General features: G+C 49.6%; 41 protein-coding genes, 2 tRNA genes and 1 riboswitch. Of the genes, 14 read left to right on the top strand and 29 right to left on the bottom strand.

The annotated features are described in order from the left end of the window. Nucleotides 1–210: 210 nt before the first annotated feature. From A7K91_RS11085 to A7K91_RS11075, 3 genes are read right to left on the bottom strand one after another with little or no spacing between them, the layout of a single operon-like run. On the bottom strand, nucleotides 211–858 hold the full coding sequence (locus A7K91_RS11085) for a nitroreductase family protein (RefSeq protein ID WP_068682594.1): 648 nt from the start codon (nucleotides 856–858) through the stop codon (nucleotides 211–213). A 32-nt stretch (nucleotides 859–890) separates the two neighbouring features. Next, complete coding sequence (locus tag A7K91_RS11080) at nucleotides 891–1,529, bottom strand: NAD(P)-dependent oxidoreductase (protein ID WP_068682592.1); 639 nt, start codon at nucleotides 1,527–1,529, stop codon at nucleotides 891–893. A gap of 34 nt (nucleotides 1,530–1,563) precedes the next feature. Continuing rightward, nucleotides 1,564–2,424: a VOC family protein gene (locus tag A7K91_RS11075; RefSeq protein ID WP_068682590.1), complete on the bottom strand. Its 861-nt coding sequence runs from the start codon at nucleotides 2,422–2,424 to the stop codon at nucleotides 1,564–1,566. Nucleotides 2,425–2,574: 150 nt separating this feature from the next. Between A7K91_RS11075 and A7K91_RS11070 the strand changes: the two genes are divergently transcribed. Then, complete coding sequence (locus A7K91_RS11070; RefSeq protein WP_068682588.1) at nucleotides 2,575–3,189, top strand: hypothetical protein; 615 nt, start codon at nucleotides 2,575–2,577, stop codon at nucleotides 3,187–3,189. 364 nt (nucleotides 3,190–3,553) lie between these two features. Here A7K91_RS11070 and A7K91_RS11065 read toward each other — a convergent pair whose 3' ends face one another. Beyond that, the gene (locus A7K91_RS11065) at nucleotides 3,554–5,806 is read right to left on the bottom strand and encodes a heavy metal translocating P-type ATPase (RefSeq protein ID WP_068682586.1); all 2,253 of its coding nucleotides are present in this window, start codon (nucleotides 5,804–5,806) and stop codon (nucleotides 3,554–3,556) included. Between the two features lie 221 nt (nucleotides 5,807–6,027). Between A7K91_RS11065 and A7K91_RS11060 the strand changes: the two genes are divergently transcribed. Both A7K91_RS11060 and A7K91_RS11055 read left to right on the top strand, forming a co-directional pair. Continuing rightward, nucleotides 6,028–7,863 carry an HSP90 family protein gene (locus A7K91_RS11060; protein WP_068682584.1) on the top strand — a complete coding sequence of 612 codons (1,836 nt, stop codon included), beginning with the start codon at nucleotides 6,028–6,030 and terminating at the stop codon, nucleotides 7,861–7,863. Next, nucleotides 7,860–8,933 (top strand): hypothetical protein, encoded by a 1,074-nt coding sequence (locus A7K91_RS11055; protein ID WP_068682582.1) that lies wholly within the window; start codon nucleotides 7,860–7,862, stop codon nucleotides 8,931–8,933. Before A7K91_RS11060 ends, A7K91_RS11055 begins: the two co-directional genes overlap by 4 nt. Nucleotides 8,934–9,240: 307 nt before the next feature. Here the strand turns inward: A7K91_RS11055 and A7K91_RS11050 are convergent, their stop codons facing one another. From A7K91_RS11050 to A7K91_RS11025, 6 genes are all read right to left on the bottom strand, one after another. Further along, complete coding sequence (locus tag A7K91_RS11050) at nucleotides 9,241–10,008, bottom strand: sugar phosphate isomerase/epimerase family protein (RefSeq protein ID WP_068682580.1); 768 nt, start codon at nucleotides 10,006–10,008, stop codon at nucleotides 9,241–9,243. 201 nt (nucleotides 10,009–10,209) lie between these two features. Beyond that, the gene (locus tag A7K91_RS11045) at nucleotides 10,210–12,045 is read right to left on the bottom strand and encodes an NADPH-dependent assimilatory sulfite reductase hemoprotein subunit (protein WP_068682578.1); all 1,836 of its coding nucleotides are present in this window, start codon (nucleotides 12,043–12,045) and stop codon (nucleotides 10,210–10,212) included. A gap of 150 nt (nucleotides 12,046–12,195) precedes the next feature. Continuing rightward, nucleotides 12,196–14,094, bottom strand: a complete 1,899-nt coding sequence (locus A7K91_RS11040) for an assimilatory sulfite reductase (NADPH) flavoprotein subunit (protein ID WP_068682576.1) — start codon at nucleotides 14,092–14,094, stop codon at nucleotides 12,196–12,198. Between the two features lie 715 nt (nucleotides 14,095–14,809). Next, nucleotides 14,810–18,379, bottom strand: coding sequence for a FecR domain-containing protein (locus A7K91_RS11035; RefSeq protein WP_068682574.1), 3,570 nt, complete (start codon nucleotides 18,377–18,379; stop codon nucleotides 14,810–14,812). Between the two features lie 2 nt (nucleotides 18,380–18,381). Continuing rightward, entirely contained in the window at nucleotides 18,382–20,127 is a 1,746-nt protein-coding gene (locus tag A7K91_RS11030) for a stalk domain-containing protein (protein ID WP_082967383.1), read from the bottom strand. A gap of 1,276 nt (nucleotides 20,128–21,403) precedes the next feature. Next, nucleotides 21,404–23,239: an adenylate/guanylate cyclase domain-containing protein gene (locus A7K91_RS11025; protein ID WP_068682572.1), complete on the bottom strand. Its 1,836-nt coding sequence runs from the start codon at nucleotides 23,237–23,239 to the stop codon at nucleotides 21,404–21,406. Nucleotides 23,240–23,451: 212 nt separating this feature from the next. Here A7K91_RS11025 and A7K91_RS11020 point away from each other — a divergent pair. Both A7K91_RS11020 and gluQRS read left to right on the top strand, forming a co-directional pair. Then, nucleotides 23,452–23,525, top strand: a tRNA-Asp gene (locus tag A7K91_RS11020). 188 nt (nucleotides 23,526–23,713) lie between these two features. Continuing rightward, a complete protein-coding gene (gene gluQRS, locus A7K91_RS11015) occupies nucleotides 23,714–24,694 on the top strand; it encodes a tRNA glutamyl-Q(34) synthetase GluQRS (protein WP_068682570.1) in 981 nt (326 codons plus the stop codon). On the opposite strand, the gene A7K91_RS11010 is transcribed toward gluQRS, so the two are convergent. The 3 genes from A7K91_RS11010 to A7K91_RS11000 form a co-directional block, all read right to left on the bottom strand. Beyond that, nucleotides 24,691–25,089 carry a secondary thiamine-phosphate synthase enzyme YjbQ gene (locus A7K91_RS11010; protein WP_281198617.1) on the bottom strand — a complete coding sequence of 133 codons (399 nt, stop codon included), beginning with the start codon at nucleotides 25,087–25,089 and terminating at the stop codon, nucleotides 24,691–24,693. The genes gluQRS and A7K91_RS11010 overlap by 4 nt on opposite strands. Then, nucleotides 25,086–26,504 (bottom strand): SulP family inorganic anion transporter, encoded by a 1,419-nt coding sequence (locus tag A7K91_RS11005; protein ID WP_245697419.1) that lies wholly within the window; start codon nucleotides 26,502–26,504, stop codon nucleotides 25,086–25,088. The genes A7K91_RS11010 and A7K91_RS11005 overlap by 4 nt, the downstream gene beginning before the upstream one ends. Nucleotides 26,505–26,601: 97 nt before the next feature. Next, complete coding sequence (locus A7K91_RS11000) at nucleotides 26,602–27,012, bottom strand: hypothetical protein (protein WP_068682566.1); 411 nt, start codon at nucleotides 27,010–27,012, stop codon at nucleotides 26,602–26,604. 215 nt (nucleotides 27,013–27,227) lie between these two features. Between A7K91_RS11000 and A7K91_RS10995 the strand changes: the two genes are divergently transcribed. Both A7K91_RS10995 and A7K91_RS10990 read left to right on the top strand, forming a co-directional pair. Further along, entirely contained in the window at nucleotides 27,228–27,818 is a 591-nt protein-coding gene (locus tag A7K91_RS10995; protein WP_068682564.1) for an RNA polymerase sigma factor, read from the top strand. Then, a complete protein-coding gene (locus A7K91_RS10990; RefSeq protein WP_068682562.1) occupies nucleotides 27,799–28,605 on the top strand; it encodes a DUF4367 domain-containing protein in 807 nt (268 codons plus the stop codon). The genes A7K91_RS10995 and A7K91_RS10990 overlap by 20 nt, the downstream gene beginning before the upstream one ends. Before the next feature lie 102 nt (nucleotides 28,606–28,707). Here the strand turns inward: A7K91_RS10990 and A7K91_RS10985 are convergent, their stop codons facing one another. From A7K91_RS10985 to A7K91_RS10950, 8 genes are all read right to left on the bottom strand, one after another. Continuing rightward, nucleotides 28,708–29,184, bottom strand: coding sequence for a hypothetical protein (locus A7K91_RS10985; RefSeq protein ID WP_068682560.1), 477 nt, complete (start codon nucleotides 29,182–29,184; stop codon nucleotides 28,708–28,710). 197 nt (nucleotides 29,185–29,381) lie between these two features. After that, nucleotides 29,382–29,453, bottom strand: a tRNA-Lys gene (locus tag A7K91_RS10980). A 43-nt stretch (nucleotides 29,454–29,496) separates the two neighbouring features. Then, the gene (locus A7K91_RS10975) at nucleotides 29,497–30,786 is read right to left on the bottom strand and encodes a DUF6080 domain-containing protein (protein ID WP_068682558.1); all 1,290 of its coding nucleotides are present in this window, start codon (nucleotides 30,784–30,786) and stop codon (nucleotides 29,497–29,499) included. 22 nt (nucleotides 30,787–30,808) lie between these two features. Further along, entirely contained in the window at nucleotides 30,809–31,129 is a 321-nt protein-coding gene (locus A7K91_RS10970) for an EamA family transporter (RefSeq protein ID WP_245697417.1), read from the bottom strand. Next, nucleotides 31,116–31,451 (bottom strand): DMT family transporter, encoded by a 336-nt coding sequence (locus A7K91_RS10965; protein ID WP_068682557.1) that lies wholly within the window; start codon nucleotides 31,449–31,451, stop codon nucleotides 31,116–31,118. Before A7K91_RS10965 ends, A7K91_RS10970 begins: the two co-directional genes overlap by 14 nt. Further along, nucleotides 31,433–32,074 (bottom strand): HAD-IB family hydrolase, encoded by a 642-nt coding sequence (locus A7K91_RS10960; RefSeq protein WP_068682556.1) that lies wholly within the window; start codon nucleotides 32,072–32,074, stop codon nucleotides 31,433–31,435. Before A7K91_RS10960 ends, A7K91_RS10965 begins: the two co-directional genes overlap by 19 nt. Before the next feature lie 26 nt (nucleotides 32,075–32,100). Then, nucleotides 32,101–33,012 (bottom strand): decaprenyl-phosphate phosphoribosyltransferase, encoded by a 912-nt coding sequence (locus A7K91_RS10955; RefSeq protein WP_068682553.1) that lies wholly within the window; start codon nucleotides 33,010–33,012, stop codon nucleotides 32,101–32,103. Between the two features lie 32 nt (nucleotides 33,013–33,044). After that, nucleotides 33,045–33,524 carry a 6-pyruvoyl trahydropterin synthase family protein gene (locus tag A7K91_RS10950; RefSeq protein WP_068682551.1) on the bottom strand — a complete coding sequence of 160 codons (480 nt, stop codon included), beginning with the start codon at nucleotides 33,522–33,524 and terminating at the stop codon, nucleotides 33,045–33,047. 207 nt (nucleotides 33,525–33,731) lie between these two features. Here A7K91_RS10950 and A7K91_RS10945 point away from each other — a divergent pair, with 207 nt between their 5' ends. After that, on the top strand, nucleotides 33,732–35,423 hold the full coding sequence (locus tag A7K91_RS10945; RefSeq protein WP_068682549.1) for a methyl-accepting chemotaxis protein: 1,692 nt from the start codon (nucleotides 33,732–33,734) through the stop codon (nucleotides 35,421–35,423). A gap of 232 nt (nucleotides 35,424–35,655) precedes the next feature. Then, nucleotides 35,656–37,347: a methyl-accepting chemotaxis protein gene (locus tag A7K91_RS10940; RefSeq protein ID WP_068682547.1), complete on the top strand. Its 1,692-nt coding sequence runs from the start codon at nucleotides 35,656–35,658 to the stop codon at nucleotides 37,345–37,347. Here the strand turns inward: A7K91_RS10940 and A7K91_RS10935 are convergent. The 3 genes from A7K91_RS10935 to A7K91_RS10925 form a co-directional block, all read right to left on the bottom strand. Beyond that, nucleotides 37,337–38,038, bottom strand: a complete 702-nt coding sequence (locus tag A7K91_RS10935) for a uracil-DNA glycosylase (protein WP_068682545.1) — start codon at nucleotides 38,036–38,038, stop codon at nucleotides 37,337–37,339. The two genes, A7K91_RS10940 and A7K91_RS10935, sit on opposite strands and share 11 nt — an antisense overlap. 676 nt (nucleotides 38,039–38,714) lie before the next feature. Beyond that, nucleotides 38,715–39,614, bottom strand: a complete 900-nt coding sequence (locus A7K91_RS10930; RefSeq protein ID WP_068682543.1) for an AraC family transcriptional regulator — start codon at nucleotides 39,612–39,614, stop codon at nucleotides 38,715–38,717. Between the two features lie 67 nt (nucleotides 39,615–39,681). Next, the gene (locus A7K91_RS10925; protein ID WP_068682541.1) at nucleotides 39,682–40,044 is read right to left on the bottom strand and encodes an iron chaperone; all 363 of its coding nucleotides are present in this window, start codon (nucleotides 40,042–40,044) and stop codon (nucleotides 39,682–39,684) included. A gap of 125 nt (nucleotides 40,045–40,169) precedes the next feature. Here A7K91_RS10925 and A7K91_RS26410 point away from each other — a divergent pair, with 125 nt between their 5' ends. The 4 genes from A7K91_RS26410 to A7K91_RS10910 all read left to right on the top strand — a co-directional run bounded on the left by A7K91_RS26410 (nucleotide 40,170) and on the right by A7K91_RS10910 (nucleotide 42,687). Continuing rightward, a complete protein-coding gene (locus A7K91_RS26410; protein WP_156739476.1) occupies nucleotides 40,170–40,328 on the top strand; it encodes a hypothetical protein in 159 nt (52 codons plus the stop codon). A 14-nt stretch (nucleotides 40,329–40,342) separates the two neighbouring features. Continuing rightward, nucleotides 40,343–40,449: riboswitch (TPP riboswitch) on the top strand. Between the two features lie 237 nt (nucleotides 40,450–40,686). After that, nucleotides 40,687–41,475 (top strand): hydroxyethylthiazole kinase, encoded by a 789-nt coding sequence (gene thiM, locus A7K91_RS10920; RefSeq protein WP_068682610.1) that lies wholly within the window; start codon nucleotides 40,687–40,689, stop codon nucleotides 41,473–41,475. Further along, nucleotides 41,475–42,278 carry a bifunctional hydroxymethylpyrimidine kinase/phosphomethylpyrimidine kinase gene (gene thiD / locus A7K91_RS10915; RefSeq protein ID WP_068682608.1) on the top strand — a complete coding sequence of 268 codons (804 nt, stop codon included), beginning with the start codon at nucleotides 41,475–41,477 and terminating at the stop codon, nucleotides 42,276–42,278. Before thiM ends, thiD begins: the two co-directional genes overlap by 1 nt. A 76-nt stretch (nucleotides 42,279–42,354) precedes the next feature. After that, on the top strand, nucleotides 42,355–42,687 hold the full coding sequence (locus A7K91_RS10910) for a hypothetical protein (protein ID WP_068682539.1): 333 nt from the start codon (nucleotides 42,355–42,357) through the stop codon (nucleotides 42,685–42,687). Nucleotides 42,688–42,738: 51 nt separating this feature from the next. On the opposite strand, the gene A7K91_RS10905 is transcribed toward A7K91_RS10910, so the two are convergent. From A7K91_RS10905 to A7K91_RS10885, 5 genes are all read right to left on the bottom strand, one after another. Further along, a complete protein-coding gene (locus A7K91_RS10905; RefSeq protein WP_068682606.1) occupies nucleotides 42,739–43,242 on the bottom strand; it encodes a DUF4275 family protein in 504 nt (167 codons plus the stop codon). A gap of 117 nt (nucleotides 43,243–43,359) precedes the next feature. Then, nucleotides 43,360–43,884, bottom strand: coding sequence for a hypothetical protein (locus A7K91_RS10900; protein ID WP_068682538.1), 525 nt, complete (start codon nucleotides 43,882–43,884; stop codon nucleotides 43,360–43,362). Continuing rightward, nucleotides 43,881–44,417 carry a YfiT family bacillithiol transferase gene (locus A7K91_RS10895; RefSeq protein ID WP_082967381.1) on the bottom strand — a complete coding sequence of 179 codons (537 nt, stop codon included), beginning with the start codon at nucleotides 44,415–44,417 and terminating at the stop codon, nucleotides 43,881–43,883. Before A7K91_RS10895 ends, A7K91_RS10900 begins: the two co-directional genes overlap by 4 nt. A 31-nt stretch (nucleotides 44,418–44,448) precedes the next feature. Further along, nucleotides 44,449–45,120: a ribose-5-phosphate isomerase RpiA gene (rpiA, locus tag A7K91_RS10890; protein ID WP_068682536.1), complete on the bottom strand. Its 672-nt coding sequence runs from the start codon at nucleotides 45,118–45,120 to the stop codon at nucleotides 44,449–44,451. 184 nt (nucleotides 45,121–45,304) lie between these two features. Further along, nucleotides 45,305–46,228 carry an ankyrin repeat domain-containing protein gene (locus A7K91_RS10885; protein WP_281198616.1) on the bottom strand — a complete coding sequence of 308 codons (924 nt, stop codon included), beginning with the start codon at nucleotides 46,226–46,228 and terminating at the stop codon, nucleotides 45,305–45,307. Nucleotides 46,229–46,310: 82 nt separating this feature from the next. Here A7K91_RS10885 and A7K91_RS26710 point away from each other — a divergent pair. Beyond that, on the top strand, nucleotides 46,311–49,864 hold a 3,554-nt coding region (locus A7K91_RS26710), incomplete at its 3' end, for a DUF6242 domain-containing protein (RefSeq protein ID WP_068682532.1).

The raw sequence follows: 49,864 nt of genomic DNA, 5'->3' as shown, positions 1-49,864 counted from the left end.
TCCATTAAAGTGGATAGTTAACACTTCGACAGAGGCTTATGGAAATCCTTGTTAGTTAATTGGTCCGTCGTAGAAAAAAAACCGCCTGCAAGACGGAGGCGGCGGGCGCCTTGTTTTGCAGACGGTTTTGGGGTGCAAGGAAATAAAAAACCTCAGAAGCGCGCTATTGAGGAGGCGCGGCCGCGTATAGCGGCAAGGCTCTGCCCTTCCTTACTTAATAAATTTCACGCGGCCTTCAAGCGGTGCAAATTGCTTTTCGCCAGCAGGCGCTACCGGTTTGCCAAACGGCATTTGGGCAATCAGCTTCCAGCTTGCAGGAATGCTCCATTCCGCTTTGACGGCATCGTCGATCAGCGGATTGTAGTGCTGGAGCGTTGCTCCAAAGCCTTCTTGCTCAAGCGCAGTCCAGACTACCAGCTGCAGCATGCCGTTGGATTGATTGGACCAGATCGGGAAATTGTCGGCATAAGCGGCAAATTGCTTTTGCAAGCCTTCGATAACTTCAGTGTCCTCGAAGAACAGGACCGTGCCGTAGCCAGCGCCAAAAGCATTCATTTTTTCCTGTGTCGGGCCAAATTGGTCAGCGGGTACAATAGCCTTCAATGTTTCTGTTGTCAGGTTCCACAGCTTTTTATGCTGCTCGCCAGCCAAAACGACCACGCGTGCGCTTTGGGAGTTGAAGGAAGATGGCGTATGCTTTACGGCATGATTAACGACTTCCTGAATGCGCTCGTCGGAAACAACCTTCTCCGAGCTGATTGCATAGATAGAACGTCTGCTTTCAATTGCTTCGTTAAAGCTTTTTGCTCCGTTTTCCGATTTTTTTCCTTGTCCAAACAAGCTGTCCATAATTCCCATAATGTAAACTCCTCCAATAATTGTATGTTTTTTTATTCTTCCCCTACTACGGAGAACCTTGCGTTTACCGATTTGGGTTCCTCTATTTCATCAACCACCGCAATTGCGTAATCGCTATAGCTGATATAGCTTTTGCCTTGGCTGTTAAAATGCAAATGATCCTTGCCTGCTTTATAAGCGCCTGTTCTTTTGCCCTGGGGATCAAAAAATACAGCTGGACTCAGGAAGGTCCAATTTAATCCCGCCGTTTTCTGCAACAGATTCAGGTTTTCACCCTGATTGCTTGCTGTAGCATAATACTCCTTGGGGAAATTCGGCGTGTCCATTAAACGGACAGTTGCAGCCTCGTCCACATACAGACTGCCAGCGCCGCCAACAACAAACAATCGTGTGCCGCTTACGCCTTTTAATGCGTCAATCAGCACATTGCCCGCTTCCACATGAGCCGCTTCGTTGCCTGGCGTGGCGCCAAAAGCGTTAACGACCACATCAAAAGGAGTCAAATCTTCTGTTGTTAGCTGAAACACATCCTGCTCCTTAACGGTAAGCCTGCTGTCACTGATTTTGGATGCGTCCCTAACAAAGGCCGTTACTGCATGTCCTCGGCTTAGCGCCTCTTCCGCAATCAGCTTGCCCGCTTTGCCGGATGCTCCAATGATGGCTATTTTCATGCCGCAAACCTCCTTTCCTAAAGTCTGGCTATGCTTATTCTGCAATTAATCTGATTTTGATCCCGTATGGATCCGTTAACCATTTGATAACGCCGTCTGTCTCCACCTGAAATCCGTATTCTTCCGCCGATTTTGCCGTTTTGTCCAGTTCCTCGCGATTAGGCGCAACGATGGTAAAATAGTGGATTCCCGTTCCGTTCGGGGGTACAGGAGGCGCTCCCGCTCCAGCCCATAAGTTAAGCCCAATATGGTGATGGTAGCGGCCGGCCCCAAGAAACAAAGCGCCCATTCGCATCATATCCGCTTCAATATCAAAGCCTAGCGCTTCGCTATAAAAACGTTTGGCTTTGGACATATCGCCTACATGAAAATGAACATGACCGATCGTCGTTCCTTCCGGCAATCCGGTCCAAGGCTCGCCTTCGCCTTCCTTCAGCAGCCCCTCCCAATCGATAGGGTCGGTAGCCATATTGACATAACCTTGCGGGTTATACTTCCATTCTTCCCTTGGACGGTCGCGATAAATCTCGATGCCGTTCAAATCGGGGTCCGACAGATACAATGCTTCGCTGACGAGATGGTCCGCTTGCCCAACCCGAAGTCCAGCATCAACAAGCCGCTTGAGCGAGACGCCCAACGCTTTGCGGGAAGGCAGCAGAATAGCGTAATGATATAACCCGCTGGCCGATTGAGGCGGAATAACGACAGCATTTGGCACCTCTTGAAGGACCAGCAAAGCATTTTTGCCATCTACAGTCAGCTCTGCTGTGTCACCTTCCTGCTTCAGCAGGGAAAAACCAATAATATCCTGATAAAAGGCAAGTGAACGAGTCAAATTGCTGACGCGCAGCTTAACGGCTCCAAGCCTCGTGTCGGGATGCACCTTATAAGACATCTTTTTCACCTCGGTCCATTCATTTCGTAAATATCTATATATTGAAATGTTACTTACTATTTGTTATTAAGTATATATTTTAATTGGTCACTCGTCAAGCACAATTTTGGGCCTTTAGAAGATAGCCCATTTCCTTTGGATAACGTTTGGATGACAATGGATGACGGCGACTGGATGACAGTCGATGACTGCATTTGGATAACAGGCATTCTCTTTGGGATGACAGTTGATGACGGTGTTTGGATAACAGGCATTCTCTTTGGAATGACAGTTGATGACGGCGTTTGGATAACAGGTATTCTCTTTGGAATGACAGTTGATGGGGCAGGTTGGCTGACGGTGGTCTCCTTTATGATTAGTATTTATAGACTGCCCTCTCAAACCCGTTCCATCCCTTCATTCTGCAAAAGATTAACAACAAAAAATCAAAAAGAGGCGCTTTGTATGATTTTTCGTATAAAAGTGAGCCGGTTCCGTGTCATTTCAGCTACTTTGTACGATAAATCGTACAAATCCCTAATTTTGGGAGTAGCAACACTTTCATTTTGTACGATATTTCATACAACTTGCCTCTATTCCAACGGGTACACTATTATTTTGTATGAAAAATCGTACAACTTGTGCACATTGGGCTGGTATTTCCTCAATAACGAAAAGCCAGCCGGTATTTTCACCGACTGGCCCACCTTTTTGCTACCTCTTAGACCACTAGACGAAACACTACTTTGTGACATCACTTCTAGCCTCATACGCTCTACTTTGTGACACACTTCTAGCCTCGTACGCTCGACTTTACGACATCACTTCTAGCCTCGTACGCTCGACTTTGTGACACACTTCTAGCCTCGTACGCTCGGCTTTGAGACATCACTTCTAGCCTCATACGCTCGGCTTTGTGACATCACTCCTAGCCTCGTACGCTCGGCTTTGTGACATCACTCCTAGCCTCGTACGCTTGGTTGTGCACCAGGTTAATGTATTTCCGATCCATACAAATCGCTTCTTACCGTTTCATGTACTACTGTCCTGACTAACATTGATTCATACAGTTACAGCTTCATGGGAGTTCATCTTCATAGTTACAGTCTCATACAGTTACAGCTTCATGGGAGCTACATCTTCATGGTAGTTACAGCTTCATCCGCTGCAATCTGAGCGAGTTTAATACGACGGATACCGAGCTTAGCGCCATCGCCGCTCCCGCTACCCATGGGGCAAGCAGGCCAATTGCAGCAATCGGTATGCCAAGCGTGTTGTAGCCCAGCGCCCAAAACAGGTTTTGCTTAATGTTGGACATCGTTTTGCGGCTCATCGCAATGGCATCGGCGATGGCCGACAAGTCGCCCCGCATAAGCGTTACATCGGCGGCCTCCATCGCTACATCGCTGCCGGTGCCAATCGCCATGCCAATCGTTGCGGTCGCCAACGCCGGGGCATCGTTGATGCCGTCGCCAACCATGGCGACCTTCCTGCCGCTTTCCTGCAGCTTTCTGACCTCTTCGGCCTTGCCCTCAGGCAGCACCTCTCCCAGAACGCGGGTTATGCCTACCTCTGCGGCAATGGCTTTGGCGGTTGCTTCATTGTCCCCGGTAATCATGACAACCTCAAGGCCCATTTCCTTCAGTCTTGCAATAGCCGAAGCGGAGGTTGCCTTAACCGTGTCCGCAACGGCAAGCATTCCCGCATATTCGCCGTCAATGGCAACCAGCATAGCGGTCTTCCCCTTGCTCTCCAGCTCCGCCATTTTGTCATAGGCCTTTGAAGCATCAATGCCTTCAGCCGCCATTAGCCTGCGAGTGCCGATCAAAATGCTGCGCCCCGCAGCAGCAGCCTTGACGCCATAACCCGGAATAGCCTCAAAAGCATCCGTCTGCGGCAGCCGGATGCCCCGCTGCTCCGCTCCGGCAACGATAGCCTCCGCCAGGGGATGCTCCGAGCCCTTCTCCGCCGCTGCCGCCAAAGCCAGCATTTCGGCTTCATCATAAACCGCAACAACATCCGTCAGTTCCGGCTTGCCTACCGTAACCGTACCTGTTTTGTCCAGCAGAACGGTATCGATTTCCTGCGTTTTCTCCAGATGCTCTCCGCCCTTGAACAACACGCCCAGCTCTGCTGCGCGTCCCGAGCCCGCCATAATCGAGGTTGGCGTTGCCAGCCCTAAGGCACAAGGACATGCGATAACCAAAATCGCAATGCTTTTCTCCAGCGCCCCGCCCACATTGCCGGGCTCAATCAGGAAATACCACAGGACAAAAGCAAGCGCCGCGATAGCAACGACGATAGGAACAAAAATGCCGGAAATAACGTCCGCGATCCGCTGAATGGGCGCTTTGGAGCCTTGGGCTTCCTCAACGATTTTAATAATTTGCGCAAGCGCCGTATCTTTGCCGATTTTTTCGGCCTTGATTTGCAGCAGGCCGTTTTTGTTCAAGGTCGCCCCGATGACGGGGTCGCCCGCCCGCTTGCTTACCGGAATGCTTTCTCCCGTCAGCATGGATTCGTCGACTGAAGAAGAGCCGTCCACTACCACTCCGTCCACCGGAACCTTTTCGCCGGGTTTTACCAGCACGAGATCGCCAACAAGCACCTCTTCGATCGGAATTCTCAGCTCTTCCCCGTTCCGCAGCACATGAGCCGTCTTGGCCTGCAATCCCATAAGCGAACGAATCGCGTCGGAGGTGCGGCCTTTTGCCATGCTCTCGAACCATTTTCCAAGAACAACAAGAGTAATAAGCACTGCGCTTGTTTCAAAATAAAGCGAAGGCGCGTGATGAGCTTCCCCTCCACCCCGGAACCAGTCCAGCGTCAGGTATACGCTGTAAAAATAAGCCGCCGACGTGCCAAGCGCAATCAGCACATCCATATTGGCGCCGCGGCTTTTGAGCGACTTGTAGGCGCCGGCATAAAACGGCGCGCCCACATAAAACTGAACCGGGGCGGCCACGATGAGCTGGAACCACGGATTCATGAACAAATCGGGAACATACATCCATGAGGTAAAGCCAAAATGTCCCGCCATGCTCCATAGCAGGGGCAAGGACAACACCGCTGCAAGCCAGAACTTCCGCTTGTGCCTCGCTGCTTCCTCCTTTTTGCGCTGCTCCTTGTTTTCCTTCTCCTGCTTCAGAACGGCCCCATAACCAAGCTGCTTTACCTTGTTCTGTAAATCCTCTGCCGTTACCGCATCCGGGGCAAAGGCAACGCTGGCGGTTTCCATCGCGTAATTGACATTGGCGCTGGCGACGCCTGCCATCCTGCCCAATCCCTTTTCGATCCGGTTAGCGCATGCCGCACAGGTCATTCCTGTTATATCTAACGTAACCTGAACGTTTGAATGCTGCTCGGCTACATCTTCTTGCTCTTTCCCTATGTTTGCTTGCATCTTATTCAACTCCCGCTGCCGATTTATGTCCTCAGTATACCCCCCCACCCTATATTAGTCAATTATTATTTACGATACCCTTGTAGGGTATTTCATCGTACTCCTTGCCTAGTTCCATTGTACCGTTTTGACAAAGAGGGGGCAGGTTGCTGGCGAATTATTTTCCAATCTAGTAAAATAAATGGCGAAGACGAACAAATGTTCAGGGGGATGGAGAGGCTATGAGCCAGCATGATAACTATCGATTTCAAGTAAACCTGGGCGGGATGATCGACATCCTGTCCAATCATTTGTACAGCTCGCCCAAGGTCTATTTGCGGGAACTGCTGCAAAACGCGGTAGACGCCGTAACGGCCAGAAGGGAAAATGAACCATTAGCGGAAGGCTCCATCAAAATAGACGTTACAGGCGCAGGCGGTCCGGCCACCTTGACGATACAGGACAACGGCATTGGCCTGACCGAAGAAAATATCCATGAGTTTCTGGCCGTAATCGGCCAATCCTCCAAACGAAGCGGCGATCTGCTTGCCCAGCCTACTTCTTTTATCGGCCGTTTCGGCATCGGCCTGCTTTCCTGCTTTATGGTCAGCGATGAAATCGTTGTGCTGACGCAATCCGCAAAGGGCGGCCCGTCGCTGGAGTGGCGCGGCAAGCCGGACGGCACTTATTCCATACGCAAGCTGGATACGGAGCTGACGCCGGGAACAAGAGTATTTCTTCGCTGCAAGCCGGGGAGCGAGGCTTATTTTGAACAGGAGTTTCTGGAAAGCTCCATCTATTATTATGGCGCGCTGCTGCCGTACCCCATTACCTTGCAGACGGAGCAAGGCTTCAAGCAAATTAACGAGGCTTTGCCGATCTGGATCAAGCATCCCGATATGGCTCGAAGCCATAAGGCCGAGGTTTTGGCATGGGGCGAGCGGCTGCTGGGAGACCGTTTCAAGGATTTTATTCCGCTGCAAACCGCTTCCGGCCGCACAGGGGGCATTGCTTACATCCTGCCCCAAGGCGTTAATTTAAATGCCAAACGGGCTCATCGCGTCTATTTAAAAAATATGCTTGTCTCCGAAAAAGCGGAAAATATTTTGCCTGAATGGGCCTTCTTCGTCAAATGTCTCATCTGGAGCGATGAATTGCAGCTTACGGCTTCAAGGGAGCATTTTTATGAGAATGATCAATTGGAGGAGGTTAGAGGCGAGCTGGGTGAAGCTATCCGCAGTGAATTAATGACGATGGCAGAGCTCGCCCCCGACCGCCTGCAAGCCATTATCGGCTCTCACGCTTTATCCATGAAGGCCCTTGCCGTGGAGGATGAGCAGTTCTACCGGATTATTTACCGCTGGCTTCCTTTTCATAGCAGTATCGGTCAGCGCGAGCTTGGCGAGCTGCTTCAGGAGCACAAGCATCTGTATTACACGCTAACGCTGGATGAATACCGCCAAATTACGCATGTTGCCGCCGCCCAATCGCTTGTGGTTGTTAATGGCGGGTATATCTATGACTACGAGCTTATGTCCCGGCTGCCGCTTGTTCATAACGGCGCAGAGGTTGAGCGGCTGCTGCCAGAGGACGTTTCCTTTACCTTCACCGATCTGACAGCGGAGGAACGCAGAAACTATTACGAAGCAACGCGCGAAGCGGACGCCGTATTGCAGGAATTCCGCACGCAGGTTCAGCTCAAGCGCTTCAAGCCGTCGGAGCTGCCCGCTCTCTATACGCTGTCCAAGGAATCCTCCGATTTGCGCTCCCTGGAGCTTACGAGGGAAGCAGCGACGGATCTGTTTTCATCCGTGTTGGGCAACCTGAGCGCCGGCCTGCAAAATGCCGGATATGCAACGTTGTATCTGAATCTGGATAACCCGGTCATCAGCCGTTTGTTCCAATCTGGGAAAAACGCTATTTTGCCAATTGCGATCAAAATGTTGTACGTCAATGCCTTGATGATGGGGCATTACCCCATGAATCGTCAGGAGCTGAGTGTATTGAACAGCGGGATTATTCAATTTATCGACTGGGGCCTGTCGTCAAAAGACCATAATGGAGGAACTACAGTATGAGCAAAAGCTATGAAGAATTAATGGAAGAAGTATATGATTTACCGGATGGCCTGGCCAAAATCAATCTGCTGGAGGAGGCTGCGCGCGTAGCCGATCTCAGCAACGATATTGAGTCTGCCTACGAGGCACGCAGCATGATTGTGGAAAACGCCACGTTTAACGGCTATCCCATGAAAGCACTGGTTGCTTTTTCATGGATACTTGGCCAATATGATAAAAATCAGGATTTATTCGATGAATACGATTTGTTATGGAGCTACAAGTGGATTTTGGACAAAATATCCTGTTTCCCGGATATTCCGCTGACGCAAATCGACGAGCTGCTGGAGGATATGCGGAAACGCTACAAGGAGAACGGCTATAGCGATCGGACCTACTTTTTCTATATTTCGGTCAATCTCCTTCAGCAAGGAAAGGTCGAGGAGGCAGGAGAATATCTGAAGAAATTCAGAAGCATGGAAGACGATTTGATGAGCGACTGCACCGCCTGCGAGCAAAACCGTCTGGTGGAATACGCCGCTGCCGTCGGAGACGACGAAGCGACGCTGGAAGCCGCCAAGCCGATCCTGAAGGGGAAAATGACCTGCGGCGAGGTTCCGCATGTGACCATCTCCAAGGTGCTGCTGCCGCTATATCGTCTGGGACTGGTGGAGGAAGCTGAAAAGCAGCAAAAAAGAGGCTATAAGCTCATCAAAAACAACCTGGATTTCCTTCAGCATCAGGGCGAGCATATTTATTATTTGTCCAAAACAGACCCGTTTAAGGGGCTGGAGCTGCTGGAGCGTCATTATCCCAGCATGCTAGGCCATGAAAATCCGTTTGATAAAATGATGTTTCTCGCCCATTCTTCGGCGCTGCTGGAGCTTTTGTCGGGTGAATCCGTTGCCGTCAACGCAAGACTGCCGGAATCAAGCCCGCATCTTGCCGGAATGGATGGACAAGCTGGCGGGAGCAAAGGCAATGCGGGACCTCTTGCCGCCGCATTCCGCGAGGATGCGCTGCTATTGGCTGACCGCTTCGACCGCCGCAACGGCAATTCCTATTACCGCAATTATATTCAATCGCTATAAGGCTGAACGGGGCTGTCCGAAAGTTCTGTAACGTTAAATAAGTATTCAGCAAAACCGGCCACTCCCGGAAAAGGGTGTCTTGGATGCTCAAACATTTTTGCGGGCAAAAAAACTCGCCCTCAAGACACCCTTTTCCGTCCGTTCCTCTTTGCTGAATAGTTATTACTTCCACTTGGCTTTTAGGGCAGCTCCGTTTTCAACTTTATTTACTTTATTTGTTAAATCCCGGTTTGCTATACCCTTTTAGTATCTGTCAACTTCAGGCGTTAAACCGGATTTCTGCTGCTAAACCTCTGTTAATTCAGCTTTAAGCCTGAGCCAAACCGCTCAAATAGCGGTAGCTGATCTCAAGGCTTTCAAAGGGATCGCGCATGCATTCATCCTGCTCCACGACATACCACTCCGTTCCGATATCACGGCAAGCCTGGATAATCGCCGGAAAATTCATATTGCCCTCCCCGATCTCCGCAAAGCATTGAGCGTCATTTATAATGGCCATGTCCTTCAGATGAACAACCGCCATACGCCCTTTTACCTGATGAATGGCATCAACGGGATTTACTCCGCCCGCCTGGACCCAATAGGTATCCAGCTCAAAGCCAAAAGCTTCGGGATGGCTCTGCTCGCGCAAAATGTCCATGCCGTTTCTTGCTCCGTAGCGCTGGAATTCAAAGCGGTGGTTGTGATAAACAAAATGGAGGCGATGCTCCAGAAGCTGCTTGCCGATTTCCGATGCGGCTTCCGCAAAAGCGGCATAGCCGTCGGCGCTTCCCCGATAGCGCTCCGGTATGGAGCCTAATCCTACATAACGGCAATTCCAAAGCTTATGCGTCGCGATTGTTTCCTGCAGTCTTTCGGTCAACGCGTCAAACCCAACATGAGTGGCGCAGATGGCAAGTCCGTTATCATCTGCGGCCGATTTGACCGCATGCGCCGGTATAGGGCCAATTCCCGAAACCTGAACGGCTGAATAGCCAATAGCCTTCACCTTGCGCAAGGAAGCCCGCAACCCCGCCTCATCCTTGCAATAATCCCTTAGCGTATACAATTGAGCCGCAATTTGTTCCCGCTTCATCTTTTTTATCGCCGCCTTGTTCCGGAATGCGGGGCCAGCCGTTTACAGCAAAAGCCGGCACACCCAGTTCCAGTGTATCACTGGAGATGGCGGCCGGCTTAACTGGCATTAAAGATTATAGGCGTCTCATTTAACTCCTATTGGTTGATTAGAAATTGGTTAATAAGAAAAAACTTCCTGTTCCCGGTGAAGAAAACCGGTTTAGCTATGAAAGTCCAGACCCGAGGCTACTGCTTTAACATAGCCCGCGCGAATAACAAAATCGCCAAAATGCTCGTTTTGCTCTCGTTCGGACGCATAGTGATGGAGGATTGGCTTCAGCGTATCAATGATTTCCGTCTCACCAATATTTTCTCGATACAGCTTGCTCAGCCGGTCGCCCGAAAAGCCTGCCCCCATATACATATTGTATTTCCCCGGGGACTTTCCGATAAAAGCAATTTCGCCAAGCGCCGGACGGGCGCAGCCGTTAGGACAGCCGGTCATGCGGATATTGATTTCCTCATCGCGCAAGCCCGCTTCCTCCAGCACTGGCTCCAACTTGCCAAGCAAGGTTGGCAAATAACGCTCCGCTTCCGCCATAGCCAAACCGCAGGTAGGTAAAGCAACGCAGGACAACGCGCTGCGGCGAATTGCCGAATGATGCGAGCCTTCGGAGATGCCGTATTGCTCCAGCAAAGCTGCAACCTGCTTTTTCTTTTGAGCCGAAATATTGCCCAAAACGAGATTTTGATTGGCGGATAACCGGAAATCGCCGGTATGAATTTTGGCAATCTCACGCAAGCCCGTCATCAGCATATTGCCTTCGGTATCTACGACGCGTCCGCTATTGATATACATCGTAAAATTCCACTTGCCGTTTTTGTTTTTGGACCAGCCGTACGTGTCGCCTGAACGTTCAAAGGTAAACGGACGGGCGGGAGCCAGCTCCCAGCCAAGCCGCTCATGCAGCTCGCTCACAAACCACTCCAGGCCGTGGCGGTCAATCGTATATTTGAATCTGGCATTTTTCCGCACGGAGCGGTTGCCGTAATCGCGTTGAATCGTAATCGTTTTTTCAGCAAGCTCAAGAATTTGGTCAGGTTTGCAAAAGCCGATCAATCGGCCCAGCTGCGGGTACGTGCTGGTATCTCCATGAGTCATGCCCATGCCGCCGCCGACCGTTACGTTAAAGCCGACCAGCTTGCCCTTTTCTACAATAGCAATGTAGCCAAGGTCCTGGGAATAAACATCGATATCGTTGGATGGCGGCACGGCAATCCCTATTTTGAATTTGCGGGGCAAATAAACCGGTCCGTACATCGGCTCCACAGGGTCAGCCCCGTTGACTGGCGCTTCCGCAACGGCTGTTGCCGCTCCATGCTTTCCAGCTTTGTCGTGAGCTGCTGCCGACACCTTTGCTGCTTTGGCTCCAGCTTCGCCTTTGGGCTTTATCTTCAAATTTTTGTCCAGCTTTTCGCCATCCAGCCAAATTTCATGATAAGCAGGCGTTTTGGGCGCCAGATGAGTTGTAAGCTCCTTAGCCCACTTGTGCACCTCTTCATGCACATCGGATTGCTCCGGATTGGGGTTGCACATGACGTTGCGGTTGACGTCGCCGCAAGCCGCCAATGTGGTCAACATGGCCTCATTGACCTGACGAATCGTTTGCTTCAAATTCCATTTCAAGACGCCATGAAGCTGGAAGGCTTGCCTGGTCGTCAGCTTGATGGTGCCATTGCCGAATTTCTGGGCAAGCTTATCGATTTCAAGCCATTGCTCCGGCGTGGCTACGCCGCCTGGCGTAACCACGCGAAGCATGAACTGATAAGCAGGCTCCAGCTTCTGCTTCTGCCGCTCATTGCGCAAATCGCGGTCATCCTGCATATAGCTTCCGTGAAACTTCATCAGACGGTTGTCCAGCTCGCTCATGCCGCCCGTAACCCGGTTTTGCAGCGTTTCAACAAGGGAACCGCGCAAATAGTTGCTTTCCTGCTTTAGATGCTCAACGTCGCTTGGAGGGCCGCCAATCGGCACTACCTTTTGTCCGTTTGCCATTTCCGTTCAACTCCTTCAAGTCTTGCTAAAATTCTATATTTTCATGCTGCTAATGTCGCAAGTATATTCAGTAATGGGAAGCATTTTTTGAAGTCCCTCTAACCGCGCTGACTGTCCTAAAAAGACGCCGTGCCGATAGCCCTGACTGTCTTAATAGACATCGCGCTGGTAGCGCTGGGTAGCTTGCAGTTCAGCCACATAAGCAGCTGCTGCTTCGGAGTCCAATCCGCCTTGCTGCTCTACGATTGTCAGCAGCGCTTTGTGAACGTCATGGGCCATGTGCTTTTCATCTCCGCAGACGTAAATATGCGCCCCTTCCTGAAGCCAGCCGTACAGCTCCGCCGCATGCTCCAGCATCCGGTGCTGCACATAAACCTTCTCTTCCGAATCACGGGAGAATGCAACCTCCAGCTTGCTAAGCGCGCCGGAATTCAGCATCCGCTGCCAGTCCGTCTGATAGAGAAAGTCGGTTACAAAATGGCGGTCGCCATAGAACAGCCATGTTTTCCCTTCCGATCCAAGCTCCTCTCTTTCCTCCAGGAAAGCGCGGAACGGGGCAACGCCCGTACCCGGACCAATCATGATAACCGGCGTTGACGGATCAGCCGGCAGCTTGAAATTGGGATTTTCCTGAATAAACAACGGCAGCGTATCTCCCGCCTCCAGCCGCTCCGACACCTGCACGGAGCAAACGCCGCCACGTTTGCGGCCATGGCTTTCATATTCCACTTTGCGAATGGTGAGATGGACTTCATCCGGATTCGCCTTATTGCTGCTAGCAATGGAGTACAGGCGCGGCGGCAGCTTGCGCAATACCGTCGTAACGGCTCCCGCAGGCAACGTCCACGGCCCAAAATCCTGCAGCAAATCAAGCAAGTCGCGTCCGTTCACGTAAGACCGCAGCTCATCCTTGTTCTCCGGCTTCAGAAGCTCGGCCAAACGGCCGTCGGCGGAATAAGACTGTGCTTTTTCCAGCAGAGGGCGCGTCAGCACGGTAATTTCAAAATGGCGCAGAAGCGCTCCGCGAAGCGTTGCGTCCTCGCCCTGCCTTTCAGGCAAAACAATCTCGTTCGGCTTCCAATTCATTTGAGCAATGATGGCATCCACTAATGCAGGATCGTTTTCGGGATAAATACCAACGCAATCGCCCGGCTGGTAGCTTAACCCCGATCCTTCTAGCGACAGCTCAAGATGGCGCGTCTCGCGGTCCGAGCCGCGGCCGTTAAGGTTGATCGTGGTCAGCACCTCTGCCCGAAACGGGTTGGTGCGGGAATAGAGGTTTTCCGTTCCTTGGCTATCCGCTGCAGGCGCGGACACGGCCTGTGAAGCCACAGCCGCCCCTCCTGCTACAGATGCTTGCACCGCATCCAGCACCTTGCCGAACCACAGAGAAGCCGGCTCCTCAAAATCCAGATCGCATTCCACGCGGTCCGCTATCCGCTCCGCTCCCAGCTCTGCAAGTCGCTCGTCGAAGTCCCGGCCCGTCTTGCAGAAAAATTCATACGACGTATCTCCTAGCGCAAGTACAGAATATTTGAGTCCTTCAAGACCCGATGCGCGTTTGCTGTACAGGAATTCATAAAAAGGCAAGGCGTTATCCGGCGGATCTCCTTCGCCATGCGTGCTGGCCACAATAAACAAATGGGCCGTTTTTTTCAGATTTGCCGGCTTGTAGACATTCATGGCCGACAACGTCACTTCAAACCCTAATGCCTTCAGTTTGTCAGCCAAACGACCGGCAAGCCTCTGAGAGTTACCCGTTTGCGATCCAAACAGCACGGTCGCTTCGCGTGGTGCTCCAGCCTGCACTTGCACCGCTTCCGCAATTGCAGCCGCACCCGGTGCAGCAGCAAGCACAGATGAAGCCGCGGCAATATCTGGAGCAGCAGTCAATCCATTTTCAATCGGGGTAACACCCGTTCCGCCACCATAAAAAGCCAAAAAACCGTTCAGCCATTGCACTTGCGTTCCCGTCAAGGTTGGCAGCAGCGTATTAAGCAGAGCTGCCTGTTCCTCCGAAAACGGACTATTCGTCACCTTGAGTTGCAACAAAATCCACCTCGCATCTTCCCTGTTTAACTAGAGCAGGTTATGAACACGCTCCGAATTCCTAGTTCATCAGTATGAATTATTTTATTGCTTTAAAACTACCATAACGGCCAGTTTCGGTCAATGAAATTGGCTCGTTTCCGCCTATAAGAAATATTGAATAGAACAATGAGGTTTGCTTATGATGGATTGGACATAAGATCATTACTAAAAAGTATTAGTATTATGGGGAGCTAAGCCACGTTAGCTGTACCATGTTCCCATGCAAAAAACACGCTGTAGGTGCTTAATATGCCCGGATACAGAATAACGCGCCGTTGGTGCTGAATATGACTAGATACAGAATAACGCGCCGTCGGGTGCGGCGCGTTTCTGCATGGACGATATCATAAAATGAAGTTGGGGACATCGGCGGCGCATCATTCCAGCCACCATCGGCGGCGTATTCGGTCTTGCGGACATCGATGTCCTTTAGGAGCTGTTTTTCACGAAATGTCACTTTGTAAAGGACATTTGCGTCCGTAAAACCCCATAATCCTGCTGGTTTATACCAATTGGGACCGCTAAAGGACACGGATGACCGTTGCTAACGACAAACTAAGCTATTTCAGCTTTTAACGGTCATTAATGACCGGCAAACAACAGATCAGGCCAGATTCTCCTACATCTCCAAACCATTAATTGAGAATTTATCCCGCACCTCAGCTAGTTTTAATTACAGTCTGCGTATATTAGCTAACGACCACAATATCTTAAGGTCAAACGGCGGTTCCTCTTCCCCGTTGCCTCTCAACTCTCCCCATAGCCATCCGCCCTTCTCTTGAATGTCGGCCTTATTCATTCCGATAAATTCCAATACATCCTCGAACTGCGCTTTTGCTTCTCCTTCTCCTTCTCCCTCTCCCTCTCCCTCGTAGGACTCCGCAAAAAGAGCTTCTCTGGCTTTTCTGTTTTTGTCATCCAGCAAAGCAACATACTCAGTCACCGAAAAATGTAACTCGGCATCTTCATTCAAATCCCAGGCATCAATTTGCAAAATAACACCATTGATTTCGCCCAGTTCGACAAATGGAGTCCGCAGCTTCAAGGTTTGGATGACGGCCCCTTCCGAAAGAGACAGCAACCTAGGTTCAAGGTTTGCTTCATTGCCTTCCTCGTTGCCTTCTTCACCTTCTCCTCCGAGGTAAGGGCCACTTCCGATATCTACCCAATCAAAGATTCCTGCCAATACGGTTTGCCCTGGCGTTTCAAAGATCACCTCTGGGGTATAGAGGCTCCTAACCTCCGGATTCAATTCAAGGCGTGAAACATTGGTGTCCGTCACATAGATAAATGAAGGAAGATCAGGCGTGTAGCTTGTAAAACCTCCAGAGCCATCAGCTCCTTCACTAATATCTTTTATCCAAATTTCAGGACTTCCAAATTCATATTCATATTCATATTTAAATTTAACGCTATCGTTCAGCGTAACGCTGCCTCTAGGCGTATCGATGATCATATCACCATTGATGAGCAGATTCCGAATTGTATAAGTTCCTGATCCGGCACCTTCAATCTTCAGATTATTCACCTCGAGCGGCCCCTCGTTGTTCTCGACCCATTCATCAGATGGTCCCAGCAGACGGTCCTCATTGCCACTGACATAGACCGTAATGGTATGCGGCAACTCGCCATATTCACCATTCAAATAATCAATAGGAGTGATGGTTACTGTCACATAAGCCTTCAAGTATCGTCCCTCATCGGCGATCACAACGATTCTGTATTGCCCCGGGGGGAGCCCCTCTAGGAAAATAGCGCCATTCACAGTGATTTCATTTTCAAAAACGCTATAACCTTCGCCAACGCCGTATTCATCAAGGGGAGTACCGTTTTCATCCAGGTATTGCAGCCAGATTTGATTAACAGAATCTGCCCAATCGGCATTTTCTTCAAACGCAATAACAACGTCTTTCCCTTGCTCAACAGCGCCGGATACGCTTAATGTTGGAGGCAGCTCTTTTCCCAAAACATGCCCGATAGCTTCTCTTGCACGCTGAAGACTTTCGAAGCCATTATAAAATTCTATCTCACGGTATTCAATCAACTCATGCGCATGCCATAGAGTGGCATCTCTGTAACCAAGAACCTTCAATATACTTAGCATTTCCTCGTCGCTTTCGGTTTCATTAAGCACCCTCAGCTGGGCTGCCTCTATAGCGGCAATCGCTTCATAAACCGAAGGGTCGGGTTCTATACCCGATGCAAGAAGAATCGCTTTAATAGCTCCAATTACTCCGCTCAGCTTGACGCCTTCCGCCCGGATATCCAATACCCCGTCAAACGTCGTACCTTCTTCCACCTGAATGGTTACGCCAGGGTGGCTCACAATAAGATTGCCCCTGAATTCACCCTTTAGCACAAGGGTTTCAACGGCCCCTTCAATTGTAATATCGCCATGATAAGCCCCCTCCAGCGTGACATGTCCGGAGCCGCTTATTCGCACAGTCGAATTTGACGCCTCCCCGGCCAAAATAACCCGGGTTCCCGTCTCATCAGCAACTACGATTTCACCGCCGTGCTGAGCCTCGCTTCTGAAGGTCTGCGAAGCCACGTCAACAATCGTTGTTGTGCCACTTACCATAACGCCGCTCAGCAGGCTAACGCTGCCGCCGGGCACATTGACGTTCAGATTTCCATTGATGGAAAGATTGCGTAGGTCATATCGGCCAATTGCCGCTGCATCGCCAGAAATGGTAACATTGCCATTAACCGTTAATCTTCCGCTTGCCGGACCGTAGGTTACATTTTCTGCGCCGGATACAAGTTGCGAAATTGGCCCGGCGATGGAGCCTGTCCCGTTCAACGGAGTACTGCTGCCCGGGTCAGAAGTTGGCGTTGGCGCCGGAGTTGTGACAGGTGTCGGCGTAGGGTTTGGTGTCGCCACTGGTGCAGATGTCGACGCAGGAGCCGTCGAGGTCGGAGATGGCGTTGCGGTTACAGCGCCCGTCTCCAGTTTTTTCTTGGCCTCCTCGAATTCCTTGGCCTTCTCAGTCCCAAGCGCTTTTTTATATTCGCTCTCCAGCGCCGCCTGTCTCTCCTTTGCGGCCTTTTCATTAGCTTCACTTAATTTTTGAAGCTCGGCCAACCGCTGCTTTGCGGCCTCCTCCGCACTTTGCTGGATTTTGAGCGCCTTATCCTTTTCCTGCTGCAGAAGTCGTTCGCGCTCCAGCATAGCCTGCTTCACTTTTTTCTGTCTGGCCAGTTCCTCTTCGCTTAATTGCTGAGGTCTGTTATCGTCCAGTACAATCTTTTTGTCCAGACTTTTGTTGGCGCTATCCACTTGAGCACGGACAATTTTCTCATCGACCTTGCCTAGCTGAATGGCCTTTTGTACTATAGCGCCAACCAGATACTCCAAATTGTAAATAAGACGATCCAGGTCCGTTTTATTATGGATGTCCAGGCTGCCTGCTTGCGTTGTTCCGCCATTCAGCTCTGAACTTAACCTTTTAATGAATTCATCGTTCTCCTGATCAATCTTATATTTGCTATCAATAATCGCTTTTAATGTTTCATAGCTAAGCAACGATGCTATTTGGTCAATGTCGATTATCGACGCTCCCAGATGCCATACTTTATCGTCAGTGTTGAAATAAGTCGTTAACGTCTGTCCGGGGTAGATGGAGACATTTTTGTCAACATGATCTGCCGGATTTTTGGATTGAACAACTCCAACCCCCGACATAATAAGGAAGTTGGAATCCCCGTTTCTGGGGTCAACCGTAACAAACAGCGTTGTTCCCCGAACGCCCATGACGGCTGTTGGCGTTTCCACCTCAAACTCCTCTTCCGTGGATACAAGCGAGCTGGCTTTAATCCAGACGCTGCCCGTCCAGAGCGTAAAATTGGATTTTTTCTTACCGCTTTTTTCTTTTAACTCCGAGATATAGAGCGATGAGCCCTCTCCAAGCGTAGCTTCATCTCCCCGATCCTGCACCTTGATGGCTACCGAGGATTTGTTCCCTGTTTTGAGATGGTCGCCAGCATTCAACGGCATATTTTTATAGGCTTTAAAATATTTTTTGCCGCCGGCTTTTTTCACTTCCACGGTTCCCGACACGCTCAAAATGGTAGCGATTCGCACGCTTTCGGCAGCCGCTCTTCCCGTAAAGGGGCCCAAAACCGCCCCCAGCATAAGCGCAAGCACCACCATCATCGCCAGCATCCTGACCGTCATTGGAGCAGCAGGACGTAAAACGACAGCCCCTGCTCGTGAGTCAAGCTTGTTTCCAGATGCCTCCATACTTATTTATTCCCTCCGTTTCCGGCTGATGCGCCGCGAATGATAACCGTCTTGCTATCTGCATGCCATTCCACGCTGGAGTCAATCAACTCGCTAATATAACGAACCGGGATGTAGGCAGTGCCCTTCTGAATAAATGGTGCGGAATCCAATTCATAGTTAACCGGAGTAGCGCCGTTTTGACTAACAAGAGCAAGAGCCTCATCCAGCTTAAGCGTTACCGCCAGGCCTTCCTTTTCCAGGAGAGCTTCGCGTGTATCTTGTTTGTAAGTGACTTTATAGCCTAATGCTTCTCCAACAGCCCTGACCGGGGCTAATGTGCGTCCCTTGCGAAGCTCGGCTTCCACGGCAAGCGGCTTGCCCTCTATCCCCGTCACGATCCGCACAGCCGTTTCTCCGGCCTTCCGCTCTGGCAGCTTCTGCAGCGTTATTTTGCGAATTTTGTTATTATAGCTATCCGCTACCAGCACAGTGCCGTCCTGGCCAAGCGCCACCGCAGACGGCATCTGCAGACCATGCTGCCCTTCGATTCCATCCTCCCAGCCGCGTTCGCCATCTTGGCCGCCCGCAAGTGTGATGACCTCCCCGTTCAGCAAATAACGTACGGCGTGATTCAAGCTATCTGCGATAAGCAGCCCGCCCTCAGGCGTAACCGCCAAACCTCGCGGAAAGCGGAACAGCGCCTCTGCTGCTTTACCGTCCCGGTAGCCGCCCTCTGCGTAAAGCAAATTGCCCTCCGCCCCGCCATCTGCCCCATTCACGGTATTTGTGGATGCTGCTGCGGTTGCAGCTGCTGGGGATGCCGTCATTGCTGGAGCTACTCCGGCAACGGTCGAAACCGTTCCGCTTGAAAGGTCGATATATCGAATGAGCTGATTGCCCGTGTCGCTAATATACAAATTGCCTTTGGCGTCCAATGCCAAGCCAGAGGGCTCGTTAAACAAAGCCTGGGCTAATGCGCCGTCCCGGTAGCCGCCGCTTTCCACCAGCAATCCCGGCATGACCTGGACTCCGCTGTTTTGCTTGTCGTTTAACGTCGTAACTGTTCCGTTCGGCGTAATTTTACGAATGAGATGGTTCAAGGAATCCGCTACATATACATTTCCGTCAGGATCAACAGCAACCGATTGCGGGTAATAAAAGCGCGCTTCCTTCCCAACGCCGTCTTCTCGTCCCAAAATACCGTCGCCAGCCAGCGTTGACCATTTGCCCTGCGGCGAAAGCTTTCGGATGGCGTGATTGTCAGCATCGGCAACATACAAATTCCCGGCGGTATCCCCCGCCATGCCAACCGGCGAATTAAATTCCGCCTTATCGGCGGCTCCGTCGCTCAAAGCTCCAGTGGGCAGACTGAAGCCGTCGATCCAATACTTCAGCCCGGCATAGGTCGATACTGTGCCATTCGACAGCTTTCGTATTTGATGATTGGTTGTATCCGCTATGTACAAAGTACCGTCAGGCAGGGCAAGCAAGCCCTGCGGGGAACGAAAAGCGGCCGACAAAGCAGAACCGTCCCTGTCGCCAGGCTCCCCCGAGCCGGCAATTGTGGATACCTCCAGCAGAAGGCTGCCGCGCTCTCCCCGAATGGCATCCCCAATGCCAAAGGGCTTCACGGATTCCGATGCGGCGAATGCGTGAATGTTGACGCTTAGTGCAAGCAGCGTGCTTGCAGCTAATAAACTTGCTCCCTTGACCAGTGCAGACATACGCCCTGCCATTTGTACGTTTTCCTTTTGCTTAACACGCAAATCTCTCAACCCCCGCTAGTTTATTCAGTCAAAATGCCTATTATCTCAAAGCTGAAAATAGTATTCAGCAATTGGCTTCCTGCTTTTTCAAAAATTTAGGTATGCTTCCGATTCCACAAACCTGGATGTTTAGGTCGGGCGTATTGATAATGCAGTCTCCTTCAGCATATATATGTAGGCCTATTTTACTGTAAGGTTGTCCATATTTCTCTACCCCTTTTGCATTATCTATTAGAGGAAGTTCAAAAAGTCCGCTTCCCATTACGGGGCATGACTGGCGTCATGGCCGGCGGCGAATATGGCATTCAGCCGAAATCTCCGATCCTCACGTAGCTCCCACTACGCTCCGGTTCTCGATTTCTAGCTTCATGCCATCTTCTTGGTACTGGAAAACCGAACTTTTTGAACCTCATTTTAATGGGTCGTTCAAAAAGTACGCTTCCCATTACGGGGCATGACTGGCGTCATGGCCGGCGGCGAATATGGCATTCAGCCGAAAATTCCGTTGCTCACTTAGCTGACACTAAGCTCCGCTACTCATTTTCTAGCTTCATACCATCTTCTTGGTACTGGAAACCGTACTTTTTGAACCTCATTTTTATGGTCGTTCAAAAAGTACGCTTCCCATTACGGGGCATGACTAGCTTCATGACGGGCGGCGAATATGGCATTCAGCCGAAAATTCCGTTGCTCACTTAGCTGACACTAAGCTCCGCTACTCATTTTCTAGCTTCATACCATCTTCTTGGTACTGGAAACCGTACTTTTTGAACCTCATTTTTATGGTCGTTCAAAAAGTACGCTTCCCATTACGGGGCATGACTAGCTTCATGACGGGCGGCGAATATGGCATTCAGCCGAAAATTCCGTTGCTCACTTAGCTGACACTAAGCTCCGCTACTCATTTTCTAGCTTCATACCATCTTCTTGGTACTGGAAACCGTACTTTTTGAACCTCATTTTTATGGTCGTTCAAAAAGTACGCTTCCCATTACGGGGCATGACTAGCTTCATGACGGGCGGCGAATATGGCATTCAGCCGAAAATTCCGTTGCTCACTTAGCTGACACTAAGCTCCGCTACTCATTTTCTAGCTTCATCCCATCTTCTTGGTACTGGAAACCGAACTTTTTGAACCTCATTTTAATGGGTCGTTCAAAAAGTACGCTTCCTATTACGGAGCATGACTAGCGTCATGGCGGGCGGCGAATATGGCATTCAGCCGAAATCAGCGCATGCTTACGAAGTATGTTTCCTCCGGAAACATTTGAGATCCTCACGTAGCTCCCACTACGCTCCGGTTCTCGATTTCTAGCTTCATGCCATCTGCTTCAACATCTAGTACCTCGTATAGCTTAACGGGAACGGTTTTGCCTTTCATCATCCGTTCTCCGATGCAATTGTAGCGGAACCGCTCAGCCGTCCGGGAATACGTCTCCTCCGACACCAGGATTTGATTGGGCTGGGTATTGGATTCGATACGGGCGGCTATGTTGACGTTGTCGCCGATTGCCGTGTAGTCCACACGCAGGAAGGAGCCGATATTGCCAACAACGACCATGCCGGTATGAATGCCGATGCCTACGCTTACGGTGACGCCGTATTTTTCCTGTATTGCCCTTCGCACCTCGATCATGGCCTGTTGAATATCCCATGCCGTTTTGACCGCGCGGTATTCATGATCCGCCACATCCAGCGGCGCGTTAAAGATAACCATGGCCGCATCCCCGATAAACTTGTCGATTGTTCCTCCGTTATCCAATGCCTTCCGTGTAATAACGTCAAACATCGTATTAAGGAAGTCCAATACCTCCTCCGGCTTCAGCTTCTCGGATAAGGTCGTAAAGCCGCGAATGTCCAGAAACAGAATGGATAGCTCTTTATTGATTCCGCCAAGCTGTATTTCCCGGTCGCTTCGAGCAATTTCCTTTACAAGATCGGGAGATAGATAACGGCCGAACTGCTTCGTAATAAACACCTTTTGCTTGTTCTCCATAAATGATTTGATCGCAATGTTAACGAGGTAGGTTAGAAGCAACACCGTAAGCGACTCCACTGCTTTAAAATGCCAGCCCAGCAGCATATAGCTTCCATATTGAGCCAGATACAGCAAAACGGCTGTGCCCGCCGCAAGCAGCAGACTTATGACGGTACGGAAGCGCCAGGCTGCTGCAATCATCCAGGCAAACAAAAGAACGGACGCTGCCGTTGTCCATATGCCGGGAAGCTCCCGTATGCTTTCCCCGTGCAGTAGCTGGTGAACAATATTGGCATGAACGTAGACCAGCTTCATATCGCTTTCGGTCGTTGTAATTCCGGTATCGTAGCCAACGGCAGAAAAGCCGATCAGCACCAGCATATCCTGAAAATTTTCAGCCGGAAAATCACCCCGGTATACGTCGATAAAAGGCACGCTCCAGAAATCGCCGGAGTGCATGTTGTAGTCGATCAGTATTTCGCTCCGTTTGTTTTGCTCAAGGAAGCTGCTGCCGTCCGCCCCGGCCATCTCCGCCATTTTATAGGCCAGCGACGGGGTTGGAGGGCCTTCAGGCCGTCCAAGCTGCAGCCAGGTGCGGCGGATGACGCCGTCACTATCCAGCCGGGAGTTAATATGCGCCCGCTCTGTCAGCTCCGCAAAGGCGGGAATGGGATCGACCCATTCCGATGGCTGGAGCAACTCCGACCTGCTCTGCCCTTCCAGCGACTTCGAGAACTCGCTTTCCATATTGGCGTAAGAGGGCAAAATAATGCCTTCGTGGCGGGCCAGCGCCTCCGCAAAGGCTTCATCCGCCTCCGGCGTGCTAGGCGAGGTGAACATTATATCGAAGCCTACAGCTGTTGGCCCGCCCTCCTCCGTGTACATTCTATCCAGCAGCCTTGCATAGATATCCCGTGTCCACGTATTAAACGAACCAAGCTCCTCCAGCGTCGCTTCATCAATTGTAATGACCAGAATTCGTTCGTCCGGCGTCTGGGATTGAGCTTGCGACATGTTATAGGCAAACAAAGCGCGGTCCAGCGGCAGAAGCGCCTGCTGTACGATCAGAACGGCCAGCAAAACCACTAGTGCCGTATTCCCGATCCAGGCCAGCTTATGCGCAACTTTTTTCATATGTAAACCCCTCTCAAAATGAGTATGAATAATGATATCTTTTTGTCGGTTTAGTGACTTTGTCCCTCTCATTGTAGCTTATTTTTTTTGAAAAAAATGTGAAGCAGCATTCATTTTTGAAAAAAATGTAGAAAAAAAGTTTATATTGACGATAAGAAGAGTATCGTGTTAATATCTTATTTGTGCCTGATTCACATTGGGACAACCCATATGGAGCCGTGGTGTAGAGGCCTAACATGCCTGCCTGTCACGCAGGAGACCGCGGGTTCGAATCCCGTCGGCTCCGTACTACAGAAGAAGCAACATGAACCTGTTTTTCGTTCATGTTGCTTTTTTGTTGTCTCTGCATTTTGGAAGGCGCTGTCTTTAGATTTCGGAAGGCTTTCATAGTCGTCAGGAGACTTTCAATGTTAGGTCTGCTGAGTGTATACTTTTAAACAATGAGGTTCTGTTTTTTGTTATGAGGTGATGGTCATGACGAGACGCGGGCGATTTGCTCCAACGCCTTCGGGTTTATTTCATATGGGGAATGCTTTTTCGGCCTTGGCTGCATGGCTGCAAATGCGCCAGATCGGCGGGCAGCTTCTTCTGCGAATCGAAGATATCGACAAGCCGCGCTCACGCCCTGCGTTTGCGGAGCAGCAAATGCAGGATTTGCGCTGGCTAGGGCTTGATTGGGATGAAGGACCCGATATTGGCGGTCCTCACGCACCCTATGAGCAAAGCAAGCGGGAGGATTTGTACGAGAAAGCTTTAAATGAGCTGGTGAAGAAGGAACTCCTGTACCCCTGCTTCTGCAGCAGGGCCGAGCTTGCATCCATAGGCAGCGCGCCGCATGGGCTTTCTTCGGAGGGAGGGGCTTATCCCGGCTTCTGCAGCCAGTTGACGGAAACGGAGCAGGCAGTGCGACGAATCTCCAAGGAGCCTGCCCTTCGCTTCAGGATGCCGCACCGTCAGTGGACCTTCTGCGACGCCTTTGCCGGAGAGCATGATTTTAGCGGGAAAGCGCTGGGCGATTTTGTGGTGAAGCGTGCTGACGGGATGTTCAGCTACCAATTAGCTGTTGTAGTGGACGATGCCGCCATGGGCATTACCGATGTGCTTAGAGGCCGCGACTTATTGGACTCCACGCCCAGGCAGCTGGCGCTTTACGAAGCGTTAGGCCTGACCGCGCCAAGCTTTGCCCATGTGCCGCTGATCGGAGATGCGTCCGGGGAGCGTTTGTCCAAACGCGATAAATCGCTGACGCTGGCTTCGCTGAGGGAGGATGGCGCTTCACCTCAACGGCTGATCGGACTGATCGGCTGTCTTGCGGGCTGGCTGGACAGAGCCGAGCCTGTAACCGCTCATGAGCTGCTGCCCCATTTTACAACGGATGTAACGAAGGACAGGATGCTTGCGATCACTCCCGATATGCTGGATTGGGTGAGAGGAAAATCAATTTGCGATGATTAACCCGCCACAACTTTAACCATAAAGCGGCGGGTACGGGGCCCGTCAAATTCGCAGAAGTAAATTCCTTGCCACGTGCCCAGTATGGGCTTGCCGTCCTGAATCAGAACGGTCTGGCTCGTTCCCGTGTACATCGCCTTCAGATGTGCCGCCGTATTGCCCTCGGCATGCCTGTCCTCCTTATGATGCCATGGAAATACCTCATCAAGGCGCCGCAAAACATCGCGCACAACATCGGGATCGGCATTTTCATTAATCGCTATGCCCGCCGTCGTGTGGGGACAATACACGATAGCGTAGCCCTCGTCTACTCTGCTTTCCCTGATAGCTTCTCTGATTTGCTTCGTGATGTCGGTCATGCTGTCCCGGCCGCTGGTATACAATTCAAAGCTTCTCAACTTCTGCTCTCTCCTTTCAACTGCAAGCCTATGACTCTAACCTTGTACCCGCGTTCTCTCAGCTTGCGCCGAATATTGATAATACCCAGACGCGAGGTCCGATCCCAAAGATGCGCTTCCCGAAAATCCAGGCATATACGGGTAATCGGGTCATTCAATTGTATGGCATCCTGCAGCTCCGTGGCGGAGGCAAAAAAGAGCGCTCCTTTGACCCGGTACACTTTTTCCCCTTCTATCGTTTCCTGATTGATTTGGATGCGCGAAAGCTTGTAGACAAACACCGCCATGCTAAGCAGCACGCCAACTAATGCGCCAATGGCCAAATTATGAGTATAAATGCTTGTTGCAACAGTCGCGATCATAATGACCGTTTCGCTAACGGGTTTGCTGCGAAGCTTGAGCAGATATCCCCAATCAAAAATTTCAAAGCAAATCATAAGCATGACGCCAACCAGCGCCGCAACGGGGATGACGTTGACCACCTTGCCGAACAAAAGAATCAAGGCGAGCAGCACCACGCCTCCTGTCAGTGTGGACAATCTGCCCCTTGCTCCGATTTTGACATGGATGACGGATTCCGCAACCAGCGCGCAGCCCGCCATGCCGCCAAACAGCCCGGTTATGGCATTAGCAGCGCCTTGCCCCTTCATCTCACCGTTTTTATCGGTTTTTTCTCCTGTTTTTTCATCAATCATATTTTGCGTCAACAGCGTTTCCGTATAACCCACGAGCGACAACGAAAGCGCAAAGGGCAAAATAATGACCAGCGTCTGCCATGTAAAAGGAATATCAGGCAAGCCGGGCAGCGGCAGCGTGTTGTCGATAAGCACCTGGGAACCAATCGTCTCCAGCGGAAGTCCCATACTGAACGAAGCGACCGTAACAAGCGTCACGGCTACAAGCGGAGACGGAATCGCCTTTGTCAGACGGGGCAGCAGGTATACGATAACCAGCGTAACGGCAACAGCCGTCAGCATCAACCAATCAGCCTTGACCAGATGCCCCAGCTGATCCATCAGAATCAGAATGGCCAAAGCGTTGATGAATCCCGTAACAACAGCTCCAGGCACAAAATTCATCCATTTCCCTGTTTTAAAAACACCCATAAGAAACTGAATTATACCTGTCAAAATCGTCGCCGCAAACAAATACTGAACGCCATGCATCAACACAAGAGGAGCCATCAACACGGCCATGGAGCCAGCCGCGGAGGAAACCATCGCCGGACGCGAGCCGCAGAATGAAATAACAATCATAATAATAACCGTAGAAAACAAACCAATCATGGGATTAACTCCTGCAATAAACGAAAACGCAATCGCATCGGGAATTAAAGCCAGCGTAATCGTAATACCCGCCAGCACATCTCCGCGAATATTCGAAAACCATTGCTCCTTAGAAAATAAAGATTTCAAAAACCACTCAACCTTTCCCATCTTAGCTGCGGCAGTACATTGTGATATGCCTTTCCTATCATAAGGCAGGCCCGGTGTAATGGCAATGGCGGTGATTTCATCGGGTTGTTGCGTCTTTCACCTCCGTATTTTGCAAATAATTCATCACATGCTCAAGCCTAGTCGTCTGCAGCACAATTCTGGCATGATTAAACAGCATATAAACGTGATGCTCCGGCTCGTCCAGATCGCTCCCGTAGTGCAGCAAATATCGGCGCTCTCCCAAATCAATCGCTGTAAACTGAATTTGAGCGCCCTCCTGAAAACCAGCTCCTTGAACAAACGAGCCCCACTTTCCCTTTGACTCGTCACTTAGTGCATGCCGGCCGCTTGCCCAAAACAAATTCATGCAATAATCGCCTTTGGCATTGGCTCTCATCTCGCCAAGCAAAGCATCCTGCTCGGAGAAAAACAAAATAGGGAAACAAATGAAAATAAACAAGGCCGAGATAGCCGTCCATTTTTTCACTCTGCACCTCCATGAATCTCCGAAAAGCTTTTATACCTTATTAACACTTCCTCTCCCCCTATGGTAGCACTTTAGACTCATGAACAATTCCACATGCAGGAAGGAAAATATAGGTTATAATGTCGAAAGAGGATAGCGGATACATAAAAAAGTAAAAATTCAAAATTTGAAATACTTCTTAAAAGCGGTTTAATTGGCAAGGAGGGTCTTTAGTTATGCAAGGCAAGATGTTCCTCATGATTGGAACTGACTTTGGCGCGCTTGCGCCCAAAACTCAAGCCGAAATCTACCAGGAGTTCTATCAATTCGTCTATCCGCCCATTATTTATATGGTCAAGGATCATTCCACAACGGAGGATATGATTCAAGCTTCCTTCCTGAAGGTTATCGGACATGTGCCGGATGTGGACAGCGAGGCCAAGCTGAAGGGCTGGATCAGGGTCGTCGTTCGCAATACCGTATATAATTATTTTCGAAAAACGAAAAAAAATCGCAACGAAGTGTCTTCCGACAGTGTTTACGTAGATGAAGCCGTTGTGCAAATAAAGGATAATTTCTCCACGGAAGATGAAGTAGAGCTCAAAATGATGAGCGAAACGATCAGTCAATGTCTAAAAGAGCTGAAGCCGGAATACCAGGCGCTGATCGAGCTGCGATGGAAACGAGAGTTAAGCTATAAGGAAATTGCAGAACAGCTGGAACTAACCGAGGATAAAGTGAAATATAAGCTGCACAGGGCCAGAGAGGCTGTAAAAAAACGTTTTTTGCGTAGATGGGAGGAGCCAGATGAACAATCGGGGAGCTAACGGATTTGACGAAGCCTTTGACAAAGCCTTTGAATCGGCGGTTAAAGAGCAAACCTTTGTGCCGGATAGCGATGAATCATGGCTGCGGGTACAGCAAGCACTTGCGAAAAAAGCTAAGCGCAATGCCAAGCTCAAGTTGCTGCCTTATGTTGCGGCTTCCTTTCTGCTCGGCGCATTTCTTTTTGGAACGCCCGCGGCTACCAGCGCATTTACTCCGTTTATTAAATCCGTCGCTATCTACACGGATAATGTGGTGAACATCATTTTTGGAACGAGGGATGCAAAAGAGGTAAAGCCGATTACCGCTCCTCCACCCGAGCAAGAGGATAATGATATGGCAGAGATTAGCGAGCAAACTCAAAGCTCCGGCGTTTCCATCCTGTCGTTTACAAATTGGGGGGAGGCCCGGGAGCAACTGCCTTTTATGTCTTCGGGACAGCATATTTTCCCTGAATACTATCAAATGAAGGCTGCCACTATCGTTGTCCATGAAAATACGAAGCAGCTATTAAGCGCCAGGCTGCAGTATGAAGGCGAAAACGGGGAAAGCTTCCGTCTATTTTTCCGCCCGTTTAATAAGCAGGAGGATTTGTTTACAGCAACGGATAATGCCAAAAACAAATTTGAACGGTTGTCCCTTCTTCAAACAGAGGCTTACTTGACTGTAGGCTCCGACGGCAATAACCAAATTGAATTTGCATTAAATGATCTCTACATTGCTATTACAACGACGTTAGAAAGAGAGAGGCTGCTGGAAATCGCAAAAAGCATTCAACTGCCCCGCTAACTCCATTTATAATGGATTAATGGATGTCGCAAAGGACTGTGGAGCTGAGCGGAATTTTTCCGCCCAGCTGTCCGCAGTCTATTGTTTTTCATTGGCTTTGACTCAGCTTTTTAGAATAGATCCTGTCGTTTCGGTAACTTGCTCCGTTTTGCTTCCATGCTTGACATAATGACTAATTTTGGCTCTATAATAATACCCCGTTGTTGCCGAACGATTGACAAAATCATAGAAGAAATCGGTATTCTCCAGTTTCAATTTGGTTTCGCTTCCCGAATCAACCCAACTCGTCCCTGTCCATCTTTGCAATTGAAATATAGCCCCAATCTCGTCTACCGATTGTTTAGCGGTTGTGACCGCCGTGATGGTAATGGTGCCATTGTCGTTATTTCCTAATACGATTAGAGAAGATTCCAGATAAGTATAACCGTCATACAGGCCAAAGGGTTGTACCATTTCCGGCGGAGCGGATGTTTTGGGTTGCGTGAATTCGGCCGCGGCGGACACCATCGGAGTCACCGCCATAACCATTGCAAGCAGCATGCATAACGAAAGCCTCGAAAACTGTTTCATCCATTTCATTGAAAATTCTTCCCTTCCGTCTATTTTTTGTCTTTCACTTAGTTAAACACCTAAATGATTAATGGGGTTGATAAAATTTTAAAAAATATTTTAAAGAAACAGTGGTGAAACAGCACAATGCGCAACATGCCACGGGACGCAAGCAAAAGAACAACAGAAAAACGCCCTCCAGGGAGGGCGTTCCGAAAAAAATGGTATGGGACCGGTGGGGGTCGAACCCACAACCTACCGGTTAAGAGCCGGTTGCTCTGCCATTGAGCTACGGACCCATCCATTATATTATCATATTGTTAACCAAATGAAAAGTGAACATTATTTTAACGCGATCTGATCAAATTCCATTTTTATGGTTGATAGTGTTTCGGCATGCCGATAGATATTGTTGCCCGCCATAATCAATAGGGCCAAAACAAGTAAAGTAGTCAGCAGCTTCTTGCCGAGGCCAGGCCTAAGTAAAATAACGAATCTGCCCGCAAGAAGAAAGAAGGCAAACAAATAATGCGCCGCGTATAAATACATATCATACTGGAATACGGCGAGTCCAAAACCGATGACAATGTGCAGTATAAATGCAAATACCAGATAAGGGATCAGTGTCCATGTCTCGCGCTCGCGTATGCCATTAATGATACCGGCAAAAGCAAGCAGCAAAATTAACCCTCCGGCGAACACGACATAAAAGGGCATTGCTACTGACAAATCGGTTACAAAAGCCATCAGCCCCTTACTCAAAAGATGAACCTGAGGCGACAGCATCGGATTTATCGTCAGCAGAATAAGCGCCTGCCAGTGAATAGGGAATTGAAAAGGCGTTGCATAGCTCATTCCGCCCTTCTGGATACCAAGCAACCAATTATTCACCCAACTGCTTCCGTCAAACACGAGATACTGGATACCCGTTAATAAGGCAATAATGCCCACCGCAAGGGACATCATCCCGATAAATTTGAGTATCGCTTTTTTGCTTCTCCAAGCCGCCAAATTAACAAAAACACTTGCTGCAAAAGGCGCAACGTTGGTTGAGGTCAAGCCAAAGTTTACGGCTCCCAGCACTCCATGCGGAATATAGCGGGCATCTCCACGCTCGCGCACAAACTTCATATATGTAACGGAAAGAATAATGATAAACTGCGCATAAGGATAGGAGTCAGGAATAAAAGCTGTAAACATCAGATAAGAGCTGAAGCCGAATAGAAGCGATACAAGCAACGGGAGTGCTTGTCCGTGTGCTTTTTGACGAAGAAACAAAAATACCAGTGTAGCGGAAGCCGCATTCAAAACCGATTGAACGATCAGAAAAAACCAATTCTCTCCAAACAATCTTGCCCCGGTGCCAAGCACGGCCATTAAATAGGAGATCAACGGGTGAATGATTGATGAATTGTTTGTCGCATAATACATAGACGGGTCAAAATTAAACAAGTTCAATGGAAATAGAGCTGTTCCAAACGGATTATGATCCTGTACATCAGGAGCTATTGCATTAATGTAGCTGACGTAAGGGAGGTTTATTATGACATAAAATAAAGCAAGTCCGGCAAACAACAAAAAAGCAGTCCGGTTTGTTTTGCGATCAAAAAAAAGATAGTTCCAAAACTTCATTGTTTCACATCCTGTAAAATTGTTATTGTACCAAAATAAACAATCCAGCCATAATAAAACCGACTCCCGACCAGCGCAGCAGACCGATTTTTTCTTTAAAGATCCATTTGGCAAGAACCAGCGTCCATACATAAGTAAGCGCATTGGCCGGGAGAACAACGGTCAGCGGGAGAAATTTCAGGAGCAAAATGTTCAGTAATGCTCCCATGCCATAAAAGCCTAAGCCACCCGCTGCGTGCAGTCGCTTATGGCTGATAGCATATTTTTTTAATCCTGCGCCTCCCAAAGCTCCGCATAATGTCATAGCAATTAGCGTGATAATGATCCAGCTATCGTTCCACACTGGTTAACGTCACCCCGATTCCGAGCAGCAGAACAGCGGCAATTTTATTCATGGTAATCATTTCATCAAGTAAAAAATACCCGTACATAAACGCAAATACGTAGCTGGCGCACATAATCGGGTAGGCGACGGAAAGCTTCTCCTGTGAAAAAGCTTTGATCATCAGCAGCGCCCCCAAACCATAACATACGAATCCAACGCCCATATATCCCCATTGATGAAGTCCCCATTTCCAGAACAATTGGCCGGTGGCGCTCAGAAAGGCAGAAAACAGCATAAGCAGTTTACCAGCATGTCTGCCCTTTATTCGTTTTTGCCCCATCTGAGCTCCTCCGCTCCTGGCACACGCCTGTTTATAAAATACCGTTTTGCCACAAGCTCCATAATTGGCATATCGGAAGTTGAATCCGAATAAGCGCATGACTGGTCATAATCGATGATCTGATTTTGCCCTTTTAAATATTCCATGATGCGCCGAACCTTTTCTTCCCCTTTGCAATTGCTGCCATCTATGATGCTGGTATATCCTCCGTTTGGTCGGCGAACCAGTTGCGTTCCGATGACATGATCTACACAGGCAAACTCCTGAAAGAACTTCATATAAGCATGGGGAGACGCTGTTACAAGTAGAACTATATAACCTTCCCGTTTGCGTTCATGCATCTCCTCGTTCGCCTCGGCAAAAATAGCCGTCTGAAGCCTCGTCTTAAAAAAGTGCTTCAAATCTTCCTCGGACATCCGTTCAATGCCTTTAAAATAGGCACGTTTTACTTTTTCGACACTTACAATGCCTGCCTTATATAAGAAAGTAAACCAGAGGATAGCTGGCAATCTATATATAAGCGCAGGATAACGCCTTAAACCATAATCGACAAAATGAAACATTGAATCGATACTTATAATCGTTTTATCAACATCAAAAATAGCTGCCTTGACGCTGCTCAATTCGGGCTCCCTACTTTCTCCATACCTTACTCAAACACTGCAAAAATAGTAATTACGCTAACGACATATAGAATAACAGTGATCATGATCGGCTTGTCCTCCAGCAGCACGCGATCCGGCGACCCGCCTTCATTCTTCATATGAATGAGATACAGATATCGGAACATGCCATACACAACTAGCGGAATTGTCCACATAAGGTGAATAGTTCGTCCCGCCGTAAATGTAAACAGGCAATAGCTAATAATAGTCGCTGTCGTAACAATCGTATTCAACTGATCCAGCAAACTGACGGAATAAGAGTCCAGCACCTTCCGATGCGTTCCTGTATAGCCTTCCAAAAGCAGCAGCTCATTGCGCCGTTTGCCGATAGCAAGGAATAAAGACAACAACATCGTGCAAATTAGAAACCATGGCGTTAACGGGGCCTGTATCAAAATGCCTCCTGCAATAGCTCTCAGAACAAAGCCAGCCGCAATCGTCATCACATCAATAATGACAAGATGCTTGAGTACAAAAGAATACGCGACATTCAAAACAAAATAAATTATACATACAATCCCGAACAAGGGATTTATCATTAGTGCTGTCCCAATGGAAAGCAAAAGCAGGCAGCTCCCCATAAGCAAGGCATGCGCTGGCTGCACCTGGCCCGAAGCAATAGGCCGATGTTTTTTCACAGGATGCTGGCTATCTTTTTCCCTGTCCACATAATCGTTCAAAATGTACACACAGCCTGCTACCGCACAAAATAAGAGAAAACCCGATAAAACGGCAATTATCGTTTCTGGACGAATTAATTCAAATGAAAACAATAGCGCTGCAAAGATTAATGCGTTTTTGGTCCACTGCTTGGGTCTAAGCAGCCTAATCAGCCCGGAAAGCGGATTTCCGGATTTACTGGTTAATTCATATCTGTGTTTATTTTGTAAAAGCAATTGTTAGTAGCTCCTCTCATTATTTAAAGCAATCAAAAATCACAATCTCCGAATTTTCGATAGAGCGGACCTTCAGCCGGAATGTCTGCGGCCTCAACCTCCGCCCAGGCGCTTCCCGTTTCCCAAAGCTTGACGGAAAAGACCGGAAGGCCGTGGCTTAGCAAACGCCAGCATATATACGAAGCCAAATTTTCCGCAGTTGTGCGAAAACCCAGCTTTGCGATTTTGGAACCCGTGTTCTGAAGCGATTCCAGGACAGGCTCATTGCCCGCTGCCAAAAAAGCATGATCCAGGTGAGACAAAATATGCTCCTTCACAATGCTCTTCAAATGACTGAAATCCATAACAAAGCCTTCATCGGAAACCCCTTCCTCTGCAATCACGGGAGCCTTCAGCACAACCTCGAGCTTATACGTATGTCCATGGACATTTGCGCATTTGCCGCTGTGGCCGATAAGCTGATGCGCGGAATCAAACGTAAATATTTTACAAACGGATACTTCATTCATCATGTGTTGTTCACCTATTGTTTTTTTATCATTATACACCTCCTTGCTCCTGCAAAACATGAGAAAAATTGCAATTTCACTCTATTGAAATAAGTTAGCGCTTTCATTTATAGGATTTTCCTATAAACTGATAGTTTCGTATTGAAATCATTATTACCATCGTCTATCATTTAAGAATGCTATTAAAATATCCAAGAAGAGGAAAAAACAATGAAACTGACTATCAGCCGTAAACTTCTGGCAGGATTTCTTGCTGTGCTGCTTATTTTGACCGCGACTGTCTCCATCAGCTACATGCAAACCACCCTTGTTGACCGAACATACCGCGACCTCATTGAAGACAAGGCAGGCAAGCTGATTCTCATTCAAAAGCTGAATGTGGTTGTCAAGCAGCAGCAAATTGGCCTTCGAGGCTACCTCATGAATGGAGACAACAACGCGCTCCAACACTTCACAGATGCGCATACTGAATATAAGTCGCTTACCCAAAGCCTTGAGGGTATTGTAAACGAACCCGAAACGCAAGGCATGCTTCAGGAGTTGAATGACCTGGAAGCAGAATATTTCTATCTATCCAACCGCATTATCAAGCTCAAAATACAAGGCAAGGAAGACGAATCTATTAAATTGCTAAACACTCAGGGGCAGGATATTACGGACAGATTTGACGAAAAAGCCTCTCAGTTTACGACCTTCCAGCAGGAGCTGCTGGATAAGGGACAGCTTGACGCTTTACAGAAATCAGAGTCTATCCAACAATTGATTTTGTTGCTTGGGGTCGGAGCATTGTTATTGGGCTTGTTTGTGTCCTGGTTTATTGGCCGCCTTATCTCCAGACCCGTCAAGGCGTTAGCGCAAGCAGCCGAGCGCATTGCAGCAGGCGATTTGACCACAACGATTGCGGTTATTAAAAATCGGGATGAAGTCGGCGGTTTGGCTGCCGCATTTAATACGATGTCCGGCAGCTTGCGGACATTGATTCAACATGTGGGGCATAATGCCGAGCAAGTAGCTGCGTCTGCCGAGCAGCTTAATGCCGCCAGCGACCAGGCTTCGCTGGCCAGCCAGCAAATTGCCTCCACCATGCAGGAGGTATCCTCTGATGCCAGCAACGGATTTCATCATGTTACTGATGCCTCCGCAACGATAACGGATATGTCCCGCGGCATTCGCAGTATTGAAGAGGACTCCCAAAGCATGTCCTCCAAAGCATCCGAGGCCTTCCAGCGGGCCGAAGAAGGAAGCAAAGCCATTGACATTGCGGTGAGTCGTATGAACGAGGTCGGCAGCACAGTTGAGGAGCTGGGAGCCATGATTGATCGGCTTGACCATCGCTCCAACGAAATTAGCGCCATCAGCGGCGCCATTACCTCCATCGCATCACAGACCAATATTCTTTCCCTAAACGCCGGCATCGAGGCAGCGCGCGCTGGCGAGCTGGGGCGAGGCTTTGCTGTAGTCGCGGGCGAGGTTCGCAAGCTCGCGGAGCAATCCTCCGAGTCAGCGCATCAAATATCGGATTTGATCAGTCAAATTCAGGCCGAAACCAGACAAGCGGTGCAAACGATGCACAACGCCGCACAGGTCGTCCATTCCGGTATCGACGCTGTAGATATGGCTGGACGTTCTTTCCAGCATATTCAAGGCTCTGTGCATGAAGTAAACGATCAAATTCATGGAGTATCCGCCTCCGTACGCAGGATGGCTGAAGGTGCGGATGGCGTAGTAAGCTCCATGACTGTTATTACAGGCGTATCGGAATCTACCTTGGCCGGGGCGCAGCAGGTTTCATCGGCTACAGAGGAACAGCTTGCCTCCATGGAAGAGGTTGCGGCCTCCGCCAGATCCCTCTCTCAGCTGGCAGAGCAGCTTCAGCACCAAATCGACCGATTTAAAGTATAAGAAACCAAAGCCTTGCACCATACACAACGCTTGAAACTCTAGAAACTCAATCAGAAACGCCGCTGCGCCTCATGCGAAGGCGGCGTTTTTTTGTGCGCTCCAATCTGACAGAAGCAGTAACATTAGTCACTGTAGTCCATATCTGACTGATTTATAGTGAAATTAACTAGCAGCAAAAAAAAAGGTTAAACACCTGGAGCGCAGTTGATTGACAGTTGGGAGCGATGTGCACATGAAATGGTCGATTCGAAAAAAAATAATTGCCGGTTTTATTTCCGTGATCCTAATTTTATCCTTGGCTATAGGCATCAGCTATATCCAGCTTACGCTAGTCGATCGCACGTATAGCGATCTGGTCAACAAAAAATCAGCTTTGTTTATTCAGGTGCAAAAGCTGAACGTTGCCGTTATACAGGAGCAGGCCAGTCTCCAACGATTCTTGCTAAGCGGCGATAAAAAAGCATTGGAGAGCTTTGAGGATGCCCATTCCCGTTATGTAGAAATTGGACGGGAGATCGGAAGTCTGACACTTGATGAGGAAACCAGACAATGGCGGGAAGAGCTCAATTACTACCAGGAGGAATATTACCTCGTTGCCAAAAGAGCTATTGCTCTAAAGCAGCAAAATCAAAACGAGGCGATTTTGGAGCTTGTTAACGAAAAAGGAGAAGCCTTGATAAGCGGATTTCAAAAAACTGCGGAGCAATTTTCCGAATTTCAGCAGCATGAGCTGGATGATTACACCCATATAGCTAACCAGAAGGTCGACGGCGTCAAAAATTTGATTTTGCTGTTCAGCATTTCCTCCATCATTGCCGGGATTGTTATCGCCACCTGGATTGGCAATCGGCTGGCGAAGCCGATTCTTGCCGTTGCCCGTGCTGCCGGACAAGTATCGGGAGGCAATCTCACGGTTCAGGATGTAGTGGTGCACAGTCGGGACGAGGTAGGAGGATTGGCCGGAGCATTTAATACGATGGCGCATAATTTGCGCAAGCTGATTCGGCATACCGCCACAAGCGCCGAGCAGGTATCGGCTTCCGCCCAGGAGCTGTCGGCCTCCAGCGAGCAAGCAACGTTAGGGACAGAGCAGGTGGCCGGCACCATGCAGAACATGGCTATGGCGGCTGAGCAGCAAAGCCGCAAGGTTGAGGAAATTTCCTCCTCGATGCATGATATGTATGCCGGCGTTTTGCAGATGGCGGACCAAGCCCAAGGCACATCGGATACGGCTATGGATGCTTACAGCCAGGCCGTTGCGGGTAATGATCTCATTCATTCCGCCGCCGCGCAAATGGACCATATCAATGGTACGGTGACTGGACTTGCGTCCATAATGGAGCATCTGCATACGCGCTCCCGCGAGATTGGCAGCATTCTTGCCGTCATTACCGATATTGCGGCGCAAACGAATTTGCTGGCCTTAAACGCCGCCATCGAAGCAGCGCATGCTGGCGAGCATGGCGCAGGTTTTGCCGTTGTCGCAGGGGAGGTTCGCAAGCTGGCGGAGCAATCCTCGCGTTCAGCCGAAGAAATCTCTACCTTGATCGCCGATATTCAGCGCGAAATCGGCCATGCTGCCGCATCTACGGAAACGGCGGCGCGAGAAGCATCCTCCGGTATTCAGGCGGTTCAATCAGCAGGAGCCTCCTTTACGCAAATCCAGCATTCCGTATATGCGGTTAATGAACAAATACAGGAGCTATCGGGATCGGCACGGCTGATGGCTGGAGGAGCAAAAGCCATCGTCAGCTCCATGGATTACATTACCCAAATTGCCGAAAGCACCGTATCGGGAGCACAGGAGGTAACGGCGTCTGCTGAGGAGCAGCTTGCTTCAATGGAAGAGGTTTACGCTTCTGCACGCACTCTCTCCACGCTGGCCGAGCAGCTGCAGGAGGAAATTCAGCATTTCAAGGTTTAATCTCCGTCTTCATCTCATTCTCCTGAGGCAGGCGCCAGTTTACTTGAGTCAGTCCGTGATCCGCCAGAAATTGGTTGGCGCGCGAAAACGGCCTGCTGCCAAAAAAACCTCTGTCAGCAGAGTAGGGACTTGGGTGCGGAGATTTAATTAAGTAGTGCCCGCGGTTAGTAATCAGGTCGGCTTTTTTCTGGGCATGGCTGCCCCAAAGAATAAAGACGACCGGCTCCGTTTTGCGGTTCAGAGCGTCGATAACCGTGTCGGTAAAAACCTCCCAACCCTTGTCACGGTGGGAATTGGCTGAACCAGCCCTTACCGTCAGTACCGTATTGAGCAGCAGCACGCCCTGTCTCGCCCATTCCAAAAGATGTCCGTGAGAAGGAATCGGGCAGCCGATATCATCATGCAGTTCCTTAAATATGTTTTGCAGGGATGGCGGAGGCGTTACGCCCGGCTTGACGGAAAAGCTCAGGCCATGCGCCTGCCCCGCCCCATGGTAAGGGTCTTGTCCCAAAATAACAACGCGTGTTTCCGCAAACGGGGTTTCATGCAGTGCATTAAAGATGTCATACATATCGGGATAGACGCGGCGGCTTTTGTATTCCTCGATCAAAAATTGCCGCAGAGCGATGTAATAATCGCTCTGAAACTCGTTTTCGAGATGCTGAGCCCAATCATTGCGAAGTATTGCCATCTGCCTTCGTTCACCTCTGACTTAATGGAAATCTGATTTTAATTAAAATCTGTCTTAATGTAATAGGATAGTCTACTATACTATATTTCAACATTCTTCCATTATACCAAGCTTGCGTAGAATGTGCAGAGCGAAGTCAGGCAGGTTTCCATGCTTCGCTCTAATTGCTCCTGCCCCCGGCCCGTCACACGTACAAAATAGGCAGACCCGACATGTGGGGTTTTAGGACGTGAGGAGTATGAGGGTGTGTGGTGTCTGCTTTTGTACGATAAAGCATACAAAGTAAGCCGCCTCGTACGAGTGAAGCCTGATTTTGTACGATGAATCATACAAAACAGCGGCCCCCGACATGTAGTCACTGACTTTGTACGATAAATCGTATAAAACATGCAGTTCTAGACGTGGGATGCCTGGTTTTGTACGATAAATCATACAAAACGCGTAAACTCAGGCGGCGGGCGCTTGTTTTTGTACGATGAATCATACAAAATGCGTAAATCCGGGCAGTGGGCGCTTGTTTTTGTACGATGAATCATTAAGCTTGAACATTTTTAAAAAGCAAACCCCAAGAACGCTAATAATAAGGCATTCTTGGGGCTTGCACTGGTCAACCCTTTTTCAAGATCCGTTTTACAACGTCCCATTAGTTTAGACGTTTTGGACGGAGCCGCTTCTTCTAGGCCTTCTTGGCCACCGGAATGTAGATGTCCATAACGGGATGGTCTGTACGATCGCCCCAGCAGCGCTCGTCATAATGTTCGAACTCGGCGCCCAGCGCTTGCTCGTAACCGGAATGGGGGAACCATTCGCTGTATATGGAATGCCAGGTGCTTTGAATCGCGGCTGTAAACTCGGCGCGGGGAACCGCAGGCGTTGTAAATACCGCATACATCTGCTCCGGATAATGGCGGCGAACCGCGCCTTCCGGCGGTTCTGCTCCTTCTTGCGCTTCAACGCCGATCACGTAGCTGAACTCTCCCGTCTCTATGTCGAACTCATCGCAAACGCCAAGCTCCGCTGTCGATACGGCTAGACCATATAGGGTTTCGCCCTTTTTCTCTGCTATATACTGCTGCCAAAATGCCGGAATGTCCCTGTTATTTTGCCCATCCTTGTTGCGTGTCCGTAAGGAATAACCTATCAGATCAAATGCGGGTTTGGTCACAATTTCATAGTTCATTGCAATTCCTCCTAAATAGGGATTGTATCGCGGCTCCATGACCGAAACCTTGGGATATTCCGGGGGCTGCAAGCCTTTTCTCCGAAATTCTCCCGGCGTCATGCCGTACAGCCTGCGAAAAGCGCGAATGAAGGTTTCCGGCGTGCCAAAACCATGATCCAGTGCAATGTTCAGCAGCTTTTCATCCGTATAAGCAACCTGGCAGGCGGCGCGGACCAGCCTTCTTTTGCGGACGTATTCCATAACCGAATCCCCCACCATGGTTTGGAAGACCCTATGAAAATGAAAATCCGAAAATCCCGCCAGCTGCGCCAAGGTGGACAGCTTCAGCTCTTCATCAAGTCGATCCTCGATGGCGTCCACAACCTCCTGAATAATGGTCTCATAGATTGACACGTCAAACCTCCTTCTTGCTATAAGTTAAGTGTAGCGCAATCCCCCTAAAGGCTCTTGATGATTTTTGCTAATTGTTTTTTACGTTTTCTGCTACGCGAAAAGCCGTTATTTTGGAGATTAGCTCATAAGGAACAGGCTTGTCCAATGGAAATTGGATAGCTCCCTTCGATGTTTTGTAGCCGGCCAGCTCTTCCTGAAACGCTTGTATGCCGCTTGGAGCCGGATAAAATCCGATATGGTTTTTGAACGCCGCAAAATGGACCAGATTCCCATTCAGCACAAACGTTGGCATGCCATAGCTTATTTTGACCGTTGCCTCCGGCACATCCCCGGCAATCAAACGATAAATGGAAATAAGCTTTTCCTGCACCTCTTCCGGGAAAGCGGCAATATATTCATCAATAGGCTGGATGCCTGTCTTGTTGTTCATTCTGTAGCACCTCCCTCTTTCAACTTATTTTACCCGAAATGGACTGTCTCGTCCTAATCTGCCCTTCAAGTAGAAAAGGCCCTGAAAATATGCTATATTGGGAATCAATGGAGGAGGCTGTTTATATGCAAAAAGCGTTTGTTCTCTATTTTATGTCCGAGAAAAAGACCAATCTGGATGAGCTGAACCAGCTATTAGCCGAAGGCTGGAAGGTAGCTAGCCAAAGCCCGATGAGCAACAGCAACCTTAACTCATCTTTTTCATTGGTCATTCTCGAAAAATAAACTGAATAGTTGAATACAATCACTAGGGGAGTCCTGACGGACTGAGACGGCGCAGCAGAGCGCCGGACCCTTGGAACCTGATCTGGGTTATTCCAGCGGAGGGAAGTGGGATGAAGCATTATTTGAATTGCGCGGTTATGCCGTCGCAGATCGGATATACCTGTAAACCCGTTCCTTCCCGGAACGGGTTTTTTGACGTTGCTTTCCAGCCATGGTTGTTCGACAGACTTGTTTTTTTATCAGACTTGGTTATTTATCAGACTTGGTTGTTTAACTGACTTGGTTGTTATCCAGCCTCAAACTACTCGTCTCCCCCCATTATTCCATTGCTCAAGGAGGAATTCATTTGTCTTATCTTATGAAGGTACGGGAACAAAAACCGCTAATCCACAATATCACCAACGTTGTAGTGACCAACTTTACCGCAAATGGGCTTCTGGCGCTAGGCGCTTCGCCGGTGATGGCTTATGCACGGGAAGAGGTCGCGGAGATGGCTTCGCTTGCAAGCGCAGTTGTCCTGAACATAGGCACGCTGGACAACCGTATTGTGGAGTCCGCCCTGCTGGCGGGCAAAGCAGCCAATGCGGCAGGAAAGTCGGTTGTGCTGGACCCCGTTGGCGCAGGCGCAACGGCATATCGCACAGAAACAGCCCGGGCAATCGCCAGAGAGGTCAAGCTTGCCGCCCTGCGCGGCAACGCTGCAGAGATTGCCCATGTTATTGGCGAAAGCCGGGATATTAAAGGCGTCGATGCCGTAGCAGGAGATACCGATAATGTTCAACTGGCCCGGCGCGCCGCGCTGCAGTTGGGCTGCATCGTAGCCGTTACCGGCAAGGACGATGTAGTCAGCGATGGTCACAGCACCTATGTAATCAGCAATGGACATCCTGTTTTGACTCAGATTACAGGTGCGGGCTGCTTGCTGAGCTCAGTGCTTGGCGCTTTTCTCGCTGTAGGCAGCGACGCGCCTGCCCTAGCAGCAGCGGAAGCTTTGGCTTTTTATGGGGTCGCAGCGGAGGAGGCCGCAAACCATATGAAGGAACCGCTTCCCGGCAGCTTCCAAGCGGTGTTTCTTGATCAGCTCGCCTCCTTGACGCAGGAGCGATTCGAAGCGCTGGCGCAAATAGCCAAGGCGGACAAGCAATGATGGCTCCTATTGCCAAAGCGCTAACCATAGCCGGGTCGGACAGCGGAGGCGGGGCCGGCATCCAGGCCGACCTCAAAACCTTCCAGGAGCTTGGCGTATACGGCATGTCCGCCTTAACCGCCATAACCGCGCAAAACACGCTTGGCGTTCACGGCGTGTTTCCGGTAGAGACGGCAGCCGTGACTGCCCAGCTCCAAGCCATCGGGGCCGACCTGCCGCCGGATGCCCTGAAAACAGGGATGTTGTTCAGCCATGACCGAATACAAGCTGTCGCAGAAGCCATTGCTTATTTCAAGTGGAAAAATGTAGTCGTTGATCCTGTCATGATCGCCAAAAGCGGGGCGCAGCTTCTGCAGCATCAAGCTTTGTCCTCATTAAAATCCTCCCTGCTGCCGCTGGCGGAGGCTGTTACTCCCAACATACCGGAAGCGGAGCTTCTTGCGGATCAAACCATTGCAACGATGGAGGACCGCAAGGAGGCTTGCCGCCGCATTGCCGAGACCAGTGTCCGCTATGTCATCCTAAAGGGCGGACATGCTTCGGATGACGGTCCGGTTATTGATCTGTTATTTGACGGTTTTGATTTTTATGAAATGGAAGGCGCCCGTATCGCGACGCGTCATACGCATGGAACCGGCTGCACCTTTTCCGCGGCTATAACGGCAGGTTTAGCCAACGGATTGGACATGCAAAGCGCGGCGCTTCAGGCCAAGGCCTTTATTCAAGCCGCAATTCAGAATGGACTGAATATCGGGACAGGACAAGGGCCAACCAACCATTTTGCCTACAGAAACAGGAAATGAGCTTTTTTTGCATAAAAACATGACATGAAGAAAACAGTATAGGAGGTTCAAAAAACAATTCAGGGAGGAACTAACCATGTACAATCAACAGCAACAGCTTGCCCAAGCAGAGCAACTTATTCAACAACTGGTAAACCAGACGCAACAAGCGTCCGCTCAATATCAGCAATTGCTGACACAGGAGCAGCAAAACGCTCAAATGCTGGAGCAGCTTGCGCAACGCGAGCAGCAAGCTGCTCAAGTGATTCAAACCGCTTTGCAGGGCCATCAAACGGCTATTCAACAGCTTCACCAAATTTCCAGCCTGTGCAATCAAATTTCCCATCAAAGCATAATGGGTATTGCTTCTCAAGCTTATAACAGCCAAAATACTCAAACCGGCTCCCAATATCGGCCATCCTATCAATAAGGGATTGCCGGCGGCTGCATCAAGCGCTTCCGCAAGAGAGCAAAAAGCCCTTTACTTCAGCTTATAGAAGTAAGGGCCGCACATGGACTCGTGAGTGTGTACATAAGTCCAGGTGAAATTTCGGTCAAACAAATAAATGTCCTGCTCGGACTCAAAATCCGCCGCAGTGGCTTTCGCTGCATTTTCATAAAGGAAGACAGACGTCAGGTCCTGGTACATGCCGTACATTTCGTCTTTGGCGACGGCATCGAAGGCTCGCCTGGCTTTGTCTTCCTTCAAGCATTTTTTCTCCTCATAGCTGAACATATGCCACTTGTACTGATCGTAATGGATGGCATTCTTTACCTCATCGCTCAGCTTGCGCGCAAAGGTCTGATCCCACTTGCGGAAAATACCGTTGGCTTCCCCATACAGCTCTGTAATGATCACGCCTTTTTCAATCAGTAATTGTCGATGCTTGTATTTCTTGTGAATAAATTCGAGTGTCCAATACGTATGCAGCAAATGTTCTTCTGGGAGCTCGTCTAACATCTGGTTGATTTTGCTTCTAATCATGTTGCCTCCACCCAAATCTCTTTTTCCACCATCATAGGAAAGCCGAATCAGGGCTGCAAGGACATTGGACACACCTTTCAAAAAAATAGACAGCTTCTAATCTGTGCGGGGTGGACTCTATTTTGTCCATGAGCTCTCTATTTTTTGATCGCGGTAATCATGGATGTAGAGCAACTCATTGCCTTCCTGCTTCAATATGACTTTGCTTGAGAGAGGTCTTTCTTCGATTTCCTCGTCATAAGAGATTTCAAGACTCGTTCCCTGAATCACGATGGACTGCTCTGTCAGATCAACCTCAGTTACGACATAGTTGGACTCTGTGAGCAGCTGGCCAAATGTTACCCCTACTAAAATGACATCCTCCTGCACTTCCATGGTCATATCCAATTGCTCTGTATTAATCCAGACTCCGTAAAAACGGTTAACAAGCGCCTGCTCATCTGCTGTCAACGTTTTACCGATTAGATCGCGGGAAGGCTCCTCCTTCTCCAGTTCGGTTTCATCTGGCGATGGCGCGGCTGTTTCCCCTTCCTCAATCCGGACGCCTTCATCCGTCTTGACGACTTCAGTTGCCTGCCCTGCACAACCGGCACACACCGCCAGAATAATAATCCAAATCGCTGCAACGTATAGGGGTCTCAATTTGCTGCCCCCAATCGAATATGGGAAATATGATGACGGTTATGCCAAATAAACCTCTGGAGTGCTGCATCAAGCGATATATGTCCCAATACTTCCGTTACAAGAGTTCGCTCAAACTGCTCGTCCCTCAGCGCCTTTAACAAATAGTAGAAGCGGCTGTGCAATACTTCAATGAGCATTAAGGAATGCTCGATCGGCATTTCCTTGCCATCGGCAAGCTCGGCCCACAGGTCTTCCCGGTAAGAGCTGGCTCTCGGCCCATCCTCCGTCAATGCCCGTTTAAACCGGATGTAGGCGTTCATATCATTATCCGCCATATGATGAACGATTTGCTTGACCGTCCAGCCGCCAGGCCGATAGCAATAGTTCAAAGGATCGCTCTGAGCAGCCTTCAGCGCTTCGATGGCCTCCTTAAGCTCGCAAACCAATTGAGGAATTTCCTCGATCAAAAGACTCCTGCTTTCGGAAGTTACTTCCTTCGAAGGAGCAAACCGGCCAATAGGGTAACGCCTCTGTTCCTCCATTGCCTCCATTGCTGCATCCCCTCTCTTTTTTCCCCGGCTGTTATGCTTTCTCCAGCTCCCGGACGCTCCCGTCATGGTATCCAACAATGATATGATCGGCCATCTGAATGAACAAGCCATTGTCCACCGTACCCGGAATCAGGTTAATGACGGTATGAAGCTGCTCAGGATCATCAATGCGTCCAAAATGGCAATCCGCTATATAGTTCCCGTTATCCGTAACAAACGTTTTGCCTTCCGCTGTTCTCAATACCGGCTTGCAGCCAAGCTGCTCCAGCTTTCTCAAGGTCATTTCATGGCCAAAAGGAACCACTTCAACCGGCAGCGGAAAACGTCCCAGCTTGTCCACCACCTTGCTTTCATCCACAACTATAATCAGCTTTTTGCTTGCCGCCGCCACGATTTTTTCCCGAAGCAATGCGCCGCCGCCTCCCTTGATCAGGTGAAAAGCAGGATCGGCCTCGTCCGCTCCGTCAATCGTCAAGTCGATTGTTTCTATTTCGGCAAAAGGAAGCTGCTGAATGCCTAACTCACGCGCCAGCTCCTCCGATGCCTGAGATGTGGCAATAGCTTTGATTTTTAATCCTTCGCGGACTCTGGCCCCGATCCTCTGAATGGCCCAATAGGCTGTCGAGCCGGTGCCCAAACCAACAATCATGCCGTCCTGAATAAAATCCGCTGCTTTTTCGGCTGCTACTTTTTTCGCTTCCATCTGTTTTCCTCCTACTTTGGCTTGTGACAAGCTGCTCAGTATGCCAACGTCATGCCAATCAATAGTTTTTTATCTACAGGCTCACCGGTTATATATACTTTTTGTAAATCCTGCGGAGAGGTAGCCTCCATTAAAATTGCAAAACCCGAAAAATTCTAAGCCCACATAATGGGCTTTTTTTATTTCAATGACGAGCAGCAAGAATAAGCTCCACAACAGCCGTTTGCCCGGTTTCTTGCGCGCGTTCCAGAGGACTGCCGTTGTATGCCAGTATCTTCCCTTTGAATTTGACCGGCGTTGTAAAATCGACGCCCAGCTTCAGCAGCAGCTCCACAATTTCGAGGTGGCCCATGCCGCAAATCCAGAATAACAGCTCCGATTTGGGAGTCGTCTGACTCTTGTAATCCGCACCTTGCTCCAGCAAATATTCAGCAATCCCGGGATTGTTCCGCCAGCAGGCCCAACGAAATCCTGAGGAATAGCTATTGGGATCGATTCCGTTTTCCACAAGCGTAACGGCAGCCTCCAGATTTCCCCCGCTTAGATTCGTTGTAAACTCCAGTAAAGAACTCTTGGAGCTATCCAGCAGATTAACATCCACCCCCTTGGAGAGGAGCAGCTCAATGCTATCTCTACCGGCATGCATGCAGGCAAAATGAATGGGCTGCAGGCCGTTTGGTCCCTTCGAGCTTATATCTGCGCCAGCTTCAATTAAATAAGCCGCAACCGGATGATGCCCGTTGGCTAAGGCAATGGACAAGGCTGATTGCCTGGCTACGTTTTTGATTTCCAGGTCCGCGCCCGCTTCGACAAGCAGCTTGACAATTTCGACATTCCCACTCTGACAAGCGATATGAAGCGGCGTTCCCTGAAGCGGGCTGGTATAATCGGTTAGCTTCTTATTCAAAACTGAGGGTTTAATGCCAGTCAGTAGTCTATGAACCTCACCCGTTTCCTGCTGCAAGCAGGCACGGTGCAAGGCGTCGCCTGTTGTGATTTTCGTCATATTTTTCTCCTTTAGCGCTTTAAAAAAGTATAGTATTTGTAGAGCATGTCCTTGTATAATATTCCTGATTCCATGTGCATGCTTCGGCAAATATAAGGCCACAGCAGAATCCCGCTTCAAGCATTGCTTTATAAAGGCAAGTATACCTAATTTATCGACATCATGGAAATGGGAGGAAGCAAAAGTGAGACATTTTAATCGTGGGAGAAAGGTATTTATCTATCTTTTGTTGTTGGCATTTATTTTCCCAAACGCTTACCTTCCAAAGACAGAGGCCTCGGCAAATGGCGGGCCCGAGCTGCAATCTGCCGTAAGCGGCAATGCCGATGGCATGATTAACGCTATCGTGTATGCAAACGGCAAGTATATCGCTGTTGGAGACCGAGGATATATTGGTCAATCGCCGGACGGACTCCAGTGGACCAGGATTGCAGCTCCTGTATCCAATGAAGCTACTAGCTGGAGAAGTATTGTTTTTGCAAAAAATATGTACGTAGCCGTTGGGTTAAATACATCTTCAACTTCAACCGCAAAATTGATGACATCGCCCGACGGCGAAAATTGGACTGATCGGTCCTCCAGCATTGATGGCACCATTCTGCAAAAAGCCGTATTTCTCAATGATCAATTTTTTGCAGTTGGCGGCAGATGGAGTGGCAATGACCGCAGTTTGGACGTTGGCATTATTTATTCCTCGACGGATGGTGTGAACTGGACTTTGACAGCGGCGCCAGAAAAATTTTGGCCTGTCAGCTCAACGACCTCTACTCCGTTTTTTCTGACGGACATGGCCTATATCTCGGGGCGGTACGTAGTTGGCGGCAATGTATTCGGAAGCTATGGCCACTCAACTAATCTGAGTAGCTGGACAAAAGGGTTTATTGACGACTACGCAATCAGCTTCTTTTCGGTATATAACAATAAGTTATACGTAATCAGCAACGGATCAAACGCCTATTCCAGTAGCGACGGAATAACCTTCGCACCGGCGCCAGATTACAACGGCATGCGCGGCAGTCTTCAAGATGGATCGACGCTGTACCGGTTTGGTATAGGCGGCAATTGGTTTGAATCGGCAGATGACGGCGCCTCTTGGACTCAAAAAACTGCCATTACCAATGTAACCATTCTGGATGCGGCGACAAATGGCAGCAGTTTTGTTTTGGTCACAAACGGCAAAAATAGCCTGGTTGTCTCGCCAGATCATTCGGTTTGGAGCCGAATTGAAGGGGATTTGCAGGGTGTCGTATCCAATGGCTCGCAATGGGTTGGTGTCGCAACAGCACCTTCACGGAGCGGAGGAGAAGCCGACAGCTTTTTGCTAACCTCTTCCAGCGACTTGGGCAATCTGAGCCCAGCAGCTGACTTTTTTCCCAATATAGAGTTTTACGATGTTGCCTATGGGAATAACACCTTTATCGCCATCGGCAAAAAAATCGCTCGTTCCTCAGACGGTGTAACTTGGACATTAGATGATCTCCCTGCCGGGATAGCTGGTCAAATAACGGCGATCACATACGGAAGCAGTCAAGGGTTCGTTGCTGTTACAAACGGGGGGTCCATCCTTGCTTCCCCGGATGGAAGCAGCTGGACAGTCGATAACAGCAATAGCGGCACTGCATTTTCTCATGTAAAGGATGTCAACGGGGTTTATATAGCAACGGTACCGTATGAAAGCGTTTGGGTATCCGATGGAAGCGGCGGAAATTGGTCTGCTTTAGACTCATTAAGCGACTATTACGCGCTGTATTATGACTTGTCGGACGTAACCTATGGAGCAGGCACTTATGCCATTAGCGGCTCCGATGAAAATGGGAACCCCGTTGTTTTGACGGCAGCAGCCAACTCATTGGATGAGATTGCAGTCTGGGATACGCATGCCATTGATAACAGCGTTTATACCACACTGAAAACTATTGAGTATAGTGGCGGTTATTTTGTTACGGGCGGCCTGGAGTACCATTCTTCATCTCCTGAAACGTACGTTCTTTATGCCACGTCCGACTTTACAAATTGGGCTGATTATAATGAACAAACGCTAGGCATCAGCAGCAGCGCCATCAATAGTATTACGGTGCTGAACGGGACGTTCTACATTGTTGGCGACAACAATGCGCGTATCGTACTGGGAGAACCAAGCGGCCCCGTAGCTCAACCCGAACCGACGCCATCGGCTGTCATCAGCTTTGTGGATGAGCAACTGACTGGACTAGCGGCTAACGCCGTTTACCTGATCAACGGTCAAAACGTATCCGCTGATACGAACGGCAAAGTCGCTATCGACTCAGCTTGGCTTGGAGAAACGTTAAGCATTGTCAAAGTCGGCAACGGCACAACTTCAACCAACAGCTTGGCTCAATCGCTCATCATCCCGGATCGTCCTGCCGCGCCAACAGGCGTTGGCAAAACTGACGAATCCTACGCTGGCGCAAATGACGGCAGCCTCACTGGACTGCCAGTTGGCGGCGAATATAAACAAGGCGCTGCCGGCGCTTGGTCGGACATCTCAAGCGCAACCGTTTCGGGACTGCAGCCGGACACGTATTATGTCCGGGTTAAAGCAACCTCGTCGGCCTTTGTCTCTGAGGAAGCAGCAATTACAGTAGGATCAACCTCCGCTACGCCTGAGGCTACACCAGCGGCTGTCATCAGCTTTACTGATGAGCAGCTTACTGGATTAGCGGCTAACGCCGTTTACCTGATCAACGGGCAAAACGTTTCCGCTGATACGGACGGCAAAATCGCTATCGACTCGGCTTGGCTTGGCGAAACGTTAAGCATTGTCAAAGTCGGCAACGGCACAACTTCAACCAACAGCTTGGCTCAATCGCTCATCATCCCGGATCGTCCTGCCGCGCCAACAGGCGTTGGCAAAACTGACGAATCCTACGCTGGCGCAAATGACGGCAGCCTCACTGGACTGCCAGTTGGCGGCGAATATAAACAAGGCGCTGCCGGCGCTTGGTCGGACATCTCAAGCGCAACCGTTTCGGGACTGCAGCCGGACACGTATTATGTCCGGGTTAAAGCAACCTCGTCGGCCTTTGTCTCTGAGGAAGCAGCAATTACAGTAGGATCAACCTCCGCTACGCCTGAGGCTACACCAGCGGCTGTCATCAGCTTTACTGATGAGCAGCTTACTGGATTAGCGGCTAACGCCGTTTACCTGATCAACGGGCAAAACGTTTCCGCTGATACGGACGGCAAAATCGCTATCGACTCGGCTTGGCTTGGCGAAACGTTAAGCATTGTCAAAGTCGGCAACGGCACGACTTCAACCAACAGCTCGGCTCAATCGCTCATCATCCCGGATCGTCCTGCAGCGCCAACAGGCGTTGGCAAAACTGACGAATCCTACGCTGGCGCAAATGACGGCAGCCTCACTGGACTGCCAGTTGGCGGCGAATATAAAAAAGGCGCTGCCGGCGCTTGGTCCGACATCTCAAGCGCAACCGTTTCGGGACTGGAGCCGGACACGTATTATGTCCGGGTTAAAGCAACCTCATCGGCATTTGTCTCTGAGGAGGCAGCAATCACAGTAGGATCAACCTCCGCTACGCCTGAGGTTACACCAGCGGCTGTCATCAGCTTTACTGATGAGCAACTGACTGGACTAGCGGCTAACGCCGTTTACCTGATCAACGGTCAAAACGTTTCCGCTGATACGGACGGCAAAATCGCTATCGACTCGGCTTGGCTTGGCGAAACGTTAAGCATTGTCAAAGTCGGCAACGGCAC

Origin of the sequence: Paenibacillus oryzae (assembly GCF_001675045.1) — a bacterium.
GTDB lineage: Bacteria > Bacillota > Bacilli > Paenibacillales > Paenibacillaceae > Pristimantibacillus > Pristimantibacillus oryzae.
This window is presented reverse-complemented; position numbering and strand designations above follow the sequence as displayed.

Coding starts and splice junctions, on each gene's coding strand:
- A7K91_RS10985 (WP_068682560.1), bottom strand. CDS start 29,184: ATGAAATGGATGAAACAGTTTTCGAGGCTTTCGTTATGCATGCTGCTT.
- thiM (WP_068682610.1), top strand. CDS start 40,687: ATGAAGGTACGGGAACAAAAACCGCTAATCCACAATATCACCAACGTT.
- A7K91_RS11050 (WP_068682580.1), bottom strand. CDS start 10,008: ATGAAGCGGGAACAAATTGCGGCTCAATTGTATACGCTAAGGGATTAT.
- A7K91_RS11080 (WP_068682592.1), bottom strand. CDS start 1,529: ATGAAAATAGCCATCATTGGAGCATCCGGCAAAGCGGGCAAGCTGATT.
- A7K91_RS10910 (WP_068682539.1), top strand. CDS start 42,355: ATGTACAATCAACAGCAACAGCTTGCCCAAGCAGAGCAACTTATTCAA.
- A7K91_RS10995 (WP_068682564.1), top strand. CDS start 27,228: ATGCAAGGCAAGATGTTCCTCATGATTGGAACTGACTTTGGCGCGCTT.
- gluQRS (WP_068682570.1), top strand. CDS start 23,714: ATGACGAGACGCGGGCGATTTGCTCCAACGCCTTCGGGTTTATTTCAT.
- A7K91_RS10965 (WP_068682557.1), bottom strand. CDS start 31,451: ATGGGGCAAAAACGAATAAAGGGCAGACATGCTGGTAAACTGCTTATG.
- A7K91_RS10895 (WP_082967381.1), bottom strand. CDS start 44,417: ATGGAGGCAATGGAGGAACAGAGGCGTTACCCTATTGGCCGGTTTGCT.
- A7K91_RS11065 (WP_068682586.1), bottom strand. CDS start 5,806: ATGCAAGCAAACATAGGGAAAGAGCAAGAAGATGTAGCCGAGCAGCAT.
- A7K91_RS10950 (WP_068682551.1), bottom strand. CDS start 33,524: ATGATGAATGAAGTATCCGTTTGTAAAATATTTACGTTTGATTCCGCG.
- A7K91_RS11085 (WP_068682594.1), bottom strand. CDS start 858: ATGGGAATTATGGACAGCTTGTTTGGACAAGGAAAAAAATCGGAAAAC.
- A7K91_RS10905 (WP_068682606.1), bottom strand. CDS start 43,242: ATGATTAGAAGCAAAATCAACCAGATGTTAGACGAGCTCCCAGAAGAA.
- A7K91_RS11075 (WP_068682590.1), bottom strand. CDS start 2,424: ATGTCTTATAAGGTGCATCCCGACACGAGGCTTGGAGCCGTTAAGCTG.
- A7K91_RS10975 (WP_068682558.1), bottom strand. CDS start 30,786: ATGAAGTTTTGGAACTATCTTTTTTTTGATCGCAAAACAAACCGGACT.
- A7K91_RS10935 (WP_068682545.1), bottom strand. CDS start 38,038: ATGGCAATACTTCGCAATGATTGGGCTCAGCATCTCGAAAACGAGTTT.
- A7K91_RS10945 (WP_068682549.1), top strand. CDS start 33,732: ATGAAACTGACTATCAGCCGTAAACTTCTGGCAGGATTTCTTGCTGTG.
- A7K91_RS11055 (WP_068682582.1), top strand. CDS start 7,860: ATGAGCAAAAGCTATGAAGAATTAATGGAAGAAGTATATGATTTACCG.
- A7K91_RS11070 (WP_068682588.1), top strand. CDS start 2,575: ATGACAATGGATGACGGCGACTGGATGACAGTCGATGACTGCATTTGG.
- A7K91_RS11025 (WP_068682572.1), bottom strand. CDS start 23,239: ATGAAAAAAGTTGCGCATAAGCTGGCCTGGATCGGGAATACGGCACTA.
- A7K91_RS11045 (WP_068682578.1), bottom strand. CDS start 12,045: ATGGCAAACGGACAAAAGGTAGTGCCGATTGGCGGCCCTCCAAGCGAC.
- rpiA (WP_068682536.1), bottom strand. CDS start 45,120: ATGGAAGCGAAAAAAGTAGCAGCCGAAAAAGCAGCGGATTTTATTCAG.
- A7K91_RS10940 (WP_068682547.1), top strand. CDS start 35,656: ATGAAATGGTCGATTCGAAAAAAAATAATTGCCGGTTTTATTTCCGTG.
- A7K91_RS10990 (WP_068682562.1), top strand. CDS start 27,799: ATGAACAATCGGGGAGCTAACGGATTTGACGAAGCCTTTGACAAAGCC.
- A7K91_RS11035 (WP_068682574.1), bottom strand. CDS start 18,379: ATGGAGGCATCTGGAAACAAGCTTGACTCACGAGCAGGGGCTGTCGTT.
- A7K91_RS26410 (WP_156739476.1), top strand. CDS start 40,170: ATGCAAAAAGCGTTTGTTCTCTATTTTATGTCCGAGAAAAAGACCAAT.
- A7K91_RS10925 (WP_068682541.1), bottom strand. CDS start 40,044: ATGAACAACAAGACAGGCATCCAGCCTATTGATGAATATATTGCCGCT.
- thiD (WP_068682608.1), top strand. CDS start 41,475: ATGGCTCCTATTGCCAAAGCGCTAACCATAGCCGGGTCGGACAGCGGA.
- A7K91_RS11060 (WP_068682584.1), top strand. CDS start 6,028: ATGAGCCAGCATGATAACTATCGATTTCAAGTAAACCTGGGCGGGATG.